Raw genomic sequence first — 56,202 nt, 5'->3', positions numbered from 1 at the left:
CCGGCGTCGCCGCGGATGCGGTACACCGTGTCGTAGTGATGGTAGGCGACGGCGGCCACCAGTCCGAAAGCCGCCGGTAGCGCTCCGTTAACGTCCGACTTCGCCGCGAGGATCAGCACGGTGCCGTACTCGGCGGCGCGGAACAGGGGCGGGACGAGCCAGTCGAGGGCGCCCTTGAGGGGGCGGGCGACGGCCTCGGAGGACAGCAGCACGTAGACGGCGGCGCACAGGACGACCGACCAGCCCGGTCCGTCGATCCAGGCGGCGAGCGGCAGGAGGACGGCTCCGAGCACGGCCCACAGCAGGGCCGGGAAGCGCCCCGCGGGCAGGACCCGTGCCGGCAGCTCGGCGAGGGGCCCGTTGTCCGCGAGGTCGGCCAGGGCGCGCGCCGCGCGGTCGGTGCGCTGCGCCGTGCGGGTCAGCGAGCGCAGCACCCGGCCGGCCGTCGTGTACGTGGCCGCGAGGGCGCAGCCGATCAGCAGGGCGTAGAAGGTGATCCGCGGGGTGGTGGCCGCGGTCAGAACGGCGATCATGGCCCATCGTTCACCGATGGGCAGCACTATCATCCGGCGCACCCAGACCGTCCAGCCGACGCTGTCGAGCTTGTCGGAGAGGGCGGCGGTCGGGCTGGTGTTCGCCGTGGCGTCGTGGTTGGCCTCGTTGAAGGAGAAGTCGACGACGTGCCGGCAGGTCTGCAGGACCATCGCGCCGAGCGCGAGGGCCCACACGTCGTCGCCGCCGCGGGCCGCGCCCAGCGCGAGCCCCGCGTAGTAGGCGTACTCCTTGGCCCGGTCGAAGGTGGCGTCGAGCCAGGCGCCGAGCGTGGAGTACTGCAGGGAGTAGCGGGCCAGCTGACCGTCGGTGCAGTCCAGCACGAAGGACACGATGAGCAGGACGCCCGCCGCGACGAAGCCCGCCCGGGTGCCGGTGGCCGCGCAGCTCGCCGCGATCAGCGCGGTGAGCAGGGAGGCGGTGGTGACCTGGTTCGGGGTCAGGCCGCGCCGGGCGCACCAGCGGGCGATGTAGCGGGAGTAGGGGCTGATGAAGAAGGTGGTGAAGAACCCGTCGCGGGCCTTCACGGCCGACTTCAGGCGGACGGCCTCGTCGTCGACGGCGGCGACGGCCTGCCGTGCCTCGTTGCGGGCCTGGGGGTCGGCGGGGACCGCGGCGACCAGGCTGCCGAGCTCGGGGCGGTGCACCGCGGCGCCGTCGGCGTCCAGCGCGGTGACGACCCGGTCGGCGAGGCTCGCCACCCCGGCCGCGTCCCCCACGCTCAGCTTCGTGCCCGCGAGGGCGGCGCCGTGCGCCGCGCCACCGCCGGCGGAGGTCTCGCGGGCCAGCGCGCGGGTCAGCGCCAGGCGGCCCTCGGCCCGGGCGGTGACGGCGCCGGGGACCGCGGCCAGCGGGAAGCGCGGGTCGGTGAGCCCGAGACGCAGGGCGTGCGGGTGGCCGACGAAGCGGGCGTCGACGAGGGCGACCCGCTCCTCGCTCGGCACCGCGGCGAGCAGCGCCTCGGCGTCGGCGGGGCCGGAGGCGGTGCGGACGTCGAAGCCGAGGTCCCGCAGGTCCGACTCGATCGACGATCCGGGCACCGGCTGACCGGTGAGGATGGCGGTCGGCAACCGAACTCACTCCCTGTGCGGCGCGTGGCACGCCGGTCGTCTGCGTGGTGGGGGCGCCCCTGGGCGACTCCCGGCGGGCGACATGTCGGCAGAGGCTATCGGATGCCGGGAAACCGTCGTTCACCGGCCGTTCAGGCCCGATCAAGACCCGCTGCACCGGCCTCCGCCGAGATCATCATGTGTGATCGGTGGTCCCCGCCACAAACCGCGCGGCCCCGGAGGCGACATCGGGGACATTGCGCACCGGCCCGGTGCTCCCGCATAGGGTGGACGACCATGACGTGGCTGATCACCGGCGGGGCCGGATACGTAGGGGCGCACGTGGCGCGGGCGATGGCCGGCGCCGGGGAGCGGGTCGTCGTCCTGGACGACCTGTCGACCGGGGTTCCAGGGCGGCTCCCGGCGGACGTCCTCCTGGTCCCGGGCTCGCTGCTGGACGGGGCGCTGCTGGAGCGGACCTTCGCCGAGCACGCGGTGACCGGCGTGGTGCACCTGGCCGCGCGCAAGCAGGTCGCCGAGTCGGTGGCGCAGCCGACCCGCTACTACCGGGAGAACGTCGGCGGGCTCGCCACGCTGCTCGACGCGGTCGCCGCGGCGGGGATCGGGCGGTTCCTGTTCTCCTCGTCCGCCGCGGTGTACGGCAACCCGGACGTGGACCTGATCACCGAGGACACCCCGTGCGCCCCGGTGAACCCGTACGGCGAGACCAAGCTGGCCGGGGAGTGGCTGGTGCGGGCGGCGGGGCGGGCGCACGGCATCGCGACGACCTGCCTGCGCTACTTCAACGTGGCGGGCGCCGCCGCGCCGGAGCTGGCCGACACGGGCGTGTTCAACATCGTCCCGATGGTCTTCGACCGGCTCACCCGCGACGAGGCCCCGCGGATCTTCGGCGACGACTACCCGACGCCGGACGGGACGTGCGTGCGCGACTACATCCACGTGGCCGACCTGGCCGAGGCGCACCTGGCGGCGGCGCGCCGGCTGTCCGCGCCGGACGCGTCCGGGGACCTGACGGTGAACATCGGACGGGGCGAGGGCGTCTCGGTCCGGGAGCTGGTCACGCTGATCGGCGAGGTCACCGGTGACCGGCGGCCCGCGGAGGTCGAGGGCCGCCGCCCGGGTGACGCGCCCCGGGCCGTGGCGTCGGCCGCGCTGGCCGCCCGCGAGCTGGGCTGGACGGCCCGGCGCGGGGTGCGCGAGATGGTCGAGTCGGCCTGGCAGGGGTGGCGGCTGCACCACGGCGGGGCGCCGGCCGCACCGGCGGCGACGCGCTGACCTGCGGCTCGGCCCCGCCCGCGGGGTGGCGTTCGTTTCCGCAGGTCACAGCAATGACAACGGTGTTCAGTGCCGCGTTGCCCGATACCCCCCACCCGTAGTTCACTGTGGTCCCGGACGGCACGCGCCCGCCGTCCGGCGACCTTTGGAGGCGGCTTTCCCATGGGGGCTGGGCACGACCACGGACACACGCACGCACCGGCCGGCGGGACGGCGGCCGCCGCCCACCGCGGCAGACTGCGGGCCGCGCTCGGCATCACGCTGACCGTGATGGTCGTCGAGATCGTCGGCGGGGTGCTCGCGGACTCCCTGGCGCTGATCGCGGACGCCGCGCACATGGCGACCGACGCGCTGGGCCTCGGCATGGCGCTGCTCGCCATCCACTTCGCGGGCCGCCCGGCCACCACGCACCGCACGTTCGGCTACGCCCGCGCGGAGATCCTGGCCGCGCTCGCCAACTGCCTGCTGCTGCTCGGGGTCGGCGGCTACGTGCTGTACGAGGCCGTCCAGCGCTTCCTCACGCCGGCCGGCACCGAGGGCGGGCTGATGATCGTGTTCGGTGCGATCGGCCTGGTCGCGAACTCGGTCTCGCTGACGCTGCTGATGCGCGGCCAGGCGGAGAGCCTGAACGTGCGCGGCGCGTTCCTGGAGGTGGCCGCCGACGCGCTGGGCTCGGTCGCGGTGATCCTCTCCGCGGTGGTGATCCTCACCACGGGCTGGGCCGCCGCCGACCCGATCGCCTCGCTGGTGATCGGTCTGATGATCGTGCCGCGCACGGTGAAGCTGCTGCGCGAGACCCTGGACGTGCTGCTGGAGGCGGCGCCCCGCGGCGTCGACATGGCGGAGGTGCGGTCGCACATCCTCGCCCTGGACGGCGTGGAGGACGTGCACGACCTGCACGCCTGGACCATCACCTCGGGGATGCCGGTGCTGTCGGCGCACGTGGTGGTGCGCTCGGACGTGCTGAGCGCGATCGGCCACGAGAAGCTGCTGCACGAGCTGCAGGGCTGTCTGGGCGACCACTTCGACGTGGAGCACTGCACCTTCCAGCTGGAGCCGAGCGGACACGCCGAGCACGAGGCGCGGCTCTGCCACTGAGGGCGGCGCCCCGCGTGCTCCCGCACCACCCCCCGCACGGCGGTTCCCCGCCCGTCCGGCCGGGCAAGATCACCCATCGGGCCCCGCTTCCGGCGCCGCGACACGCCAGGACCGGCGCGGGCGTGCGGCAGACTGGGGTGCGCGAGGACCGAAGCTAAGGATGGGTATGCCGATCACACCTGCCACCGCGACGCACAGCTCGTCGAACGGCACCGCTGACGCGATTCTGCTGGAACTGGTCGACGAGGACGGCGTGACGATCGGCACCGCGGAGAAACTCACCGCCCACCAGCCCCCGGGGCAGCTGCACCGCGCCTTCTCGGTGTTCCTCTTCGACGAGCGCGGCCGGCTGCTGCTGCAGCAGCGGGCGCTCGGCAAGTACCACTCCCCCGGTGTGTGGTCCAACACCTGCTGCGGCCACCCCTACCCCGGTGAGGCGCCGTTCGCGGCGGCCGCCCGGCGCACCTTCGAGGAGCTGGGCGTCTCCCCGTCGCTGCTGGCCGAGGCGGGCACGGTGCGCTACAACCACCCGGACCCGGCCTCGGGCCTGGTCGAGCAGGAGTACAACCACCTGTTCGTCGGCCTGGTGCAGTCCCCCCTGCGGCCCGACCCGGAGGAGGTCGGCGACACGGCGTACGTGACCGCCGCCGAGCTCGAGGCGCGGCACGCCGAGGACCCCTTCTCCGCCTGGTTCATGACGGTGCTGGACGCGGCCCGGCCCGCGATCCGGGAGCTGACGGGGCACACCGCGGGCTGGTGAGCCCGGTCAGGACGCCCCGGCGGGCTTGAGCGGCAGGGCCGCCCAGATGACCTTGCCGCCGCTCGCTGTGTGCTCGACGTCGCACACCCCGCCGGCCTCCCGGGTGATCTCCCGGACCAGCAGCAGGCCGCGGCCGCCGGTGGCGCTGTGCGGGTTCTCCAGGGCGGTCGGGCGGTAGGGGTGGTTGTCCTCCACCGACACCCGCACCCAGTCCGCCCCGACGGCCACCTCCACGGCCAGCGTGGGCGACAGCAGGGCCGCGTGCCGCACGGCGTTGGTCACCAGTTCGGAGACGATCAGCAGCAGCCCCTGCACGAGGTCCTCCGAGACGGGCACCCCCTGACGGTGCAGCAGGTCCCGTACGGCGTGCCGCGCCTCGGGCACCGAGGCGTCCACCGCGGGGGCGGTGAACCGCCAGACGCCCTCGTACGGCAGGGGCCGGGGCGCCGGGGCCGCCTCGGGGCCGAGGGGTCCGTCCGTGCCGTCCGCCGGGCGTGGGCCGGGCCCTCGCCCCTGGTTGTCCATCGTCAGGTCGCCACCCTCGCGCTCGGTTGTCACCACGTCTGAAGTGTTGGGAACGAGCCCCCGCGCGCCGCCCGACTGAACACAAGTCAGCAGGTATCGAGCGTTTCCGATCCGCCCTGTCCGACCCGGTCGCTCCCGTGACCGCTTCTGTCCCGGCCGGGCGGTGTTCGCGATCTATTCGGGCGGTACGGGCTTCACGTGGCCGTCGCCCGGTTCCTCCCCTGGGAGGGTGTCGCCGGCGAGCCGCTCGGAGACCATGCCGACGATGCGCCGGCCGCCGTAGCCGGTGGCGACCAGGCCCAGGCCGTCGAACAGCAGGGCGAGGGAGAAGAAGGTGCCGATGACGTACTGGCTGCTGCTCGGCCAGTTCGCCAGCACCAGCACGCCGAGCAGCAGGTCGAAGGCGCCCAGCACCAGCGTCCAGCCGAAGTGGGTGCCGCGCACGACCAGGCTGCCCACCAGCCGGAACACACCGGCGGACAGGAACAGCAGGGCGGCGAACATGCTGAGCGCGGCGGCCGCCGCGTCCGGGCGGCGTACGACGACCACGCCCGCGGCGATGTTCAGCGCGGCCACGATGACGCCGAGCCAGAAGAAGTTGGTGCCGCGCGCCTGGATCGCGTGCAGCAGGCCGACGAGGCCGCCGATCAGCAGCAGCCAGCCGAACAGCAGCATCGACGTGAGCGTGGCCACACCGGCGTAGACGAGCCCGACGAGGCCCGCGACCACCAGGACGGCGCCGAGCACGGCGAGCCAGCCGAAGCCCCGCTTGAGCTGGGTCGTCGTCCCCCGGGACGGGGTTGCCGCGGTCATCGCGCACCTCCAGGCGTCGTCCTGCCCCTGCGGGTCCCCTGCCCCGTGGTGTCGTAACGCTCACATCGCCCGCCGTGATCGTCGCGGTCCCGCGGCGGCTAGCATCCGGCCCATGGAGCCCCAGTTGCTGCACGGTGTCGCCGGCTCGGTCGCCACCGTCGTGATCCACCACCCCGCCAAGCGCAACGCCATGACCGCCGCGATGTGGCGCGCGCTGCCGCCGCTGCTGGACGGCCTCGCCGCCGATCCCGGGGTACGGGCGCTGGTGCTGACCGGGGAGGGCAGCACGTTCTGCGCGGGGGCGGACATCTCCTCGCTGCAGGGGTCGCCCGACGAGGCGCAGCAACTGGCGCAGCGGGCCGAGGAGGCGCTGGCCGCGTTCCCCAAGCCGACCCTCGCGGCGATCCGCGGCCACTGCGTCGGCGGCGGGGCGCAGTTGGCGGCGGCGTGCGACCTGCGGTTCGCCGAGGAGAGCGCGCTGTTCGGGGTGACGCCCGCGAAGCTCGGGCTGGTCTACCCGGCGGCGGCCACCCGGCGCCTGGTGCGGCTGGTGGGTCCGGCGACCGCGAAGTACCTGCTGTTCTCGGCCGAGTTGATCGACGCGCCGCGCGCGCTGCGCACCGGGCTGGTCGACGAGGTGCTGCCCGAGGGTGAACTCGGCAAGAGGGTCGCGGAGTTCACCCGCGTCCTGGTCACGCGCTCGCAGCTCACGCAGGCCGCGGCGAAGGAGTTCGCGGACGGGCGCACCGACCGCGACGCGTACTGGGCCCGCCAGGCGCGCGGCAGCGGCGACCCCGCGGAGGGGGTCGCCGCGTTCCTCCAGCGGCGCGGGCCGCGCTTCACCTGGACGGTGCCGGGTCCCGGGTCAGCGTGAAGCGGCTCCGCGCGCGCATCCGTTCCACCAGGTGGGCGGGCGCCTTGTCCGGGGAGCCCGCGTCGTAGGGCGGCTGCGGGTCGTACTCGGTGAGCAGTTGGACCGCCCGGGCGTGTTCGTCGCCGGCGATGCGGCCGAGCAGCGTCAGGCCCATGTCGATGCCGGCGGAGACGCCGGCCGCGGTGACGTACTTGCCGTCGGTGACGACGCGTTCGCCGGTGGGTTCGGCGCCGTGGTCGCGCAGCATGTCCAGGGCGAGCCAGTGGGAGGTGGCCCGGCGGCCCCGGAGCAGTCCGGCGGCGGCCAGCAGCAGCGAACCGGTGCACACCGAGGTCGTCCAGGTGCTGGTGGCGTCGGCGGTGCGCAGCCAGTCCAGCAGCGGGGCGTGCGTCATCAGCTCGGACTGGCCGGGGCCGCCCGGCACCAGCACGACGTCGGGGTGCGGCACCTCGGCGAGCGTCCGGTCGGCGGTCAGCGCCAGCGCCCCGGTGTCGGTGCGGACGGGGCCGGTCTCCTCGGCGACGAAGACGGTCTCGGCGTCCGGGAGGCGGCCCAGGGTCTCGTAGGGGCCGACGGCGTCGAGGGCGGTGAAGCCGTCGTAGAGCACGATCGCTAGCTGCATGGGTGTCCCTTCCCAGGGGTGGCGTACGGGTCGGTCAGTGGACGGAGGCGGGGCGGAAACGGCGGCGGTACTCCGCCGGGGGCGTGCCGAGCGCCTTGACGAAGGCGCGGCGCATGGCCTCGGGGGTGCCGTAGCCGCTGGCGCGGGAGATCTCCTCGACGCCGTCGGCGGTGTCCTCCAGGAGCCGGCGCGCGTGCTCCAGGCGGACCCGGTCGACGTAGCGGCCGGGGGTCGTGCCGGTCTCCTCGCGGAAGGCGCGGGCGAAGTGGCGCGGGGAGAGGCGGGCGCGGGCCGCGAGCGCCTCCACCGACAGGTCGTCGGCGGGGTGCTCGGTGATCCAGCGCTGCACCTCCCGCAGGGGGTCGCGGCGGGCGGTCTGCGCGGCGAGCTGGGCGCTGAACTGGGCCTGGTTGCCCGGCCTGCGCAGGAACACCACCAGGTGGCGGGCCACGGTCAGGGCGGTGTCACGGCCCAGGTCCTCCTCGGCCAGGGCCAGCGCGAGGTCGATGCCCGCGGTGACACCGGCCGAGGTGAAGACGTGGCCGTCGCGGACGTAGACGGGGTCCGGGTCGACCGTGACGGCCGGGTGGTCGCGGGCGAGCTTGGCGCAATAACTCCAGTGGGTGGTGACCCGGCGGCCGTCCAGCAGGCCCGCCCCGGCCAGCAGGATCGCCCCGGTGCAGACCGAGACCAGGCGCCGGGCGCGGGGGCCGTGCGCCCGCAGCCACGCGGTCAGCTCCGGGTCCGGCTCGCGGGTGCCCTCCCCGCCCGGCACCAGCAGGGTGTGCGGGGCGGGGGCCCCGGTCAGCGAGCCGTCGGGTACGAGGGTCAGCCCGCTGGAGGTGCGCACCGGCGCTCCGTCCAGGGAGGCGGTGCGGATGCGGTAGGTCCCCGGGGTGTGCCGCTCGGCGCCCGCGAAGACCTCCAGGGGGCCGGTGACGTCGAGGCTCTGCACGCCGTCGAAGAGGACGACGAGGACGGTTCGCTGGGGCATGCCTCGATTCTTCGGCCGGTGCGGCCATGGCCGCAATGACGGGTTCCCCACCTTTCCTGCCGTCGCGGGCGGGGTGTCGCGGCACGGGGGGCATGTCCGGCCCGGCGCGCGGTATGCGTGAAGGAGGGAGGACCGACCCACGCGAGGTCCCCACCGGAAGCCACGCAGAGAGGAAGTCCCATGTTCCGTGCGATCGCCGACGTCCTGCGCCAGATCGGCGGCGCGGTGGCCACCGTCGTCACGCTGCCCTTCCGGGCCCTGGGCCGCCTGTTCGGCGGCGCCTCCGGCTCGGCCCGCGGCCGCCGCGCCTAGAGGCTGATCCCCCGGACCGCCCCGGCGCACTGCCCGGCCCCGGTCCGCCGCGCCGGGTCCGTGCCCTGGTCCCGGGCTGTCGGTGGCGCCTGCCACAATTGCCGCGCAACCCCAGTGGAGAAGGCGGTACGGGATCGTGACGACACCCGGGTCCAGCGCAGGGTCCATCGAAGGCAGGATCGCCGAGGAGCTCGGCGTCAGGGAGCGGCAGGTCAAGGCCGCCGTCGAACTGCTCGACAGCGGTTCGACGGTGCCCTTCATCGCCCGCTACCGCAAGGAAGCGACCGAGATGCTCGACGACGCGCAGCTGCGCACGCTCGAGGAGCGGCTGCGCTACCTGCGGGAGCTGGAGGACCGGCGGTCCGCGATCCTGGAGTCGGTGCGCGAGCAGGGCAAGCTCACCGACGAGCTCGAGGCGCGGATCCGCGGCGCGGAGACCAAGGCGCGCCTGGAGGACATCTACCTGCCGTACAAGCCGAAGCGGCGGACCAAGGCCCAGATCGCGCGCGAGGCGGGCCTGGAGCCGCTCGCCGAGGGGCTGCTCGGCGACCCGGGCGTGGACCCGGCGGCCGCCGCCGCCGCGTTCGTCGACGCGGACCGGGGCGTCGCCGACGCGCAGGCGGCCCTGGACGGCGCCCGGGCGATCCTCACCGAGCGGTTCTCCGAGGACGCCGACCTCATCGGCGAGCTGCGCGAGCGCATGTGGGTGCGCGGGCGGCTCGCCGCCAAGGTGCGCGAGGGCAAGGAGGAGGCGGGCGCCAAGTTCGCCGACTACTTCGACTTCTCCGAGCCGTTCACCGCGCTCCCCTCGCACCGGGTCCTGGCGATGCTGCGGGGCGAGAAGGAGGAGGTCCTCGACCTCGTCCTGGAGCCCGAGGAGCCCACGGACGGGCCGTCGTCGTACGAGGGGATCGTCGCGCACCGCTTCGGGATCGCCGACCGGGGTCGGCCGGGCGACAAGTGGCTGCGGGACACGGTCCGCTGGGCGTGGCGCACCCGCATCCTGGTGCACCTCGGCATCGACCTGCGGCTGCGGCTGCGCACCGCCGCCGAGGACGAGGCCGTGAACGTCTTCGCGGCGAACCTGCGCGACCTGCTGCTGGCCGCCCCGGCGGGCACACGCGCGACGCTCGGCCTGGACCCGGGCTTCCGCACCGGCGTGAAGGTCGCCGTGGTCGACGCGACCGGCAAGGTCGTCGCCACCGACGTGGTCCACCCCCACGTCCCGGCCAACCGGTGGGACGAGGCGATCGCCAAGCTGGCGCGGCTGGCCGAGGCGCACGCGGTCGAGCTGATCGCCATCGGCAACGGCACCGCCTCCCGCGAGACCGACAAGCTCGCCGGTGAACTCATCGCCAGGCACCCGGAGCTGAACCTCACCAAGGTGATGGTCTCGGAGGCGGGCGCGTCGGTGTACTCGGCGTCCGCGTTCGCCTCCCAGGAGCTGCCCGGCCTCGACGTGTCGCTGCGCGGCGCGGTGTCCATCGCGCGGCGCCTGCAGGACCCGCTGGCCGAACTGGTCAAGATCGACCCCAAGTCGATCGGCGTCGGCCAGTACCAGCACGACCTGTCCGAGGTGAAGCTGTCGCGCTCGCTGGACGCGGTGGTGGAGGACTGTGTGAACGGCGTGGGCGTGGACGTCAACACCGCCTCGGCGCCGCTCCTCGCCCGGGTCTCCGGCATCACCTCGGGCCTCGCCGAGAACATCGTGGCGCACCGCGACGCCAACGGCCCGTTCCGCTCGCGCGCCGAGCTGAAGAAGGTGCCCCGGCTCGGCCCCAAGGCGTACGAGCAGTGCGCGGGCTTCCTGCGCATCCGCGGCGGCGACGACCCGCTGGACGCCTCCAGCGTGCACCCCGAGGCGTACCCGGTGGTGCGCCGCATGGTGAAGACCACCGGTCAGGAGGTGGCGTCCCTCGTCGGCAACACCGGGGTGCTGCGCTCGCTGCGGGCCACGGACTTCGTGGACGAGACGTTCGGCCTGCCGACCGTGACGGACATCCTCAAGGAGCTGGAGAAGCCGGGGCGCGACCCGCGGCCGGCCTTCAGGACGGCCACCTTCAAGGAGGGGGTCGAGAAGATCTCCGACCTGTCGTCCGGGATGGTCCTGGAGGGCGTGGTGACGAACGTCGCCGCGTTCGGGGCGTTCGTCGACGTCGGCGTGCACCAGGACGGCCTCGTCCACGTCTCCGCGATGTCGAAGACGTTCGTGAAGGACCCGCGGGACGTGGTCAAGCCGGGCGACATCGTGAAGGTGAAGGTCCTCGACGTCGACATCCCGCGCAAGCGGATCTCGCTGACGCTGCGGCTGGACGACGAGGCGGCCCCGCAGGGCCCGGCCGCCGGCGGCGAGCGTCCGCGGCGCGGTGGCGGCCGGCCCCCGCAGCAGCGCCAGGGCGGCGGCGGCCGGGGCGGTGCCGGCTCCGGCTCCCGTCAGGCGGCCGCGGCCCCGGCCAACGGCGCGATGGCCGACGCCCTGCGCCGGGCGGGCCTGCTCGACCCCAAGAAGGGCCGGGGCTGACACCCGTCGACGGGTCCCGGCCACGGCCCGGACCCGTCGGCACCGCGCCCGTACAGTGGCCGTATGGCCATCTCGCGCGTACTGACCTGGGACGTCACGGCGAGCAACGGGTACGAGACCGCCTGGGCGGAGATCGGTGACGGTGCCCTGCGGGCCCGGGGGCGGGCCGTGGGCACCGTGCCGGAGCCGTACTGGGTCACCTACGAGCTGGAGACGGGCCCCGGCTGCGTGACCCGCCGGCTGCGGGTCACGGTGGACACCGCGGCCCGCACCCGCTCCCTGGACCTGCGGCGCGGCGACGGGGGCGGCTGGACGGCCGACGGGGAACGGCTCCCCGGCTTCGACGCCGCCCTCGACTGCGACCTGGGGCGGTGCCCCCTCACCAACACCATGCCGGTCCTGCGGCACGGGCTGCACCGGAAGCCGGGCGAACGGCGGCTGCTCATGGCCTGGGTGTCCGTGCCGGCCCTGACGGTGCGGCCGTCGTGGCAGACGTACACCCACCTCGGCGGCGTGGACGGCGGCACGCGGGTGCGGTTCGCCTCGGGGGACTTCCGCAGTGACGTCGTGTTCGACGGGGACGGGTTCGTGCGCGACTACCCGGGGCTGGCGACGCGGCTCGGCTGACGGCCCGGCCGAGCGCGCGGCCGGGCCGAGGGGCCCGGCCCCGGGTCCCTCAGCGCTCGGTCACCTTGCCGTCGGCCACCTCCAGGCGGCGGGTCACGTGGACCGCGTCCAGCATGCGGCGGTCGTGGGTGACCAGCAGGAGCGTGCCGTCGTAGGCGTCGAGGGCGGACTCGAGCTGCTCGATGGCCGGCAGGTCGAGGTGGTTGGTGGGCTCGTCGAGGACGAGCAGGTTGACGCCCCGGCCCTGCAGCAACGCCAGCGCGGCCCGCGTGCGTTCACCGGGTGACAGGGTCGCCGCGGGGCGCAGCACGTGGTCCGACTTCAGGCCGAACTTGGCCAGCAGCGTGCGCACCTCGACCGGTTCGGTGTCGGGGACGGCCGCCTGGAACGCGTCCAGCAGCGCGTCGGGGCCGTGGAACAGGGCGCGGGCCTGGTCCACCTCGCCCACCAGGACGCCCGAGCCGAGCGCGGCGTGCCCGGCGTCCAGCGGGAGGCGGCCGAGCAGGGCGCCCAGCAGGGTGGACTTGCCGGCGCCGTTGGCCCCGGTCACCGCGATCCGGTCGGCCCAGTCGACCTGGAGGGACACCGGCCCGAACGTGAAGGCGCCGCGCCGCACTTCGGCGTCCCGCAGGGTCGCCACGACCGCGCCCGAGCGGGGCGCGGCGGCGATCTCCATACGCAGTTCCCACTCCTTGCGCGGCTCCTCGACGACCTCCAGGCGCTCGATCATGCGCTGGGTCTGCCGGGCCTTGGCGGCCTGCTTCTCGCTGGCCTCGCTGCGGAACTTGCGGCCGATCTTGTCGTTGTCGTTGCCGGCCTTGCGGCGGGCGTTCTTCACGCCCTTGTCCATCCAGGACCGCTGCGTCTGGGCCCGGTCCTGCAGCGCGGAGCGCTTGTCGGCGTACTCCTCGTAGTCGTCGCGGGCGTGCCGGCGGGCGACCTCCCGCTCCTCCAGGTAGGCGGCGTAGCCGCCGCCGTAGAGGTTGACCGCCTGCTGGGCCAGGTCGAGTTCGAGGACCTTGGTGACCGTGCGGGTGAGGAACTCGCGGTCGTGGCTGACGACGACGGTGCCGGCGCGCAGCCCGGTCACGAACCGCTCCAGGCGCTCCAGGCCGTCCAGGTCGAGGTCGTTGGTGGGCTCGTCGAGCAGGAAGACGTCGTAGCGGGACAGCAGCAGCGAGGCGAGGCCCGCGCGGGCCGCCTGGCCGCCGGACAGGGCGGTCATCGGCTGGTCCAGGTCCACCCGCAGGCCGAGCGCGTCGGCGGTCTCCTCGGCCCGCTCGTCGAGGTCGGCGCCGCCGAGGCCGAGCCAGCGCTCCAGGCTCGCCGCGTAGGCGTCGTCGGCGCCCGGCGTGCCGTCCACCAGACCCTGGGTGGCCTCGTCCATGGCGCGCTGGGCGGCGGCCACGCCGGTGCGCCGGGCGAGGAACTCCCGCACGGTCTCCCCCGGCCGCCGCTCCGGCTCCTGGGGCAGGTGCCCGACGGTCGCCGCGGGCGGGGAGAGCCGCAGCTCTCCCTCCTCGGGCGCGGCGAGCCCGGCGAGCAGCCGCAGCAGGGTGGACTTGCCGGCGCCGTTGGCGCCGACCAGCCCGATCACGTCGCCGGGGGCGACGACCAGGTCGAGCCCGGAGAAGAGCGAGCGGTCGCCGTGGCCGGCGGCGAGGTTTTTGGCGACGAGGGTGGCGGTCACAGACGGTAGATCCTAGTGGGAGTCCCGACGGGCGGGGCACGGTGGCCGGCAGGAGGCAGCGGGGATGAGCGGCGGAGTGATCGTGGTGGGTGGCGGGGTCATCGGGCTGACGACGGCCGCCGTGCTCGCCGAGCGCGGCCACCGGGTGCGGGTGTGGACCCGGGAGCCGGCCGAGCGGACCACGTCCGCGGTGGCCGGCGGCCTGTGGTGGCCGTACCACATCGAGCCGGTGGAGTCCGCGCGGGCGTGGGCGCTGCGCTCGCTCGAGGTGTACGAGGAGCTGGCCGCGCGGCCCGCGGAGACGGGCGTCCGGCTGGTCGAGGGGGTGCTGGGCGAGACGGACCCGGCCGAGGTGGAGGCGTGGGCGGCCGGCCGGCTGACCGGGCTGCGGGCGGCCACCGCCGGGGAGTACCCGCGCGGCGTGGGGCTGTGGGCGCGGCTGCCCCTCATCGACATGACGGCGCACCTGCCGTGGCTGCGGGAGCACCTGGTGGCGGCCGGCGGCACGGTGGAGGAGCGCGCGGTGGGCGACCTCGCCGAGGCGGACGCCCCGGTGGTGGTGAACTGCTCCGGGCTGGGCGCCCGCGAGCTGGCCGGCGACCCGGCGGTGCGGCCGGTGCGCGGGCAGCTCGTCGTCGTGGAGAACCCGGGGATCGGCACCTGGCTGGTCTCCACCGACGCGGACGGCGAGCCGACGTACCTGCTGCCGCAGCCGGGCCGGCTGCTGCTGGGCGGGACCGCCGAGGAGGACGCCTGGTCGACGGACCCGGACCCGGCGGTGGCCGAGGCGATCGTCCGGCGGTGCGCGGCCCTGCGCCCGGAGGTGGCGGGCGCGCGGGTGCTGGAGCACCGGGTGGGCCTGCGGCCCGCGCGGCCCGCGGTACGGCTGGAGCGCGCGGCCCTGCCGGACGGGCGCCCGGTGGTGCACCACTACGGCCACGGCGGCGCCGGGGTGACCGTGGCGTGGGGCTGCGCCGAGGAGGCGGCCGGACTGGTGGGCCCGCCCGCCTCCTGACGGCCGACTCCTACGGCACGCGGGGGGCGGTGCGCGGCTCCGGCACGCCGGTCGGGGCGGCGGTGGGCGTGGCCGGTCCCCTGCCCGACGTGGCGCGGGCGAAGGCGGCCGGGCCGCCGACCAGCGGGACGCGGGCCGAGGTGCGGGCCAGGTCGAGAGTCAGGGTCGGCCGGTCGGCCGGCGGGTCGATGAGGTCCCGGTCGGTGCCCGCGACGATCAGGGCGAGCCGGTGCCCCTTCGGCACGACGTGGTCGGTGGCCGCGAGGTCCACGGTCAGGGTGTACGCCCGGCCCGGCGTGAGCGGGACGCCGTGGCCGGGGTCGGCGTAGGTGCCGAGGTCGGCCCAGCCCCGGCTGACCACCGTGGCGCCGACGTCGACGGTCTTCGCCGAGGTCTCCTTGAAGCAGGCGCTGTCGCCCGGGGTGCTCGCGCCCCAGCAGGTGCGGTCGGCGAGGGTGGTGATGCCCTCGCCGCTCGCCGCGTAGTCGCGGACGGTGTCGGGGCCGACGTCGACCAGGACGGCGGACAGGTGGGCGGTCGCCGTGGTGGGCGTGGCGGTGACGGTGACGCTCGGGGAACCGGCGAGGCGCAGGTCCCGGGTGAGGGGCGCGGTCAGGAAGCCGGCCTTCTCCGGGGTGGACCGGTCGAGGTGCGCCGTCCAGTCGGTCTCGTCGAGCGCCGGGTCGTCGGTGAAGGTCTCGGAGCCCGGGGCGCGGCGCAGGCCGAGGGTGCCGACGCCGGCCTCGCTGCCCGGGGCGGGGCGCAGGGTGGTGGCGGTGGTGCCGCGCGGCGGCCAGGTGGCGGAGGTGACCCACTGGTCGGGGTGGCGTTCGACGTCCGCCATCGGCTCGCGGTCGATGCCGTTGTCGTAGCCGAGCAGTTCGTGGTCGAACCAGCGGTGCAGCGTGTCGACCCAGGCGGCGCGGCGGAAGTCGAACGGGTCGACGTGGCCGGTCTGGGACAGCCAGATCTTGCGCCGCACGCCGTGGTCGGCGAGGGCGTCCCACCACTGTCCGAGGTGCTTGGTGCGGACGTTGAGGTCCTGCATGCCGTGCACGAGGAAGACGCTGGCCCTGACCTTCGCGGCGTCCTTGACGTAGTCGCGCTCGGCCCACAGGGCGGTGAGGTCGCCGGTGCGCGGGGCGCCGTCGACGAGGCGCTGCTGCACGGCGGCGCAGCGGGCGCGGGCCTCGGGGCTGTCGACGTAGTCGGAGAGCCACTCGGGGCCGGAGTCGTACAGCGGGGCGCCCTGCTGGAAGTAGTAGTCGTACCAGGAGGAGATGGCGCTGATCGGCACAATGGTGCGCAGCCCGCGCACGCCGGTGGCGGCGACGCCGTTGGCGATGGTGCCGTCCCAGCTCTTGCCGATCATGCCGGTGCGGCCGTCGGTCCAGGTGGCGCGGGCCCGTTCGGTGCCGGTGCGGGTCGTGTACGCGCGGGCGCGGCCGTTCAGCCAGTCCACGACGGCCTTGGCGGACAGCACGTCGGAGCGGCCGCCGACGTCCACGCAGCCGTCGGAGCGGGCGGTGCCGGCGAGGTCGACGCCGACGACGGCGTAGCCGCGCGGCACGAAGTAGTTGTCGTAGAACAGCGGCATCTGCACGACGTGGCCGTCGGCGTCGTAGGTCTTCTTCTGGCTCTCGTTGCCGCGTCCGCAGCAGGAGTAGTAGGGGCTGGCGTCCATGATGACGGGCACCTTGCGGCCCTGGGCGGCGGGTTCGCGGGGGCGCACGATGTCGACGGCGACGCGGTCGGTGCGCCCGTCGCCGTCGCCGTCGAGGCCGGTGTCCACCCAGACGGCCTCGCGGACCGCGTCGGCGTAGGAGTAGCGGGGCAGGCTCTCGCGGGTGCGGGCGGTTCCCGCCGCGCTCGCCGTGGCCGGGGTGAGGAAGGCCGCCAGGAGGAGGGTGACGGCGGCGGTCGCGAGCGGTCTCCAGATCGTGAAGCGCGTGCGTGTCGGCATGCGCGGGACGCTACAGCCGTCAACTCCCGTGCAGAAGAGGGCATCCGGTGAGGGGCCCGGGGGTCCGGCGTGGCCGGATCCCGCCCCTGTGCGGGAGGGGCTCGTGACGGCCGAATGGCGATCGTGTGACAGGGGCGGCCGTGGACAGGTCCCGCGCCCGGGGAGTCAATAGGCTTCGAACGGATCTGCTGTTCCGACGACTTGGAGCATTCGTGCACCGCAGACTCATCGCACCGGGCGCGCTCGCCGCGGCTTCCGTACTGCTGGCGATCCCGGCGTCGGCCGCGAGCTTCACCCCCGGCGCGCCGGGCATCGGCGACCCCTACTACCCGGCCTACGGCAACGGCGGCTACGACGTCCAGCACTACGACCTGCGGCTGAAGTACCAGCCCGCGACGGACGAGTTGGAGGGCACCGCGACCCTCCTGGCGAAGACCACGCAGGACCTGTCCCGCTTCGACCTGGACTTCCTGCTCGATGTGAGCGAGGTGCGGGTCAACGGTGTGACGGCCGCCTTCACCACCTCCGGCGAGCACGAGCTGGTGATCACGCCGAAGTCGCCGCTGCCCAAGGGCACGGCCCTGACGGTCGTGGTCCGCTACCACGGGGTGCCCTCGTCCAAGCAGGCGTACGGCTTCACCAGTTGGCACCGCACGCCGGACGGCGGGATCGGCGCCAACGAGCCCGAGTCGGCCTGGTGGTGGTTCCCGAGCAACGACCACCCGCTCGACAAGGCCACCTACGACGTGTCGGTGCTCGTCCCGGACGGCACCCAGGCCATCTCCAACGGCACGCTGCAGTCGACGAGTTCGAAGCTGGGCTGGACGCGGTACAACTGGCGCGAGAACAAGCCGCAGACCACGTACCTCACCACGCTCGCCGTGGGCCGGTTCGACGTGACGACCAGCACCTCCGAGGGCGGTGTCCCGGTCGTCAACGCCTACAGCAAGGACCTGGGCGACAACGACGGCGCCGCGCGCGCCAGCGTGGAGCGCACCGGGGAGCTCGTCGACTGGCTCAGCGGCTACTTCGGGCCGTACCCGTTCAGCAGTGCCGGCGGCTACGTCCCGAACACCACGACCGGTTACGCGCTGGAGACGCAGACCCGCGTCTACTACAGCCCGCGGCAGTTCGCCAACGGCGCGAACACCTCCGTGGTCGTGCACGAGCTGGCCCACCAGTGGTACGGCGACAGCGTGTCGGTCAAGGGCTGGAAGGACATCTGGATCAACGAGGGCTTCGCGCGGTACGCGCAGTGGCTGTGGTCCGAGCACGAGGGCGAGGGCACGGCGCAGGAGCTCGCCGACTACGTCTACGCCTCGCACCCGGTCGGCGACGCGTTCTGGACCGTGAAGCCCGGCGACCCGGGCCCGGAGAACCAGTTCGACGGCGCGGTGTACGACCGGGGCGCGCTGGCCATCCAGGCGCTGCGCAACGCGATCGGTGACAACGCGTTCTTCGCGGTCCTCAAGGGCTGGCCGCAGAAGTACGCCTACGGCAACGCGTCCGTGGCCGACTTCCAGCGGTACGCCGAGCAGGTGTCCGGCAAGCCGCTGGCCGCGCTGTTCGACACGTGGCTGTTCCAGCCGTCGAAGCCGGCCGCGCCCGCGGCCCGCGCGGCGTCCGTCGCGCCGTCGGCCCGGGGGGCGGCGCCGGTGCAGCCGAGGTCCTGGAAGCGGATCGCGGCGACGAACGACGTGCACGGCGCGCTCCGGTAGGAGCCGCCCGCGACGACCGGAGGGGTGGTCCGGGGAGCGTGCTCCCCGGACCACCCCTCAAGCGCGCGTCCTGCTACCGGGTGAGGTCGGTCAGCTCCTCGTTCGCGGTGCGGGTGACCCGGCGGCGCACCGCGTACCAGCCCACGACCAGGGCGACCGCGATCGCGGGGATGAGCAGCAGGGTCTTGCGGCCCACCTCCGGGTCGTTGCCCATCATGCCCAGGCAGGCCAGGAGGAAGGCGATCGTGGCGATCTCCGTGACGGGGCTGCCGAACAGGCGGAACTGCGGCCGGGTGACCTGGCCGGCCCGGGCGCGGCGGACGAAGACCAGGTGGCAGACCATGATGATCACCCAGGTGCTGATGATGCCGAGCGAGGCGACGTTCAGCACGATCTCGAAGGCCTTGCTGGGCACCAGGTAGTTCAAGCCGACGCCGAGCACGCAGACCGCGCAGGTCAGCAGGATGCCGCCGTAGGGCACCTGGCTGCGGTTCATGCGGGCGGTGAAGCGGGGCGCGGAGCCCGCCGTGGCCATGGAGCGCAGGATGCGGCCCGTGGAGTACAGGCCCGAGTTGAGGGACGACATGGCGGCGGTGAGCACCACCAGGTTCATCACGTCGCCGGCGCCGTCGACGCCGATCTTCGACAGCACGGTGACGAAGGGGCTCTCGTCGGCCGAGTACACCGAGCCGGGCAGGAGCAGGGCGAGCAGGACGACCGAGCCGACGTAGAACAGGCCGACGCGCCACATGATCGAGTTCACCGCGCGCGGGACGACCTTCTCCGGCTCGGCGGTCTCGCCGGCGGCGACGCCGACCAGCTCCAGCGCGGCGTAGGCGAAGATGACGCCCTGCATGACCAGGACCACCGGCATCACGCCGTGCGGCAGGACGCCGCCGTGGTCGGTGATCACGCTCAATCCGGGCGTGGTGCCGCCGACGTCGTGCTGCGTGGCCAGCAGGAAGATGCCGACCAGCATGAAGGCGACGAGCGTGGCCACCTTGACGATCGCGAACCAGAACTCCATCTCGCCGAAGATCTTCACCGAGATCAGGTTCACCGCGAGGACCACGGCGAGCGCGATCAGCGCCAGCACCCACTGCGGCACGGGCGTGAACAGGCTCCAGTAGTGCGTGTAGAGCGCGATCGCGGTGATGTCGGCGATGCCGGTGGTCGACCAGTTCAGGAAGTACATCCAGCCGGCGACGTAGGCGCCCTTCTCGCCGAGGAACTCGCGCGCGTACGACACGAAGGACCCGGACGAGGGCCGGTAGAGCACCAGCTCGCCGAGCGCCCGCACGACGAAGAAGGCGAACACGCCGCAGACCAGGTAGGCCAGCGCGAGCGCCGGTCCGGCGGAGTGCAGGCGTCCCCCGGCGCCCAGGAAGAGTCCGGTGCCGATCGCGCCGCCGATGGCGATCATGTTGACGTGGCGGTGCTTGAGGTCCTTGCTGTAGCCGGCGTCGCCCGCGTCCGCGGGCGACGTGGCCGTCTGCGCGGAGGCAGCGGCCGGGGCCGTGTGCACGGCGTCCTTGCTCACGGGTCGTTCCACTCTCTGGTGTGCCCGGGCGGGTCACGCCCGGGTCCGTACAGTCGCGGCCCGCGGCTCCCGGTAGGGGGCACAGACCAAGGCAGCAGTTTCCCAGACCTCGTGCCCCGCTCGCGGTGGCCCATGTCACAGAGCGTCGCTTCTCACACGCGGGGCGACGCTGTCACCAGGAGTGTCACAGCACCGCTGGGACAGCGATACTGCTGCACATGACGACCGAGACCGAGGAGCCGGCCCTCACCGTCGACGAGCTGGCCGCCCGCGCGGGCATCACCGTGCGCACGGTCCGCTTCTACGGCAGCAAGGGCCTGCTCCCGCCGCCGGTGATCGGTCCGCGCCGGGTCGGCCGCTACGGCCCCGCGCACCTGGCGCGTCTGGAGCTGATCGAGGAGCTCCAGCGGCAGGGCATGACGCTCGCGGCGATCGAGCGGTACCTGCGGCGGCTGCCGCCGGACCTGAGCGCGCACGACCTGGCCGTGCACCGGGCGGTGGTGGCCTCCTGGGCGCCGGAGGCGGCGGAGACCGTCCCGCGTGCGGAGCTGGACCGGCGGGCCGGGCGGGAGCTGACCGACGCGGAGGTGGACCGGCTCGCCGCCATGGACGTGCTCACGCCCGACGGCGACTGCTACCGCGTGGACGCCGGTCTGCTGCGGCTGGGCGTGGAGCTGCTGGACGTGCCGTTGTCGCAGGAGGTCGTCCTGGCGGCGCGGGAGGTGCTGCTGGAGCACTCCCGCACGGCGGCGCAGGCGCTGTCGCGGCTGCTGCGGGACGCGGTCGCCGAGCGCGCCGCCGAGGACGTGCGCTCGCTCTCCGCCCACATGCACCCGCTGGTGGTGCAGGCCCTGCTGACGACCTTCCAGCGGTCGCTGCGGCAGGAGCTGCGCGGCTGGCTGACGGAGTGAGCGGGCGGGTCCCCGGCGGCGGGGTGGCGGATCAGCAGCGCGGCACGGGCTTGCTGTAGGTCGTGCCGCTGGGCGTGGAGACGTAGTGGTCGCTGACGTAGTGGCCGTTGTCGAGCCGGTCCCAGACCTTGGTCCCGCCGACCGCCGTCCCGGACTTCTGGCAGGTCACCCACGCCAGCGCGCCGTTCGGGGCGGTGCCGAGCGCGGTGGAGGAGGTGCCGGGACCACTGCGTTCGGTGACCCCCGTGGCCGAGGCGATCTGGTAGGGGTACGCGCAGCGCGGCAGCGGGGGGCTCCAGGTGGTCGCGGAGGGCGTGTCGACGTAGTGGTCGGCCACGTAGGTGCCGGTGCTCAGCTTGTCCCAGACGGTCGAGGTGCCGACCTTGGGCCCGCTGGTCTGGCACACCGCCCGGACCGTGGCGCCCCGGGCGTACGACGTGACGGCCGCCGCGGCCGTGGTGGGCCCGGAGCGGGCGGTGACGGCGGCGGTGGTCCGGTACGGGTACGCGACCGTGGCGACGGGGGTGTCGAGCCGGTCGGTGTCGATGTTGACGCGTACCCCGCCGTAGGTCTCGTCGTGGCCGCCGCGGAACTGCTTGGCGCGCTGGTGGACGGCCCACTTGCCGTCGGCGACGCCGGCCCAGCCCTTGAGCGAGTCGACCCCGTCGTAGCGGGCGACCCACAGGGCGTCGGGGCGGGCGTAGCCGGTGGAGGTGTAGACGCCGGCGAGCTGCTCGGCGCCGAGGCTGAGGTTCATGTACACGCCGGACAGCCAGCCGAGGCGGTGCAGCTCCTTGGTCCAGCCGGAGACGTAGCTCAGCACGCTGGTGCGGCAGGTGGCGTTCGTCTGGGAGTAGTTCTCGATGTCGTTGTACAGGGCGCTGCCCGGGAGCATGCCGAGCGCCTTGGCGGCGGCGACCGCCTGGGTGGCGGCGGCGGTGCCCTGGGAGCGTGCGGTGGTGGCGCTGGTGCTGATCTTCGCGTCGCTCGCGCGGGCGCCGCAGGACGGCTGCAGGCCCTTGTGGATGGGCAGCAGGCGCCACCGCAGCGCGGACACGGAGGCCACCCAGGAGGCGGTGAGCTGGGGTTGCGCGCAGGTGCGGTTGACGCCGGAGAGGTACACGCCCAGGGCGCGGTACGGGGAGGCGGACCAGGCGCGGATCGTGGTGAGCGGCGGCGCCGTGCAGGCGTCGAAGGCGAGCCCGGAGTACCGGGTGGCGGTCGCGCCGGCCGGGTAGGCGGCCGTGGTGGCCGGTTCGGCGGCGGCGACCGGGGCGGTGGCCAGGACGGTGGCGACCGCGAGCGCGGCGGCCGAGGCCCAGGTGAGCAGGGCGGTGCGGGATCTGACCAGGAGTGAGGAGAGAACCGGGTCGGGACGTGGGTCGGGAAGTGGGTCCGGACGTGATGGCATGACGGCCCCCGAGCCGAGTGGGCTGAAATGCCCTCAGATTGGCGCTGTGTCCGGATTTTGACAAGCCTTCGGGCAGGCGTGTCGCACAGCCGTCGGGGGCGGGCCGTCCGGTCCCGCCCCCGAGGGGTCGTCACATCGGGGCGTCAGTCGGTGAAGGTCTCACCCTTCTCCGCCTTCTCGACGAGCAGCGCCGGCGGGGTGAACCGGTCGCCGTAGCGCTCGGCCAGCTCCCGCGCGCGGGCGACGAAGGCGGGCAGCCCCTTCGCCTCCCCGGCGGCCGGCTCGTAGCCGTTGATGTACTGCAGCACGCCGCCGGTCCAGCCGGGGAAGCCGATGCCGAGGATCGAGCCGATGTTGGCGTCGGCGACCGAGGTGAGCACGCCCTCCTCCAGCAGCCGGACGGTGTCCAGGGCCTCGGCGAAGAGCATGCGCTCCTGCATGTCGCGGAACGGGATCTCGTGCCCGGGCCGGGTGAAGTGCTCGCGCAGGCCCGGCCACAGGCGGGTGCGCCGGCCGTCCTCGTAGTCGTAGAAGCCGGCGCCGCCGCTGCGGCCGGTGCGGCCGAACTCGTCGATCATCCGGTCGATCACCGCCTCGGCGGGGTGCGCGGTCCAGGTGCCGCCGGACTCCTCCACCGCCCGCTTCGACTCGGCCCGGATCTTGCGCGGCAGGGTGAGCGTCAGCTCGTCCATCAGGGACAGCACCTTGGCCGGGTAGCCGGCCTGGGCCGCCGCCTGCTCGACGGAGGCGGGCTCGACGCCCTCGCCGACCATCGCCACGCCCTCGTTGATGAAGTGGCCGATGACGCGGGAGGTGAAGAAGCCGCGCGAGTCGTTGACGACGATCGGCGTCTTCCTGATCTGCCGCACCAGGTCGAAGGCGCGGGCCAGCGCCTCCTCGCCGGTGCGTTCGCCCTTGATGATCTCGACGAGCGGCATCTTGTCGACCGGCGAGAAGAAGTGCAGCCCGATGAAGTCGGCCTGCCGCTCGACGCCCTCGGCGAGCGTGGTGATGGGCAGCGTGGAGGTGTTGGAGCACAGCAGCGCGTCGGGCGCGACGACCGACTCGACCTCCTGGAACACCTTGTGCTTGAGGGCGGTGTCCTCGAACACGGCCTCGATGACCGCGTCGCAGCCCGCGAGGTCGGTGACGTCGGCGGTGGGCGTGATGCGGGCGAGCAGCGCGTCGGCCTTCTCCCGCGACGTACGGCCCTTGGCGACGGCCTTGGCGCACAGCTTCTCGGAGTAGCCCTTGCCCTTGACGGCGGCCTCCAGGGAGACGTCCTTGAGGACGACGTCGAGGCCGGCGCGGGCGCAGGAGTACGCGATGCCGGCGCCCATCATGCCGGCGCCGAGGACGGCGACCCTGCGGACCGTGCGGGGCTCGACGCCCTTCGGGCGGTTGGCGCCGGAGTTGACGGCCTGCAGGTCGAAGAAGAACGCCTGGATCATGTTCTTCGAGGTCTGCCCGGCGGCCAGTTCCACGAAGTAGCGGGCCTCGATGACCTGGGCGGTCTCGAAGTCGACCTGGGCGCCCTCGACGGCGGCGGCGAGGATGCGGGCCGGGGCCGGGTAGGGGGCGCCGGACGTCTGCTTGCGCAGGGTGGCGGGGAAGGCGGGCAGGTTGGCCGCGAACTTCGGGTGCGCAGGGGTGCCGCCGGGGATGCGGTAGCCGGGGCGGTCCCAGGGCTGCTGGGACTCGGGGTGGGCCTCGATGAAGGCGCGGGCCCGCTCCAGCAGTTCCTCGCGGGAGTCGACGACCTCGTCGACCAGGCCGTTCTCCAGGGCGCGCCGCGGGGCGTACTGGGTGCCCTGGAGCAGCACCTTCAGCAGGGCGTCGGTGATGCCGAGGAGGCGGACGGTGCGGACCACGCCGCCGCCCCCGGGGAGCAGGCCGAGGGTGACCTCGGGGCAGCCGATCTTGGCGCCGGGGGCGTCCAGCGCGATGCGGTGGTGGCAGGCGAGGGCGAGTTCGTAGCCGCCGCCCAGCGCCGCGCCGTTGAGCGCGGCGACGACCGGCTTGCCGAGGGTCTCGATGCGGCGCAGGTGACGCTTGATCTCCAGGCCGCCCTCGAACAGCTCCTGGGCCGTCTCAGGGGTGACCCGGATGAGGTCGCGCAGGTCGCCGCCGGCGAAGAAGGTCTTCTTGGCGGAGGTCAGGATGACGCCGCGGACGGTGTCCTGCTCGGCCTCCAGGCGGTCGGCGACCGCGGCGAGGGAGGCGCGGAAGGCGGCGTTCATGGTGTTGGCGGACTGGTTCGGGTCGTCGAGGACGAGGGTGACGACGCCGGTGCGGTCCTGTTCCCAGCGGATGGTCGTGGGCTGAGTGCTCATGCGAGGGTGCTCCGTGTGATCCGTCGGGAGGGTGGTCAGATGCGCTCGACGATCGTCGCGATGCCCATGCCGCCGCCCACGCACAGGGTGGCGAGGCCGTAGCGCTTGTCCTGGCGCTCCAGTTCGTCGACGAGGGTGCCGAGGATCATCGCGCCGGTCGCGCCCAGGGGGTGGCCGAGGGCGATCGCGCCGCCGTTGACGTTGACCTTGTCCAGGGACAGGCCCATGTCCTTCACGAAGCGCAGCACGACCGCGGCGAACGCCTCGTTGATCTCGACGAGGTCGATGTCGTCGATGGTCAGCCCGGCCTTGGCGAGCGCCTTGCGGGTGGCGGGCGCGGGGCCGGTGAGCATGATGGTCGGCTCGGAGCCGGAGACGGCCGCGGAGACGATGCGGGCGCGCGGGGTGAGGCCGTGGCGCTCGCCGACCTCCCGGGAGCCGATGGCGACGAGGGCGGCGCCGTCGACGATGCCGGAGGAGTTGCCCGCGTGGTGGACGTGGTCGATGCGCTCCACCCAGTGGTACTTCTGCAGGGCCACCGCGTCGAAGCCGCCGAGCTCGCCGATGTCGGCGAAGGAGGGCTTGAGCTTCGCGAGGGAGTCGGCGGTGGTGCCGGGCCGCAGGTGCTCGTCGTGGTCGAGGACCACCAGGCCGGCCCGGTCCCGCACGGGCACCACCGAGCGCTGGAAGCGGCCGTCCTTCCACGCGGTGGCCGCCCGCTCCTGCGACAGGGCGGCGTACTCGTCGACGTCCCGGCGGGAGAAGCCCTCGATGGTGGCGATCAGGTCGGCGCCGATGCCCTGCGGCACGAAGTTCACCGCGAGGTTGGTCATCGGGTCGTTGAACCAGGCGCCGCCGTCGGAGGCCATGGGCACGCGGGACATGGACTCCACGCCGCCGGCGAGGATCAGGTCCTCCCAGCCGGAGCGGATCTTCGCGGCGGCCAGGTTGACGGCCTCCAGGCCCGAGGCGCAGAAGCGGTTCTCCTGGACGCCGGCGACCGTGTCCGGCAGGCCGGCGGCGATCGCCGCGATGCGGGCGATGTCGGAGCCCTGGTCGCCGACCGGGCCGACGACGCCGAGCACGATGTCGTCGATAGCCGCCGGGTCCAGGCCGGGGAAGCGGTCGCGCAGCTCGTGGATGAGGCCGACGACCAGGTCGATGGGCTTGGTGCCGTGCAGGGCGCCGTTGGCCTTGCCCCGCCCGCGCGGGGTGCGGATCGCGTCGTACACGTACGCTTCGGTGCTCACTGGGGGGCCTTTCCATGAGGGCTGCGGAGCAGGGGGCTTCGGTGGGTGCGGGGCTCGGTGGCGTCGGCGCGGGCCGGCAGGCCGGGCAGGTCCCAGTCGCGGGCCACGGCCTCGGTGTCGGCGCCCGGCCGGGCGGGGCCGGTGCGCACGGTCGTGGGGGTCGCGGAGAAGCGGGGAGCGGGGGCCGGCTGGGTGAGGCCGTCGTGCTCGGTGAAGGTGCCGCGGGCGGCCAGGTGCGGGTGGTGCGGGGCCTCCCGCAGGGTCAGCACGGGGGCCACGCACGCGTCGGTGCCCTCGAAGCGGGCCGTCCACTCGTCGCGGGTCCGGCTGCGGAAGCGCTCCGCGACGGCCGCCCGCAGCTCCGCCCAGCGGGCCGGGTCCCCGTGGGCGTCGGCGAAGCCGTCCAGGCCGAGGACGTCCAGGAACTCGGCGTAGAACTGCGGTTCCAGGGCGCCGACGGCCACGTGGCGGCCGTCGGCGGTCTCGTAGGTGCCGTAGTACGGGCAGCCGCCGTCCAGGAGGTTGGCCCGGCGCCGGTCCTGCCAGGCGCCGGCGGCGAGCATGCCGTGCAGCAGGGCCGACAGGTGGGCGGTGCCGTCCACGATGGCGGCGTCGACGACCTGGCCGGTGCCGTGCACGCGCGCGTGGTGCAGCGCGGCGAGGACGCCGACGACCAGGTACAGGGAGCCGCCCGCGAAGTCGCCGAGAAGGTTGGCGGGCACGGCCGGGGGCCGGTCGGGGTCGCCGATCAGGCCGAGGGCGCCCGTGAGCGCGATGTAGGCGACGTCGTGGCCGGCGCGCGGGGCGAGGGGGCCGTCCTGGCCCCAGCCGGTCATGCGGCCGTAGACCAGACGGGGGTTGCGGGCGTGGCAGTGCCCGGGTCCGACGCCGAGGCGCTCGGCGACGCCGGGGCGGTAGCCCTCGATCAGCACGTCGGCACGCTCGGCGAGGTCGAGGACGCGGGCGGGGCCGCCGGGGGCCTTGAGGTCGACCACGACGGAACGCTTGTTGCGGTTGGTGACGTCGTGGGCGGGGTCGAGGGCGAGGCCCGGGCCGCCGGGGCGGTCCACCCGCACCACGTCGGCGCCCAGGTCGGCCAGGAGCATGGCCGCGAAGGGGCCGGGGCCGAGCCCGGCGAGCTCGACCACGCGCACGCCGGTGAGCGGGCCCTGCCCGGGCGTCCGTGCCGTTGCCATCCAGCCCCCTTGCTGTGACACGACTGCTGTAACACCAGTGATGTTAGGAACGTGGCCCCGAGGACACAAGAAGTGAGCAAGCAAGCGCTTGGACAGCCTACGCCCGGGGACCGGCCGGCGCCCCTGCGGCGGGGCCGTGCACCAGGGACGGGGGCTCGTCGTCACCGCTGCTCGCCCCTCACGCTAGCCTCGGCCACCGACAGCGGCGCGGGCCGCGCGACCGAGGGGTGTCATGAGCAGGATGAAAAAGACGGACCGGCCCTACGACATCGTGCTGTTCGGGGCCACGGGCTTCGTGGGACGGCTCATCGCGCGGTACCTCGCCGACCACGCGCCCGAGCAGGTGCGCTGGGCGATCGCCGGACGCAGCGAGGAGAAGCTGCAGCGGCTGCGCGAGACGCTGCCCGGCGGTGCGCGGGTCGGCGTGCTGCGGGCGGACGTCGCGGACCCGGCCTCCCTGCGCGCCCTCGCCGGGCACGCGCGCGTGGTGGCCACGACCGTCGGGCCGTACGTGCTGCACGGGGAGGAACTGGTCGCGGCCTGCGCCGACCTCGGCACGGACTACCTGGACCTCACCGGGGAGCCGGAGTTCGTGGACCTGATGTACGTGCGGTACGACGCCCGCGCGCGGGAGACCGGGGCGCGGCTGCTGCACGCGTGCGGCTTCGACTCGGTGCCGCACGACCTGGGCGTGTACTACACGGTGCGCCGGCTCCCCGAGGGCGTGCCGCTGACCGTGGACGGGTTCGTGACGGCGGACGCCGCGTTCTCGGGCGGCACGTTCGCCTCCGCGCTGGGCCAGTTCGCCCGCGGGCGGCAGATGGTCGCGGCGGCCCGTGACCGGGCCCGGCACGAGCCGCGCCTGGTGGGCCGGCGGGCGACGGCGCCGGTCGGCGCGCCCCGGTTCGCGCCGGAGGTGGACGCGTGGGCCCTCCCGCTGCCGACGATCGACCCGCAGGTCGTGCGCCGCTCCGCGGCCGCGCTGCGCCGCTACGGCCCCGACTTCCGCTACCGCCACTACGCGGCCGTACGACGGCTGCCCGTGGCGCTCGGCGGGGTGGCGGCCGTCGGCGCGCTCGCGGCGGCCGCGCAGGTGCCGCCCGTCCGGCGCCGGCTGTCGGACCGGCTGCGTCCCGGTGACGGGCCGAGTGCCGAACGGCGGGCGCGGAGCTGGTTCTCCGTGCGGTTCGTGGGCGAGGGCGGCGGCCGGCGGGTGTACACGGAGGTCTCCGGCGGCGACCCCGGCTACGACGAGACGGCGAAGATCTTCGCCGAGGCGGCCCTGTCCCTCGTCCTGGACCCGCTGCCCCCGGCCTCCGGCCAGGTCACCACGGCGGTGGCGATGGGCGACGCCCTGACCGACCGCCTGGTGCGCGCGGGCATCCGCTTCCGCCTGGCGGCCACCCGCTGAGCGGCCGCCGACGGGTGCGGCGCCGTCACAGGGGCCAGGCGACCAGCGTGTAGACCATGCCCGCGATCCAGCCCAGCCCGGCCAGCACCCCCAGGACGAGTGCGACGGTCATGGCCCGCTCCACGGGGCGGTGCGGATCGGTGAGCGGCTCGGCGGCGCGGTGAGTGGTCATGCCCTCACCTTCCCGCCGACCGGGCGCGCGAACATCCGTACGGGTACTCAGATGACGTACTCAGACGGCCAGTTCGGGTCCCCGCTCGGTCCCCGCTGGGTCCCCGCTCAGTCCGCGTGCGGCGGGGCGGCCTGTCCGGCGCCGGGGCCGACCGCTTCCCGCAGGGCGCGTCGGCACAGTGCGTCGGCCCTGCGCGTTGTCTCCGGGAGGCGGTACGCGGGGGTCAGCGCGAGGGTGTGGGCGCAGGCCGCGGGCAGGGTCGTGCGGTGGCCCACCGAGACGAAGACCGGCTTGACGCCGGTGCGGGTGCGCAGGGCGCGGCCGACCTCCTCCGTGTCCGCGAGGAGGGGGGCCCACGAGCCGCGCTCGGCGGCGGGGGCGTCGTAGGTGAAGGTGAAGGGGTTCTTCGCGACGCCGATCGTCGGCAGGCCGGTGAGGACGCCCAGGTGGCTGGCCAGGCCGAAGCGGCGGGGGTGGGCGAGGCCGTAGCCGTCGCAGACCACCAGGCCCGGCGGGCAGGGCAGCGCGTCGAGCGCGGCGAGCACCGTGGGGATCTCGCGGAAGGCGAGCAGGCCGGGCACGTAGGGGAAGGAGATCCGGCCGACCGCGGTGGCCTCGGCGACGACGTCGAGGGTCGCCGCGTCGAGGACGACGGCGGCGGCCGCGACGACGTCCCGCTCGTCGTCGTAGGCGACGTCCACGCCCGTCACGCGGCCGGTGCCGGGGGGCGGTCCGGACTCGTCGAGCACCACCCGGGCCCGCAGCTCGTCCTGGACGGCGCGGGCCTCGTCCTCGGTCGTGGGCCAGTCGGCGGGGAGGGGAACGGTCGTCATGGTGCACCCGAGCGTACGGGGACCACCCGCGCGTGCGGGCCCGGGGGTAGGCTCGCGATCATGTTCGTGCTGGAGCTGACCTACACCGCCCCGCTGGACGCCGTCGACGCCGTCCTGGACGCCCATGTGGCGTGGCTGGACGAGCAGTACGCGCGCGGGGTCTTCCTGGCGTCGGGACGCAAGAACCCCCGCGACGGCGGGGTGATCCTCGCCGTCGCGGGGGACCGGGCGCGCATCGAGGAGATCGCCGCGGGCGACCCCTTCGTCACCGCCGGGGTGTGCGCGTACCGCGTCACGGAGTTCGTCGCGACGAAGACGGCCCCCGAGCTGGCGCGGTACCAGGAGCCGGCCGGCTGACCGGCGGGCCCGTCAGTTCTTGCCCAGGGCGCGCTGGAGCTGGTCCTTGTTCATGTCCGAGCGGCCCTTGACGTTCTTCTTCTTGGCCTCCTCGTACAACTGGTCGTACGTGGGGCCCTGGGAGCCCTTGCCCGACCGCTGACCGCCGCGCCTGCCCGAGGACATGTCCTCGGTGGAGGTGCGGCTGGCCGTCTTGGACTCGCCGGACCGGGCGCGTTCCTTGTTCACCGTGCGGGCCGCGATCTCCTCGGCCCTCTCGGTGCTCTCACCACGGTCCTGCGCGCTCTTCTTGATGTGCTCGTACTGACGTTCCCGCTTGGGGTTGGAACCAGCAGGCATGGCGCCGCTCCTTTCGCGTCCGCCCACCGGGTACCCGCCTCGCGCGACTTGTCGCCTCCCTTCGCGTCCCCGGTGTCCCCCGCTCAGCGCTCCAGCCGTGCCACCCGTCCCTTCTCCCCCGCGGCCCAGCACACCGGGTCCGGGGCGCAGTCGACGGTGTCGTACGAGCCGGTGTCCAGGGTGCGCCAGGTGCGGCCGCCGTCGGTCGTCAGGTCGGTGCCGGTGGGGCCGACCGCGAGCGCGGCGACGCGGCTGTGCGGCAGCCAGGCGACGCCGGAGCGGTAGGCCGGCGGCGGTGTCGCGGCGGGCCGCCAGGTGCGGCCCCCGTCGGCACTCGTGGCGGCGGCCCGCGGGGAGGGCTGGTCGGCGCGGTAGTCGCCGCCGACGGCCAGGCCGTGCGCGCGGTCGCGGAAGGCGAGCGCGAAGACGCCGCGGGCCGGGTCGCCCGCGGGTACCGGTGTCGCGGCGGCGGTCCAGGTCAGGCCGCGGTCGGCGGAGTGCAGCACGCGCGCGTGGGCGCCGCCCCCGGTGGCCAGCCACACGTCGCGCGGCCCCGACGCCACCAGGCACTGCCCGCTCGCCGCGAACCCCGCCTCGCCCTCCAGGGCCGCCGGCATCCCCGTGTCCGGCAGCACGGCCCAGGAGCGGCCGCCGTCGCCGGTCGAGAGGATGCGGAACTTCCCGTCCACCGGGTCGCTCAGGGCGAGGCCGTGGCGGCGGTCGAGGAACGTCAGGCAGTCGTAGAACGCGCGCGGGTCGGTGTTGCGGAACGACTCGGTCCAGGTGCCGCCGCCGTCGTCGGTGCGGTAGACCCGGGACGCTTCGCCCTCGCCGATGGCGAGCACGACGGCGTGCCGGGCGTCGAAGGCCTCCACGTCCCGGAACTGCAGGTCGCCGGCGCCGGGGGGCGAGACGTCGCGCCACGTCCCGCCGCCGTCCGTGGTGCGCAGCACCGTGCCGGCGGTCCCGGCGACCCACGCGGTGTCCCGGCCGACGGCGGCCAGTCCGCGGAACCGCACGTCCGGCGCGCCGGTGTCCTTGGGCTGCCAGTGCGGCGCCGGCCGGCCCGCCGGTGCGTGGGCCTGTGCGGGGACGGCGGTGAGGGCCGCGAGGGCCGCCGCGCAGGCCGCTCCGACGGCCGCCACCCGCCCCGTCCGTCCGCCCCGTCCCGTCGTCGTGCCGCGTCGCGTACTCCCCAAGCGCCTCATGGCGGGCGAAGCTAGCCCACCGCCCGGACGGCGTCCAGAGGCGCTCCCCGGCCCGGCCGGGGCGTCTTCGCGCGGGGAGCGCCGGTACGGACTGCGGGGAGAGCTGGGTCACTCGTGCGCATGAAGGCGGTGACCGAGGTCACTCTCAGGACGTGTGCACGGATCGGCCGGTTCCGACGTCTCTCCCAGTGCCGGCCTCACCCGACCGGAGTTCGTCCCGCCGTCACGAGGGAGCAAGGCGTTGTCCACCGTCATCGAGCAGCCCGTGGAGGCGCGCCTGGTCGCCGCCGCGCCACGGATGCAGCACATCCCCGCCACCCTGCACTACGACCGCACCGACCCCTTCGCCGTGCGCATGACCTTCCCGGCCCCGGCCACCCTGGAGGGCGTCGACGTGTGCTGGACCTTCGCCCGCGAACTGCTCGCCGCGGGCCTGACCCGCGCCGAGGGCCAGGGCGACGTCCGGGTGCGGCCGTACGGGTACGACCGGACCGTGCTGGAGTTCCACGCGCCGGAGGGCACCGCGATCGTGCACGTGCACTCCTCGGACGTCCGCAGCTTCCTCGCCGCCAGCGGTGAACTGGTGCCGGTCGGCCACGAGCACCTCCAGCTCGACCTGGACCACGACCTCGCGGAACTGATGCGCGACGCCTGCTGAGACCCGCCCGCCCCGCGCCGACCCCCGCCGGGCGCTAACGGCCGCCCGCGAACAGGGTGTTGAGCGCGCCGTAGTCGAGTCCGCCGGCCAGCGACCCGTACGTCCCCGCCTCCAGCAGCTCCCGCGCGGCGCGGCGGACCAGGGCGTGCGCCGCCTGGGCGATGCCCGAGCCGACGCTCACGCGCGCGACGCCGAGTCCGGCCAGCTCCGCCACGGGCGGGGCGCCGGGCCCCGCCATGACGTTCAGGGGCGCCCGGACGCCCTCGACGAGCAGCTTCACCGTCTCCGGGTCGACGGCCCCGGGGACGAACACGCCGTCGGCGCCCGCCGCGACGAAGGCGGCGGCCCGCTCCAGGGTGCGGTCCACTCCCCCGGCCCCGCGCAGGAACGTGTCGATGCGGGCGTTGACGAACAGCGGCACGCCCTCCTCGTCGGCGGCCGCTCGGGCGGCCGCGACGCGCTCGGCCTGCTCGGCGACCGGCCGCAGCGGCGCGTCGCCCTCGTGCAGGGCGTCCTCGATGTTGACGCCCACAGCGCCCGCCGCGAGCACCGCGCGGACGGTGTCGGCCACGCCCGCGGGGTCCGTCGCGTACCCGCTCTCGATGTCCGCGGTGACGGGCACCCGCACCGCCGCGACCACGCCCGCGACGGCGCGCAGGGCGTCCTCGCGGCCGAGCCGGTCGCCGTCGGCCGCGCCGAGCGCCCAGGCCAGTCCGGCGCTGGTGGTGGCCACGGCGGGGGCGCCGGCGTCCTCGACGAGGCGGGCGCTGGCGGTGTCCCAGGCGTTCGGCAGGACGAGCGGCCGTCCCGGCACGTGCAGCGCGCGGAAGGCCAGGGCGCGGTCGCGCAGGGAGCTGTGATCGGGGTGCGTCATGCCGTCACTCAAGCAGCCGGGGCCGGGGCGCCGCTGGCAGGAATCCGACGTGTGCGTGCCGCGCGGTAATCCGGTTGACCCCGGGCGCCGGGGCTCCTACCGTGGACGACGGTCCTGTTGCCGCCGATTGGAGAAGGACGTTGCTCCTCTGAGGTCCTGAGACACCGCCGCACGCCCGTCGGGTGTGCGTGCCGCGTGCGACCTCGGCGTGTCGAGCCGTCCTTGTGGAGCCGGGCTGGAGCAGGACTCCTCCCGCGTCCCGTGGTTCTTCCCGTGCCCCGCCGTCCTCCGGTCGCCGCCCTCCGGTGTCTCGACACGCGTTGCCCTGACCGCACACGCAACCGCGAGGCCCCACTTGACGCATACCGCTCATTCCATCGCCTGCACCTCCCTCTCCTTCGCCTGGCCCGACGGCACCCCCGTCCTCGACGGTCTTGACGTCTCCTTCGGCCCCGGACGCACCGGGCTCGTCGGCGTCAACGGGTCGGGGAAGTCGACCCTGCTGAAGCTGATCGCCGGGGAGTTGACCCCCCTCGACGGCTCCGTCCGGGTCGCCGGGGAGATCGGCTACCTCCCGCAGAACGTCACGCTCGACACCCGGCTGCGCGTCGACCAGGCCCTCGGCATCGCCGGGCGGCGGGCCGCGCTGCACGCCATCGAGGCCGGTGACGTCCGCCCGGAGCACTTCGAGGCCGTCGGCGACGACTGGGACGTGGAGGAACGCGCCCTGGCCACCCTCGGCGAACTGGGCCTCGGCCACATCGGCCTCGACCGCACCGTCGGCGAGGTCTCCGGCGGCGAGTCCGTGCTGCTGCGGCTGGCCGCGCTGCTGCTGCGCCGGCCCGACGTGCTCCTGCTGGACGAGCCCACCAACAACCTCGACCTGTACGCGCGACGGCGGCTGTACGCGGCCGTGGCGTCCTGGCCGGGCGTCCTGGTCGTGGTCAGCCACGACCGCGAACTCCTCGACCTGGTCGACCAGATCGCCGACCTGCGCGGCGGGGAGGTCGTCTGGTACGGCGGCAACTACACCGCCTACGAGGAGGCCCTCGCCGTCGAGCAGGAGGCCGCCGAGCGCATGGTGCGCGTCGCCGAGGCCGACGTGCGCCGCCAGAAGCGCGAACTCACCGACGCCCAGGTCAAGCTGGCCCGCCGCAAGCGGTACGGGCAGAAGATGTGGGAGCAGAAGCGCGAGCCCAAGATCGTGATGGGGGCGCGCAAGCGGGCGGCGCAGGAGTCCGCCGGCAAGCACCGCATCCTGCACGAGGAACGGCTCGCCGAGGCCCGCGAACGGCTCGACGAGGCCGTGGACGCCGTACGGGACGACGACGAGATCCGCGTCGAACTGCCGCACACCGCCGTGCCCCCGGGCCGCGGCGTCCTCTCCCTGCGCGAGCTGCGGCTCGTGTACGGCACGCCCGTGACGGTCTCCCTCGACCTGCACGGCCCCGAGCGGGTCGCGCTGGTCGGGCGCAACGGCGCCGGCAAGACGACGCTGCTGCGGACCGTGGCGGGCGAGCTGGCGCCGGCTGCGGGCGAGGCCCACGCGCACGTGCCGCTGCGGTTCCTGCCGCAGCGGCTGGACGTCCTCGACGACGCGCTGACGGTCGCCGAGAACGTGGCCCGGTTCGCGCCCGGCGCCACCAACAACCGCGTCCGCGCCCGGCTGGCCCACTTCCTGTTCCGCGGCGCGCGCGCCGACCAGAAGGCCGGGACGCTGTCCGGCGGGGAGCGGTTCCGGGCGGCACTGGCCGCCCTGATGCTCGCCGAGCCGGCGCCCCAGCTCCTGATGCTGGACGAGCCGACGAACAACCTCGACATGGCGAGCGTGCGCCGGCTCACCTCGGCCCTGGAGTCGTACCAGGGGGCGCTGGTCGTGGCCAGCCACGACCTGCCGTTCCTGGAGTCGATCGGGATCACCCGGTGGCTGCTGCTCGACGGGGAGCTGCGGGAGACCTCGTGGGAGGAGCTGACGGAGGCACAGTAGGCGGGGGCGGGGGTTTGGTCCTGGTGCCCCGGGGCTGCATGATGGCGGACCGGCGCCCGGCCAGCGGCGCCGGTCCGCCCACCGCCCGGACCCGCACCGCGAGAAGACACGGAAGACACGGACGTGCCCAGCAAGAAGGCCCTCATCCGCCGCCCCGGCCCGCGCCTCGCCGAAGGGCTGGTCACGCACGTCGAGCGGGAGGACGTCGACGTGGACCTCGCCGTCGAGCAGTGGGAGGCGTACGCGCAGGCGCTGCGCGCGCACGGCTGGGAGACCGTGGAGGTCGAGCCCGCCGACGACTGCCCGGACGCGGTGTTCGTCGAGGACGCCGTGGTGATGTTCCGCAACGTCGCCCTGATCACCCGGCCCGGCGCCGAGTCCCGCCGCGCGGAGACCGCGGGTGTCGAGGAGGCCGTGGCGCGCCTGGGCTGCTCGGTGAACTGGATCTGGGAGCCGGGCACGCTGGACGGCGGTGACGTGCTGAAGGTCGGCGACACGGTGTACGTCGGCCGCGGCGGGCGGACCAACGCGGCCGGGGTCCAGCAGCTCCGCGCCGCCTTCGAGCCGCTGGGCGCGCGCGTGGTGGCCGTGCCGGTGAGCCGGGTGCTGCACCTTAAGTCGGCCGTGACGGCGCTGCCGGACGGCACGGTGATCGGGCACATCCCGAAGGTCGACCGGCCGTCGCTGTTCCCGCGCTTCCTGTCGGTGCCGGAGGAGTCCGGCGCCCACGTGGTGCTGCTCGGCGGCGACCGGCTGCTGCTGGCGGCGAGCGCCCCGCGCACGGCCGAACTGCTCACCGACCTCGGTTTCGGGGTGGTCGTGGTGGACATCGGCGAGTTCGAGAAACTCGAGGGCTGTGTGACGTGCCTCTCGGTACGGCTGCGGGAGCTGTACGCCTGACGGGGAACCCGGTGTTCTCCGCCAGGCCCCGGACCTGCGCGGACCTGAGGCTTTTGGGGGGATCCGTCCCGGCCGCGCCCGACCCGCCGGTGCCGCTCCGGCCGGGCTGATCAGCGGTCTTTACGGCGACCTTAACCTACGGCTTCGTAACCTACGGGTACGTAGCCTACGCTTTCGTAAGTTCGGCATCGCTCGCCGGACCGTTCCGTTCCCGCGTCCCCTGGAGTTCCCGTGACGATCACTTCCCCGCACCTCGGCAGCGCCGCCGGCTGGACCGACGCCCGGCTGCTGTACGCCTTGGAGGAAGTGGTCGCGAAGGAACTCGACCGGCACCTGAAGGTCGCCAAGGACTGGATGCCCCACGAGTACGTGCCGTGGAGCGACGCCCGCAACTTCCCCGGCCTCTTCGAGGACGGCGAGGCCTGGGAGAAGGACCAGTCGAAGGTCACCGAGATCGGCCGGATCGCGCTGGTGGTGAACCTGCTCACCGAGGACAACCTGCCCAGCTACCACCACGAGATCGCCAGCCTCTTCGGCCGCGACGGCGCCTGGGGCACGTGGGTGCACCGCTGGACGGCCGAGGAGGGCCGGCACGGCATCGTCATGCGCGACTACCTGCTCGCCTCGCGCGCGGTGGACCCGGACAAGCTGGAGCAGTTCCGCATGGCCCACATGAGCGAGGGGTTCGAGTCGGACAACCGGCACTCGATGCTGCACTCGGTCGCCTACGTCGCCTTCCAGGAGCTCGCGACCCGCATCTCCCACCGCAACACCGGCCACCAGTCGGGCGACCCGGTCTGCGACCGCATGCTCGCGCGCATCGCGACCGACGAGAACCTGCACATGGTGTTCTACCGCAACCTGCTCAAGGCGGCCTTCGAGCTCGCCCCCGACCTGACGATGCGGGCCGTGCGGGACGTGGTGGTCGACTTCCGCATGCCGGGCCACGGCATCCCCGGCTTCGAGCGGGCCGCCGCGCAGATGGCCATCGGCGAGGTCTACAACCTGCGCATCCACCACGACGACGTGCTGCAGCCCGTGCTGCGCTTCCTGAAGGTCTTGGACATCGACGGCCTCGGCCCCGAGGGCCAGCAGGCCCAGGACGAGCTGGGCCTGTTCCTGGGCGGCCTGGACGCGGAGGCCGCGAAGTTCGACGAGCGCCTGGCGGCCCGCAAGGCCCGCATGGCGGCGCGGGCGGCGGGCTGAGCGAGGGGGCGGGAACGGCTCGCGCCGCGGTCCCGGGCGCACGCGCTGCGTGCGCGGAGGAGTCGGGAGTCAGGAGGGGGTGCGCCTGAGGTGGAGGCGCTCCTTCTCGGACAGGCCGCCCCAGACGCCGAAGCGCTCGTCGTGCGTGAGGGCGTACTCGAGGCAGGCGGAGCGGATCGGGCACAGGCCGCAGATCCGCTTCGCGTCACGCACCGAGCTGCCGGGCTCGGGGAAGAAGAAGTCCGCCCCGGTCTGCGCGCACAGCGCCTCCCGCTGCCAGGTGAGGTCGGGCGTGGTGATCGTGTCGGTGAACATGTGCAGGAGCGTGCCGGTCGGCGCAAAACGTCCGCTCAACGACCGATCAACGCGGGCGGACAGGGCCCGGCCGCCTCGATGATGGCCCGGTGCGGGGCCGGGGCGCACGGCGGCGCGCGGGAGAACGCGGTGCCGGGCCGGGCCGGCCGGCAGCCGTGACGACCGGTCCGGACGGGCGGTTCGGCGGCGCTTGTCGGTGCCGGGTGCGAGACTCGGCACTACAGGCAACGGGATCCTCCAGAGGAGGGCGCAGATGCTCACCATCCGTGATGTCACCGGCTCGCCGAACTGGCTCGACGTCGGCACCCCCGACATCGACGGCGCCGCTTCCTTCTACGGCGGGCTGCTCGGCTGGGAGTACCGCCCGGGCCCGCCCGAGGCCGGCGGGTACGGCTTCTTCCAGCTCGGCGGGAGGACCGTGGCCGGCGGCATGCAGACCTCCGCCGAGCAGGGGCCGCCCTCGTGGACCGTGTACTTCCTGACCTCGGACGCGGACGCCACCGCGCGGGCGGCCGAGGGCGCCCACGGCAAGGTGCTGCTCGGGCCGCTGGACGTGCTGGACCGGGGGCGCATGGCGCTCCTCGCCGACAAGGCGGACGTGCCGTTCGGCATCTGGCAGCCGGGCCGGACCAAGGGGCTGGACCTGGTCCAGGAGCCGGGCTCGCTGTGCTGGATCGAGCTGTACACGGCCGACCTGCCCATGGCCGCCTACTTCTACCGCGCCGCCCTCGGTCTGGAGACCTACGGCGTGGACTTCCCCGGCGGCACGTACACCACCCTGCTGCCGGGCGGGCTGAGCGAGGACGCCATGTTCGGCGGCATCGTCCCGCTCTCCGAGGACCCGCTGGAGGCGGAGGCCGGGGCGTACTGGCTGCCGTACTTCGAGGTCGAGGACACGGACGCCGCGGTCGCCACGGCGCGGGAGCTCGGCGGCACGGTCCGCAGCCCCGCCACGGACCTCCCCGGCGTCGGCCGCGTCGCCCGGCTCGCCGACCCGTACGGCGCCCGCTTCGCGGTGATCAGGAGCGCACCCCGGGAGCCGGGGCAGGACGGGTCGGCGGGGGCGTGAGGGACGCGGGGGACGCGGGGGACACGGCGCGCTAGGCCGACGCGCGGCGGACCAGGGTGGTCGGCAGGACCACCGCGGCCTCCGCGCCGTCGGGCTCGCCGGGCGGGACGTCCTGCTCGGGTGCGGTCGCGTGCGGGCCGGGGCCGCTGCCGGTTCCGCCGGGGCGGTCGAGGCGGCGCAGCAGCAGGCGGGCCATGAGCCGGCCCATCTCCTCGATGTCCTGACGCACGGTCGTCAGCGGCGGGTCGGTCTGCTCGGCGACCGGCAGCATGTCGTCGAAGCCCACGACGGCGACGTCCTCGGGGACCCGCAGCCCCCGCTCGCGCAGCACCCGCAGCGCCCCGGCCGCGGTGAGGTCGTTCGCGGCGAACACCGCGTCCAGGTCGGGCTGGCGGTCCAGGAGGTCGCGCATCGCGCGCTCCCCTCCGGCCGGGGTGAAGTCGCTCTCGGCGACCAGCCCCGGGTCGGCGTCGCCCATGACGTCCCGGTAGCCGTCCAGCCGGTCGGCCGCGGAGGTCTGGTCGAGGGGGCCGGTGATGTGGGCGATCCGGGTGCGGCCGAGCGCGGCCAGGTGGCGCACGGCGTCGCGGGCACCGCCGCGGTTGTCGCTGTCGACGTAGAGCGTGGGCCCGGTGTCGGCGGCGCGGCCGTCGCTCCAGCCGGGCCGTCCGCCGAAGACGGTGGGGACGCCGGCGCCCTGGATCAGGCCGGGCAGCGGGTCGTCGAGGTGCAGCGAGAAGACCAGCGCGCCGTCGACGTGTCCCCCGGCGAGGTAGCGGGCCACACGTGCGTGGTCGTCGCGGCCCTCGGTGAGCAGCAGCACCAACTGGTTGTCGTGCGCGGTGAGCTCCTTGCTGATGCCGCGGAGCTGGAGCGCGAAGAAGGGGTCGGCGAAGACCCGGGCCTCCGGCTCGGCGATGACGACGGCGACCGCGTCGTGGCGGCGCGTGACCAGGCTGCGGGCGGCCTGGTTGGGGACGTAGCCCAGTTCCTCCACGGCCTGCCGCACCCGCTCCACGAGGGGTTCGCGCACCCCGTCGCCGCCGTTGACGACCCGCGACACGGTCGCCCGTGAGACACCGGCCCGCGCTGCCACGGCCTCCAGGGTCGGTCGTGGGGCGGTGTCGGTCACGGCGGAACTCCTCGTCGGCGGCTGCCGCTCAGGATAGCTCCGGGAGGGACACCCGTTCCGGGCGAGGGCCGGGGCCCGCAGGCCACCGTTCCCGTCAGCCGTGGCTCCCGTGGCCCTCGTGGTCGTGCGGTTCGTGGCCCGGGATCGTGCCGTCCGGCTTCTTCACCAGGAACAGGCCCACCATCCCCATGTCGGAGTGGCTCTGGACGTGGCAGTGGTACATCCAGGCGCCGGCCCCGACCCCCTCCCCCGCGATCACCTGGAAGCCGAAGGAGTCGGCGGGGCCGACGATCTTGTTGTCGATCACCCGGCTGGGGTCGTCGGGGCCGGTCAGCAGGCCGGTGCGGTTGTCGGCCCAGCGGTGTCCGTGCAGGTGGAAGGTGTGGTAGTACTCGCCGTGGGTGATCATCACGAACTCGACGCGGTCGCCCGTGGTCGCCTCGAAGTCGGGTCCGCCGTGGGCCGGCCGGTTGTTGATGAGCATGTCGTTGAAGACGATGGTGTGCGTCCGGTCCGGCAGGACGTCACCCTTGCGCCGGACGATCACCGGGCCGTAGAGCCCCTTGCGGATGCCGCCGGTGCCGTGCTCGGTGCCCACCACGTGGTCGTGGTAGTGCCAGTAGCCCGCGCTGCCCGCCCGCCAGGTGCCGTCCTCGCGGCGGCCGGGGGCGTGGGTGCGCCAGGTGTAGGTGCGGGTGCCGCCGGGTTCGACGTCGCTGCGGGTGTGCCTGGTGCCGTCGTCGGTGATCTCGTAGTCCAGACCGTGCACGTGCAGGCTGACCGGGACGTCCAGGGTGTTCTCGAACGCGACGTGCAGGGTGTCGCCCTCGTTGAGTTCGATCAGCGGGCCGGGGACGGTCGCCGCGCCCTTCTCCAGGCCGTAGCCCAACTGCCCGTCCGGGAGCTTCTCGGCGTAGAGCCGGATGTGTTTCACCTCGCCGCCGGCCGGTGCGGTGCGCACCGGCCCGCCGGCCGCGGCCGCGTCGGCGCCGGCGGCGGAGGACACCAGGGGCGCCACGGGCAGGGAGGCCGCGGCGACCGCGCCGCCCGCGAGGAGACGTCGGTTGAAGGTGCGTCTGTCCATGCCGAACTCTCCATCCGCTGGGGGACGTTGGGGAGACGTGGGCGGTGTTCGCCCGAGTGAAGGTACCGGCCCGCGCGCCGTTCATCCACACCCAGGACAAAGTCAGCCGGATCGCGTCCGTACCCCTTGGCGGACGGGGCAAAGGCGTCTAGGTTCCATGGCGCTGCTGCCGAGACCGAGGAGGTGCCCATGCACTTACGAGGGTTGAGCGCGAGAAGACGAACCTGGGCGGTCACCGCGACCGCCGCGGTCGTCGCCGGACTGCTGTCCGCCCCGGCGGCCACCGCGGGGCCAGCGCCGGAACCGCCCCTGACAACGATGTCCATCCCGTCGCCGCCCGGTTCCGCGGACGTACGGGTGCTGCTCTTCCACGGCTCGGCGGCGGCGGGTGAGGAGTCGCCCCTCGTGAACGCCGGCATCGAGGCCGTCGAGCGGATCGGCCTCGGCGGCCCGGCCGACCAGCGCTTCACGGTGGAGGCCACGGGCGACCCCGCCGTCTTCACCCGGGCCGACCGGCTCGGCCGGTTCAACGCCGTGGTCTTCCTGACCGGCGGCGGGGACGTGCTGGACCCGGAGCAGGAGGCGGGGCTCGAGGCGTACATGGAGGCCGGCGGGGGCTTCGTCGGCATCCACGACGCGGCGCGCGCGGAACCGTACTCGGACTGGTTCACCGGGCTGATCGGTGCCCGCCCGTCCCCCTCCAGCCCCACGGCCGTACAGCGGGCGGTCGTCGAGGTCGGGGACCGGCGGCATCCGGCCACCCAGGGCCTGCCCCCGCAGTGGAAGCGGCCCGACCAGTGGCCGAACTGGGTGAAGAACCCGTCCGGGGACGTGCACACGGTCGCCCGGGTGCGGGAGTCGACCTACCGGCCGGGGACCGGCGCGAACGGCTGGGACCACCCGATCAGCTGGTGCCGCGACTACGACGGCGGCCGCTCCTTCTACACCGGCATGGGCGGCACGGTCTCCTCCTACGACGAGAGCGACTTCCGCGCCCACCTGCGCGGTGCCCTGCTGTGGACGACGCGGCTGGTGCAGGCGGACTGCAAGGCGACCATCGCCGGCAACTACAAGGCGCAGCGGCTCACGCAGCCCAACCAGCCGGGCCGCAACGACCAGATCGGCGAGCCGCACGGCCTGGTCACCGCGCCCGACGGACGGGTGCTGTACATCGGCCGCGGTGGTGCCGACGCCTCACAGCCGGTGGTCACCGACTGGAACGACCCCGCCGTCGGCAGGGGCACGGGGCAGGTCCACGTCTACGACCCGAGGACCGGGAAGGTCACCCTGGCCGGGGAGTTGACGGTGTTCGGCAACAAGGGCGGCGGCGACGAGCTGGTCAAGGTGGAGGAAGGGCTGCTCGGCATCGAGCTGGACCCGGGCTTCGAGCGCAACGGCTGGGTGTACCTGCACTACACGCCCCACGCGCGGATCGACCGCGAGGCGCACATGGCCGAGCGGCGCGTCTCCCGCTTCACGCTCGACCTCGCCACGAACCGGCTGGACCCGGGCAGCGAGAAGGTGCTGCTGTCCTGGCCGGTGCAGATCCACAGTTGCTGTCACGCGGGCGGCGGGATGGCCTGGGACTCCCGGGGCAACCTGTACATCGCCACCGGGGACAACAACTCCAGCGGCTTCAGCGACGGTTACTCGGGCAACAACCCGCAGCCGAACTTCAGGGGCGTGTCGTTCGCGGACGCGCGCCGTACCGCCGGCAACACCCACAACCTCAACGGCAAGATCCTGCGCATCCACCCGGAGCCCGACGGGACGTACACGCTCCCCGAGGGCAACCTGTTCACGGGCCGGGAGACCGCCGAGGGGGGCGGCAAGACGCGCGGCGAGATCTACGTGATGGGCGTGCGCAACCCGGCGCGCATCTTCGTCGACAAGTCGACCGACGTCCTCTACGCGGGCTGGGTCGGCCCCGACGCCTCGGCCCCCTCCCCCGTCTGGGGCCCGGCCAAGTACGACACCTTCGCCGTCATCACGCGGGCGGGCAACCGGGGCTGGCCGTACTGCATGGGCAACAAGCAGCCCTACCGGGACCGCAACCTGCCCGACCCGTCGAAGCCGCTCGGCTGGTACGACTGCGACCACCCGAAGAACGAGTCCCCGAACAACGACGGCCTGGTGAACCTGCCGCCGGTGACGGGCAACAACATCTGGTACTCGCCGCAGGGCGGCGGCCCGGACTACCCGCGCGACGCGAACGGGGTGCCCACCTACCGCCCGGCGGACGCCACCTACCGGCTGCCCTGGCTCAAGGGCGGCGGCCAGGCCGCGATGAACGGTCCGGTCTACCGCTACGACGCGGCCGCGGGCCCGGCCAAGTGGCCGGCGTACTGGGACGGCAAGTGGTTCGTCGGCGACTTCTACGACGCCGACCAGCCGCGCAACGCCGTCCTCATGGACCCGGCGACCCAGGGCGACGGCGACCTGCCGGTGCACGCGGAGTCGCTGAAGCGGATCGTGCCGGTCGGCAACGACGGCATCAAGAACCTCATGGACTGGAAGTTCGGCCCCGACGGCGCCCTGTACGTCCTCGACTACGGCCGCGGCTTCTTCACCTCGGACGCCAGGTCGGCGCTGTGGCGGGTCACGTACACGGGCGGCGGTCCGACACCGGCCGCCGGCCAACTCGCGAGGGGAGCGGGACAGTGAGGGGTCACCGAAGAGTCCTGACGGCCCTGCTGGCCGGTCTCCTGCTGCTGCTCGGCCTGCCCGCCGCCGCCGAGGCGGGGCCCGGGGCTCACGGCGCCGCGGCGCCGGGGGTTCCGGCCGCGGCCCAGCAGGTCCTCACCTGGACCGCGGGCGACGACATCACCCGGTACGCGTCGGTGCCCGCGACGGCCGTCGCGGGTCCGGCGACGATCGTCTTCGAGAACAGCGCGGCCACCGGCAACACCACGGGCATGCCGCACACGTTGACGTTCGTGACCAGCGACCCGGAGTTCAACGGTGACGTGGAGCTCAACATCCTGGCCAACCCGAACGACGACCGGGGCGGGCGCCACACCGCCGAGGTCACGCTGAGCCCGGGCCGCTACCTCTACCACTGCACGATCCCCGGCCACGGACAGATGCAGGGCGTCCTCGTGGTGACCGAGGGCAGCGGCGAGGACACCACGGCGCCCGAGACGTGGGCGGCTGTGACCGGCACGCGCAACGCCCGCGGCGAGTACGTCGGTTCGGCGTCCGTCGCGCTCACCGCGACCGACGCCGGCGGCTCCGGCGTGGACCGCGTGGAGTACGCGCTCGACGCCGCGGACACCTGGCAGCCGTACACCACGCCGGTCGTCGTCGACACGGTCGGCGCCCACACCCTGCGGCACCGGGCCTTCGACAAGGCGGGCAACGCCTCCGCGGAGAAGAGCGTGACGTTCACCGTCGTCGCCCCGCCCTCCGACGACACCACGGCGCCGGAGACCTCGGCGACCGTCACGGGTGAGCGCGACGCCGGCGGGGCCTACCTCGACATGGCGACGGTCACCGTGTCCGCCTCGGACACCGGGTCCGGCGTGAACACCGTGGAGTACGCGGTCGACGGCGGCTCCTGGCAGCCGTACACCCAGCCGGTCATGGTCCACCAGGTCGGCGCGCACACCGTGCGCTACCGCGCCACCGACAAGGCGGGCAACGTCTCCGCCGAGCGGAGCGTCGCCTTCACGGTGGTGGCCACACCGCCGCGGGACACCGTGCCGCCGGTGACGGGCGCGACGGTGGAGGGCACGCGCGACTCCGACGGGGCGTACGTCGGCAGCGCGCGGGTGACGGTGGCCGCGACCGACAGCGGCGGGACGGGGGTCGACCGGATCGAGTACGCGCTCGACGGCGGCCCCTACCTCGCGTACGGCGGTCCGCTGGTGGTCGACCGGGCCGGGGCCCACACGGTCGCGTACCGGGCCACCGACAAGGCCGGCAACACCTCCGCGGCACGCACGGTCGGCTTCACCGTGGTGGCCGGCGGCGGGGTCCCCGCGCCGCCCTGCCCCGAGCACGACGAGCGGCTGACGGTCGTGGTCGGCACGGTCGACTCGGGCGTGCGCAACCGGGTCACCGACAACCGGTGCCGGATCGGCGAACTCGTCGAGGACGAGAAGGAGTGGACGTCCCAGGCGCTGTTCCTCAAGCACGTCACGACCGTCCTGGACCGGCTGCTGCGCGAGGGCGCGCTCGACCAGCGCGAGTACGACGCCGTCCAGGACGCGGCCCGCAGGTCCGGCATCGGCACGCCGGGCCACACCGAGGGCTACCGCACGATCCTGGACGCCACCCCGGAGTCCTTCGCCCGCTGGGAGCAGGTGGGCGGCGGCTCGTTCGCGCGGAACGCCGACGGCTCGATCACCAGCGGCACCACCGCGCCCGGCCTGGGCATGCTGTGGTACCCGAAGCGCAAGTACGGCGACTTCTCGCTCAAGCTCCAGTGGCGGGACGACGCGCCGGGCACCGGCAACGCCAACTCCGGTGTCTTCGTGCGGTTCCCCTGGGTCCACGACCACCCGGAGGAGTCGCGGCCCGAGTGGGTCGCCATCGAGTACGGGCACGAGGTGCAGGTGTTCGACCAGCCCGACGGCGACGCGTACAAGACCGGCTCGGTCTACGGGTTCGACCGCGTGGGCCTGGCCGGCGCGGGCGTGACCCAGAAGGGCACCTGGAACGACTACGAGGTCCGCGTGGTCGACCAGCACTACTCCGTCTACCGCAACGGCGTGCTGATCAACGAGTTCGACAACGTCGGCGGGCAGGAGTTCAGCCCCCCGCGCGCGGACGACCCGGGCACGGACGGGCGGCGCTTCGCCTCCGGCTACGTCGGGCTGCAGGTGCACAGCACGTCGGACGTGGTGTCGTACCGGGACGTGCGCATCAAGGAGCTGTAGCCGCGCGGGAGCCGGGCTCAGGAGTCCTTCCTGGCCCGGCTCGGCTGGACCCGCCGGGGCTCGCCCGGCATCTTCGGGTACTCCGGCGGGTACGGCAGGTCGCCCAGGCCGTGGTCGTGCTCGTCGCGGCGGGCGAGGTCGAGCAGGGCCTCCAGCGAGTAGCGGTGGTCGTCCATGTCCGCGTGCACGTCGCCGAGTTCGGCGAAGCGCGCGGGCATGGTCGCGAGGTCGAAGTCCTGCGGGTGGGCGACGCCGACCTCCTCCCAGCGCAGGGGCGCGGAGACGGGGGCGTGCGGGCGGGGGCGCACGGAGTAGGCGGAGGCGATCGTGCGGTCGCGGGCCGTCTGGTTGTAGTCGACGAAGATCCGCTCGCCGCGCTCCTCCTTCCACCACTTGATGGTGACCCGGTCCGGCATGCGGCGTTCCATCTCCCGGCCGACGGCGATGGCGGCGCGGCGGACCTGGGTGAAGGTCCAGCGCGGTTCGATGGGCACGAAGACGTGCAGGCCCCGGCCGCCGGAGGTCTTGGGGAAACCGCGCAGTCCGCCGAACTCGTCCAGCACCGCCCGCAGTTCGTGGGCGGCGCGGGCGGCGTCGTCGTAGTCGGTGCCGGGCTGCGGGTCGAGGTCGATGCGCAGTTCGTCGGGGCGGTCGACGTCGTCGCGGCGCACCGGCCAGGGGTGGAAGGTGAGCGTGCCGAACTGGGCGGCCCACACGACCGCTCCCACCTCGGTCGGGCACATCTCGTCGGCGCTGCGCCCGCTGGGGAAGGTGATGTGCGCGGTCGGGATCCAGTCGGGCATGTTCTTCGGCGCCCGCTTCTGGAAGAAGTTCTCCCCGGCCACGCCCTCGGGGTAGCGCTCCAGGGTGGTGGGCCGGTCGCGCAGGGCGCGCAGGATGCCGGGGCCGACGGCGATGTAGTAGCGGGCGAGGTCCAGCTTGGTGAAACCGCGCTCGGGGAAGAAGACCTTGTCCGGGCTGGACAGCCGCACGGTCCGGCCGCCGACCTCCAGTTCCACCGCGTCACCCATGCGAGCCACGGTAGGCGTACCCCGCATACCTCGCACATCGGGCGCGGCCGGACGTACGGGCGCAGAATCGACGCATGGATCTGCCGGTGATGCCCCCTGTCCTGCCGATGCTCGCCAAGGCGGTCGCGTCGATCCCCGCGGGCATGCAGTACGAGGCGAAGTGGGACGGCTTCCGCGCGATCGTGTTCCGCGACGGGGACGAGGTCGAGCTGGGCAGCCGTACCGGCAAGACGCTGACCAGGTACTTCCCCGAGCTGGTGGCGGCGGTGCGGGAGCGGCTGCCGCGGCGGTGCGTGGTGGACGGGGAGATCGTGATCGCGCGGGAGGGGCACCTGGACTTCGACGCGCTGACCGAGCGGATCCACCCGGCGGACTCGCGGGTGCGGACGCTGGCGGAGCGCACGCCGGCGTCCCTCGTCGTGTTCGACCTGCTGGCCCTCGGCGACGAGTCGCTGCTGGCCGCGCCGCTGACCGAGCGGCGGGAACGGCTGGAGCGGGAGCTGTCGGGGGTGGCCGCCCCCGTGCACCTGGCGCCCGCGACCACCGACATCGAGGTGGCCAGGCGCTGGTTCGAGGAGTACGAGGGGGCGGGCCTGGACGGGGTGATCGCCAAGCCGCTGACCGTGCGCTACCGGCCGGACGAGCGCGCCATGTTCAAGGTCAAGCACGAGCGCACCGCGGACGTCGTGGTCGCCGGCTACCGGCTGCACAAGAGCGGTCCTGTGGTGGGCTCGCTGCTGCTCGGCCTGTACGACGACCGGGGCACGCTCCAGCACGTGGGCGTGTCCGCCGCGTTCACGATGAAGCGGCGGGCGGAGCTGGTCGAGGAGCTGGAGCCGCTGCGCCTGGACGACGTCTCGGGGCACCCGTGGGCGGCCTGGTCCGAGGAGTCCGCGCACGAGACGGCACGGCTGCCGGGGGCGCCGAGCCGCTGGTCGGGCCGCAAGGACTTGTCGTGGGTGCCGCTGGCGCCCGAGCGGGTGGCCGAGGTGGCGTACGACCACATGGAGAACGGGCAGCGGTTCCGGCACACCGCCCGCTTCCGCCGCTGGCGCCCGGACCGGACCCCCGAGAGCTGCACCTACGCGCAGCTGGAGGAGCCGGTCCGGTACGACCTCGCGGAGATCCTGGGCACCTGAGCGGCCCGGGCGGCCCGAGGGGCTCAGGGCTGCATCAGGACCTTGACCGCGCCGTCCTGCTTGCGCTGGAACATCTCGTAGGCCTGCGGAGCCTGCGACAACGGCACCCGGTGGGTGGCGAAGTCGTCGACGCCGAGCGGGTCCTCGTCGGTGAGGTACGGGATGATGTCGTCGGCCCAGCGGCGGACGTTGGCCTGGCCCATCCGGAGCTGGATCTGCTTGTCGAACATGGTCAGCAGCGGCAGGGGGTCCGCCATGCCGCCGTAGACGCCGGAGAGGGAGATGGTGCCGCCGCGGCGCACCAGCTCGATGGCGGTGTACAGGGCGGCGAGCCGGTCCACGCTGAAGCGTTCGGCCATCGGGCCGCTCAGCTTGCGCGGCATGACCGCGGCGGCGTTCTGCACCAGCTTGGCGATCGCGCTGCCGTGGGCCTCGGTGCCGACCGCGTCGATGACGGCGTCCGGGCCGCGCCCGTCCGTCTCGTCGCGGATCGCCTCGACCAGTTCCTTCTCGCTGTCGAACGACCTGAGGTCGAACGTCTCCACGCCCCGCGCGCGCATCCGGCTCAGCCGCTCGGGCACCAGGTCGACGCCGAACACCCGCCCGGCGCCGCGGAGCTGGGCGATGCGGCAGGCCATGTCACCGATCGGCCCGAGCCCGAGCACGGCGACGCTGCCGCCCTGCGGGACGTCCGCGTAGGCGACCGCCTGCCAGGCAGTGGGCAGCACGTCGGACAGGTAGACGAACCGGTCGTCGGCCGGGCCCTCGGGCACCTTGATCGGGCCGAACTGGGCCTGCGGGACGCGCAGGTACTCGGCCTGGGCACCCGGCACCGCGCCGTACAGGCGGGTGTAGCCGAACAGGGGCGCGCCCATGCCCTGGCTCTTGACCTGCGTGGTCTCGCACTGGGTGGGCAGGCCGGTCAGGCACATCCAGCAGGTGCCGCACGCGATCTGGAACGGGACCACCACCCGGTCCCCGACGGCGAGGTCCGGCACCCCCGCGCCCACCTCCTCGACGATGCCCATGGGTTCGTGGCCGAGGATGTCACCGGGGGTCATGAACGGCGTGAGCACCTCGTACAGGTGCAGATCGGATCCGCACAGTCCCGATGAGGTGATGCGGATGATCGCGTCCGTCGGTTCCTCGATCCTCGGATCGGGCACCTCCTCCACGCGCACGTCCCGCTTTCCCTGCCAGGTCACTGCCTTCATCGTGCCGTGCTCCCTCCACCGAGTCGGGGTCCGGATCACCGGATGCCGGGTGTCGCCGGGTACCCGTGAGCACCGCCGCCGAACCGCGGCGGGCGCCGGCCGGGACCGTGTGCGCCGCCGTCGGCACACGGGGTGCGCGTGCGCTGTCGGTGCCGGGTGTGCACGGCCGGTGAGCGATCACGACTGATCCGGTATGGCCAGGAACCGTCGCCCGAGCGCACAATCGACACCACGACCAACGGGGTGACGCCGGTGGACAAGGCACACGGACCGCGCACGCGGCTGAGCACGTTCGGGCCGGCCCTGCTGGCCGCCGCGGTGGCCCTCGGCCTGGCGGCGGGCTGCACCGGTTCCCGGGGCGCGCCCCCGGACAAGCCCGGCGCCGACCGCTCCCCCGCCTCCAGCAGCTCCGCGGACAGCAGCCCGGCGCCGCACCCGCCGCCGCCCGGCCCGGTCCTGGCCGTGAAGATCGACAACGCGCCCGACGCCCGGCCCCCGACCGGCCTGGACGCCGCCGACGTCGTCTACGCCGAGCAGGTCGAGGGCGGCCTGAGCCGGCTGATGGCGCTGTACGCGACGAAGCTGCCGCCCGCCGTCGGGCCCGTGCGCAGCGCCCGGGAGTCCGATCTGGAGCTGCTGGGCCAGTTCACCCGGCCGGTGCTCGCGTTCTCGGGCGCCCAGGGCAAGCTGTTGCCGCTCATCGACCGGGCCCCGCTGACCGCGGTGACGCCCGAGGAGTCGTCCGGCGCCTTCTACCGGGGCACGGACCGCCCCGCCCCGCACAACCTCTTCCTGCGGCCGAAGGCGCTGGTGCCCTCGCCGCCGGGCGCGGCCGCGCTGACCACCGGCTTCCGCTACGGCGCCGCGCCGCACGGCGGCACCCCCGAGAAGGCGCGGAGCGTGCGCTTCCCGGCCGCGCGCTTCACCTTCACCTGGTCGCCGGGCCGGGCCCGCTGGCTGGTGGCCATGGACGGCCGGGCGAGCGTCACCACCGGGGGCCGGCGGGTGGCCGCGGCGACGGTGGTCGTGCAGTACGTGACGGTCCGCGGGTCCCGCTTCCACGACTTCCTCGGCAACACCACCCCGTACACGCAGACCGTCGGCTCCGGACGGGCCACGGTGCTGCGCGACGGCCGGGCCTTCGACGCGCGCTGGGACCGCCCGGCGGCCACGGACGGCACCCGGTTCACGACGACGGACGGCGCCGCGATGACGTTCGCGCCGGGACAGGTCTGGGTGGTGTTCGCGGCGGCGGGCGGCGCGGCCGGGGACGGCTCCCGCTAGAGCGGGTCTGACGTTCCCCGTTCGCCCGTCCGCGGGGCGGGCGTGACCGGGACGGTCACCGGTGCTCCAGCGCCCCCAGACCCGCCAGCGCCCGCTCCGCCTCGGCCACGACACCGTCGGCGCCGCACGAACGGGCCAGGGTCAGGCCCCGGTTGAGCTCCGCGGCCGAGCGGGACAGCACGCCGTACTCGACGCGGGCCGCCGCGTGCTCGTACTGGCAGGGCGACGCCTCCAGGTAGGTCACCGCCTGGGCGGCCAGCCGGACCGCGCGCTGGCCGGTCTCCAGGGCGGCGGCACAGCGCAGCGCCTCGCCGATCGCGGTGTCGGTGCCGAACCGCTCGGCCTGCCGGCGGGCGTCGGCGGCGAGCCGGCCGGCGCGCTCCGGGTCCTCGGCGGCGAGGGCCCGGGCGAGGTCGACGGCCCAGGGCACCATCACCGGGTTGAGGTGGCCGCGGGCGGCGGCCGCCTTCTCCGCCTCCTGCAGTTCGTTGACGCCCTCCTGGACCCGGCCGACGGCGAGCAGCAGCCGGCCGCGCACCGAGCGCGGGTCGGGCAGCACGATGGTGGACGGGTACGGCGGCGCGAAGCCCGACTGCTCGGCGACCCGCCACGCCTCGTCGACATGGCCGCGGGCGATCAGCGTGTCGACCAGGTTGCAGGTGGCCGACCAGTACAACGGCAGCCCGCGGCCGACGCGTTCGGCCAGCCGCAGCGACTCGCGCAGGGACTTCTCGGCCGCCCTCAGCCGGCCGCGCCTGCGGTGCCCGAGGCCGACGTAGGCGTGGGCCAGGGCGAGGTGGCCGCCGCCCCAGCCGGCCGAGTCGTAGGCGCGCAGGGCGTCGGTGAACAGGGCCTCGGCGCGGTCGAGCCGGTCGGCGTAGGCGTAGGAACTGGCCAGCATCATCGGCAGTTCCAGGCCCCACTCCTTGTCGGTCCAGTCGAGGCCGGGCGCCAGGCGGCCGTTGACGAGGGCCCGGTCGCACAGCTCGACGACCTCCTCGGCGCTCTCGCCGTGCGTCATGGCGTCGAAGCCGCGCAGGATCAGCAGCGCCCGCTCGGCGTTGTCGCGGCCGGTGCAGGTGGCGGCCAGTTCGGCGAGCCGCTCGGAGCGGCCGGGGCCGCTGTTCTCACCGGCGTACAGGCCCTCCCACATGAACTGCACGGCCTGCAGCCGCATCCGCGCCGGTCCGGGTCCCAGGCGCGCGGCCTCCGCCTCGACGGTGCGGACGGCGTCCTCCAACTGGTCGTTGTGCAGGAGCGCCTGGGACAGGCGGTGCACGGCGTCGACCCGCTCGGGTCCGTCCAGGCCGGGCACGGACAGCGCGGACCTGAGGTGGGCGATGGTCCGCGCGGGCGCGGTGAGCAGGGTGGCGCAGCCGAGTTCGTAGAGCCCGCGGGCGTGGACGTCGGGCGGGGGCGGTTCGACGAGGGCGCGTTCCAGGCAGCGGCGGGCGGCGTCGGGGGCGCCGACGGCGAGGTGTTCGGCGGCCGCCTCGCGCAGTTGGGCGACGAGTTCCTCGTCGCCGTCGGGGTGGACCTGGAGCAGGTGGCGGGAGGCGGCCGCCAGGCCCTTGCCCGCGTCGGTGACGATCTGCGCGGCGATGCCGTGCATCGCGCGGCACAGGGCGTCGGGCACGGAGTTGTAGACGGCGCTGGCGATCAGCGGGTGCACGAAGACGAGGTCGCCGTCGTCGACCGGGCCGGCCGCGAGGTCGGGGGTGGTGAGGATGCGGGCGCCCTGCAGGAGTTCGGCACAGCGGTGGGCGTCGTCGAGGCCCATGCCGGCCAGCAGGGCCACCTGGTCGACCGTGATGCCGGCGCCGAGGATGGCGGCGGCCCAGGCGAACCGGGTCGCGTCGACGCCGAGTCCTTCGAGGCGGGCGACGAGTCCGCCGCCGCGGGCCGACTTGTTGAGCGGGCGCAGCTCGGGCGCGGACGCCTCGGTCGGCTCCAGCTCGCTGTCCTGCACCTTGGCGAGGAGTTCGACGGTGTCGTACGGGTTGCCGCCGGTGACCGCCCAGACCTCGCGGCAGAAAGGGGCGTCGGCGTGCGCGCCGACCGTGGCGCGGGTGAGTCCGGCGACCGCGTCGGGGGTGAGCGCGCTCAGGCTGGTCACGGACTGTCCGGCGACGGCCGAGACGGCGTCGAGGTGCCGGGCGCGCTCGCCGGCGGCCTCGCCGTCGCGGCGGGCGAGGACCACGAGGACGGACAGGTCGTCCAGGCGCTGCGCGAACGCGGACAGCCAGCGCAGGGTCTCCAGGTCGGCCCAGTGCGCGTCGTCGATCAGCAGCACCAGCGGCCACTCGCGCCGGGCCAGCCGGCGTACGGCGGCGACCAGGCCGTCGGTGACGCCCTGCGGGTCGGGCGCCTGCTCGCCGGGGTCCGCTATGCCGAGGGCGGGACCGGCGATGTCGTACCAGTCGCCCAGGTACTCGCGGGCCTCCTCGGGGAGCATCGACAGCAGCGCGGGCTGCAGCAGTTGCCGGACGACGTTGAAGGGGACGGACTTCAGGGTCTCGCCGCCGCGGGCGGACCACACGGTGCAGTGGTGGGCCTCGGCGACCCGCTGGGTCTCGGCCAGCAGGGCGGTCTTGCCGAGCCCCGCGTCGCCGCGGAACACCAGCAGACGGCCCGAGGACGACCGGTCCGCGCGCAGCTCCCGGACCGCCTGCGCGATGGCCGCGACCTCCGTGTCGCGCTCCCACAGGGAACCCGGGGCGGCCCCCGCGGGCTGTACCTCCGTCATCCCGCTACCTCCCCGCATCGCCCGAACGACGTACAGAACCCGAGCGTAGCCGCCCGGGGGTCCGGGCGGAGCACGGTCCGGCGAGGAGGTGCCTCGACGGGTGACATCGGTGCGCGGCGGCGGGGCCGGGGGCCTGCGCGGGACCGCCGTCGTCGTCAACACGGCACGTGTGGCGCGGAATTGACGGCCGGCCGGGAGTCCGGCACAGCGGCGGACGGGACGTCGCCGGGTCGCCGGCCGGCCGCGCCGCCCGGCCCTCTCATCCGGTTTTCACCGACGCCTCATACGGTGGGGTCATGACGCAGGTGACTCCCCCCGGGTGGTACCCCGACCCCGGGCAGACAAGTGACGGTCCCGCCACCGAGCGCTGGTGGGACGGCAGGGCGTGGACGGACCGGACCCGCCCCGCGGGCCCGGCCGCCGCATGGGGACCGCCGGCGCAGGCGCCGGCCGCGGGGGCGGGGCACGACCACCCCACGGTCACGGCGTACCCGGCTCATCCGGGATACCCCGCCCAGCCCGCGGGCCCGGCCCCGAAGCGCGGACTGCGCACCGGCACAGCCGTCGCCGTCGCCGTGGCGGTGCTCGCGAGCATCGGGGTCGGCGTGTACGCGCTGACCAAGGACGACGGCGGCGGCTCCGGGCCCGGCACCGCGCAGGGGCCGGGCGGCCGGGGCGGACCCGGCGGCCCGTTCGGCGCCCCGGACGGACCGGGCGGCAACGGCGGCGGTCCGGGCGGGAACGGCGGCGGCTCGGGCGGCTCCGGGGGTGCGTCGCCCTCTCCCGAGGGGTCGGAGGCGCCGAAGCTCAAGAGCGGTTCGGTGCCGGACCCGGTGAACGGGATCAGCATCCCGATCCCGCACGGCTGGACCGGGCAGCAGAGCGGGGCCGGTGCCCAGGTGACGTCGGACACGACGTACGACTGCCCCGGCGACACCTCCAAGTCCTGCACCAAGGGCGGGGTCTACTCCGCGCCGGCCGAGCTGCTGAAGACGGCCGGCAGCACCGCCGAGCAGGTGGCCAAGGCGGACATCGCCGCCAACGCCGAGGAGTCCTACGGCGGCACCACCTACGGGAAGATCACCTCCCACCAGGTGCTCGCCTCCAAGGCGGTGACGGTGGCCGGGCAGAAGGGCTACCTGGTGCGCTGGAAGGCGGTCACCAGCAAGGGCGCCGACGGCTACGTCGAGTCGCTGGCGTTCCCGGCCCCCGCCGACAGCAGCCGGCTGGTGGTGCTGCGGTTCGGGCTGGACGCCGACCAGGAGGTGTCGGTCATCGACACGATCACCCAGGGCATCAAGGTGTCCAAGGGCGGCGACGGCCGGACCGTCTGACGGCCGCCCGCCGGCGCGCGGCGCCCGGCGGGGAACGGTCCGGCCGGGTGGGGTTCCCCTCCGCTCAAAAGGGAGCCCCACCCGGCCGGGGGGTGCGCGCCGCCCCCGTCCCCACGGTGCGGCGCGAGCAGGTCACCGTCCGGTCATCCCGTGGACGGCGACCCGGTCCTAGGTGAGGCCCAGCGCGGGGAGCACCGCGGCCTCCACGAACCGCTCCAGGAAGTCGGCGTCGGCGTACTTCCCGTCGAGGACGGGGCGCACGCGCAGGACGCCGTAGAACTGGGCGGGCACGAACTCCAGCGCCGGGTGGTCGGGCGGCACCTCGCCGCGCTCGACCCCGCGCCGCAGGATCTCCTTCAGGGCGGCGACCTCCGGCTCGACGAGCGCGTCGCGCAGCGCCCGCTGGAGCTCCGGGTCCTGCATGACGGCGTGGCCGAGGGCCTGGAGGAGCTGGGTGTCGTTGCCGGCCCCCTGGCCACCCGCGCGGGCGGCCTCGCGCAGGTCGCCGGCCAGGCTGCCGGTGTCGATGCCGGCGAACCGCACCTGGCGGCAGGAGCGCAGGGCGGCGGCGACGAACTGCGGCTTGGTCTTCCACTGCCGGTAGAGCGTCGACTTGCTGCACCGGGTGGTGGACGCGACGCCCTCCATGGTGACGGCGTCGTACCCGCACTCGCGGATCTGGTCGAGGACGGCGTCGAAGAACTCCTGCTCGCGCTCGGGCGTGAGCTTGGAGCGGCGCGACGCGGCGACCGAGTCCGGTCCGTCCGCGGCCTGCGACGTCATCGGTCTGTCTCCTCGTTGCTCGTCCGGTCCCGACCGGCCGCGGTCGCGCCGGTCGTCGTGCGTGCCTCCAGTGTGGCGCACATCAATCGATACGCCAGTGTACCGGTACCCGATCGTATCGGTACACTGGCGTATCGGTACGAACTCGTATCGATGAGTCGCAGCACCACCACACGCACCACGTCAGCGAAGGGGCCGGGGGATGAATGCCCGCACCGAGCCTGCCGAAGCGGAGTCCGACGCGACACCGCGGCCACCCATAGTCCGCGAGCTCCTGCTGGTCGCGGGACTCTTCCTCGTCTACAAGGCCGGCCGCGGGCTCGCGACCGGGCACACCGGCGAGGCGTACCGCAACGCCCATGACGTGTGGGACGCCGAACGATGGCTCCACCTGCCCGGCGAGGGCTCGCTGCAGTCGCTCCTGCTGCACGGCGACGTACTGGTCCACGGCGCGAACACCTACTACGCGGTCGTCCACTTCCCGGCCACGGCCGCCTTCCTGGTCTGGCTGTACCTGCGCCGACCGGCCCACTACGTCTGGGCACGCCGGGTGCTGGCCGCGGTCACCGCCGCCGCGCTGGTGCTGCACCTGACGTTCCCGCTGGCCCCGCCGCGGATGCTCGCCGAGGCGGGTCTCGTCGACACCGCGCGCGTGTACGGCCCCTCGGTGTACGGGCCGCCGCAGAGCGACCACCTGTCCAACCAGTTCGCGGCGATGCCCTCGCTGCACTTCGGCTGGGCCCTGATGGTGGCGATCGGGCTCGTGGCCGCCACCCGCTCCCGGTGGCGCTGGCTGTGGCTGCTGCACCCGCTGCTGACCCTCACCGTGATCGTGGGCACCGCCAACCACTACTGGCTCGACGCGCTCGTGGCGGGCGCCCTGCTGGGCCTGGCCCTCGCCGTGATCCGCCTGCCGCACCGCACGGCGGCCGCCGTCGACGACCCCGCGCCGCGGACTCCCGCACAGGCTGGTACGCAGCCGGCCGAGGGACGCACGCTCGTGGGGGCGGGCCGATGAGCGCCATGGCGGTCGCCGTCGTCCTGTCGCTGTTCTCCGCCGTCGCCTACGCGACCGCGGCGGTCGCCCAGGAGCGCCTGGCCTCCCGCTCCCCCGGCGCCGGCCTGGTGCGGATGCTGGGCAGCGGCGCGTGGTGGTGGTCGGTGGTGCTCAACGCC

General features: G+C 74.3%; 48 protein-coding genes (2 of these 48 only partly in view). 24 read left to right on the top strand and 24 right to left on the bottom strand.

What is annotated here, in order from left to right; all coding sequences use genetic code 11:
* Window positions 1–1,622 carry the 5' portion of a DUF5941 domain-containing protein gene (locus E4U92_RS13495; protein WP_137300614.1) on the bottom strand. It extends 223 nt beyond the left edge of the window, so only the first 1,622 of its 1,845 coding nucleotides appear in the window; it begins with the start codon at window positions 1,620–1,622; its stop codon lies beyond the left edge, outside the window.
* A gap of 276 nt (window positions 1,623–1,898) precedes the next feature.
* On the opposite strand from E4U92_RS13495, the gene galE reads away from it, so the two are divergent.
* The 3 genes from galE to idi all read left to right on the top strand — a co-directional run bounded on the left by galE (window position 1,899) and on the right by idi (window position 4,755).
* The gene (gene galE, locus E4U92_RS13490) at window positions 1,899–2,897 is read left to right on the top strand and encodes a UDP-glucose 4-epimerase GalE (RefSeq protein WP_137300613.1); all 999 of its coding nucleotides are present in this window, start codon (window positions 1,899–1,901) and stop codon (window positions 2,895–2,897) included.
* 162 nt (window positions 2,898–3,059) lie between these two features.
* Window positions 3,060–3,995 carry a cation diffusion facilitator family transporter gene (locus E4U92_RS13485; protein WP_137300612.1) on the top strand — a complete coding sequence of 312 codons (936 nt, stop codon included), beginning with the start codon at window positions 3,060–3,062 and terminating at the stop codon, window positions 3,993–3,995.
* A gap of 166 nt (window positions 3,996–4,161) precedes the next feature.
* Window positions 4,162–4,755 carry an isopentenyl-diphosphate Delta-isomerase gene (gene idi, locus E4U92_RS13480; protein ID WP_137300611.1) on the top strand — a complete coding sequence of 198 codons (594 nt, stop codon included), beginning with the start codon at window positions 4,162–4,164 and terminating at the stop codon, window positions 4,753–4,755.
* Between the two features lie 6 nt (window positions 4,756–4,761).
* Here the strand turns inward: idi and E4U92_RS13475 are convergent, their stop codons facing one another.
* Both E4U92_RS13475 and E4U92_RS13470 read right to left on the bottom strand, forming a co-directional pair.
* Window positions 4,762–5,280: an ATP-binding protein gene (locus E4U92_RS13475; protein WP_137301093.1), complete on the bottom strand. Its 519-nt coding sequence runs from the start codon at window positions 5,278–5,280 to the stop codon at window positions 4,762–4,764.
* 174 nt (window positions 5,281–5,454) lie between these two features.
* Entirely contained in the window at window positions 5,455–6,093 is a 639-nt protein-coding gene (locus E4U92_RS13470) for an HdeD family acid-resistance protein (RefSeq protein WP_137300610.1), read from the bottom strand.
* Between the two features lie 112 nt (window positions 6,094–6,205).
* Between E4U92_RS13470 and E4U92_RS13465 the strand changes: the two genes are divergently transcribed.
* Complete coding sequence (locus E4U92_RS13465) at window positions 6,206–6,967, top strand: enoyl-CoA hydratase/isomerase family protein (protein WP_137300609.1); 762 nt, start codon at window positions 6,206–6,208, stop codon at window positions 6,965–6,967.
* On the opposite strand, the gene E4U92_RS13460 is transcribed toward E4U92_RS13465, so the two are convergent.
* Together E4U92_RS13460 and E4U92_RS13455 are read right to left on the bottom strand one after the other, a co-directional pair.
* Window positions 6,933–7,589, bottom strand: coding sequence for a DJ-1/PfpI family protein (locus tag E4U92_RS13460; RefSeq protein WP_137300608.1), 657 nt, complete (start codon window positions 7,587–7,589; stop codon window positions 6,933–6,935). The genes E4U92_RS13465 and E4U92_RS13460 overlap by 35 nt on opposite strands.
* A gap of 34 nt (window positions 7,590–7,623) precedes the next feature.
* Window positions 7,624–8,583 (bottom strand): GlxA family transcriptional regulator, encoded by a 960-nt coding sequence (locus tag E4U92_RS13455; protein WP_137300607.1) that lies wholly within the window; start codon window positions 8,581–8,583, stop codon window positions 7,624–7,626.
* 180 nt (window positions 8,584–8,763) lie between these two features.
* Here E4U92_RS13455 and E4U92_RS37020 point away from each other — a divergent pair, with 180 nt between their 5' ends.
* The 3 genes from E4U92_RS37020 (at window position 8,764) to E4U92_RS13445 (ending at window position 12,043) form a co-directional block, all read left to right on the top strand.
* Window positions 8,764–8,895, top strand: coding sequence for an LPFR motif small protein (locus E4U92_RS37020; RefSeq protein WP_268253509.1), 132 nt, complete (start codon window positions 8,764–8,766; stop codon window positions 8,893–8,895).
* 136 nt (window positions 8,896–9,031) lie between these two features.
* Window positions 9,032–11,416 (top strand): Tex family protein, encoded by a 2,385-nt coding sequence (locus E4U92_RS13450; protein ID WP_137300606.1) that lies wholly within the window; start codon window positions 9,032–9,034, stop codon window positions 11,414–11,416.
* A gap of 63 nt (window positions 11,417–11,479) precedes the next feature.
* Window positions 11,480–12,043 carry a putative glycolipid-binding domain-containing protein gene (locus E4U92_RS13445; protein ID WP_137300605.1) on the top strand — a complete coding sequence of 188 codons (564 nt, stop codon included), beginning with the start codon at window positions 11,480–11,482 and terminating at the stop codon, window positions 12,041–12,043.
* A gap of 49 nt (window positions 12,044–12,092) precedes the next feature.
* Here E4U92_RS13445 and E4U92_RS13440 read toward each other — a convergent pair whose 3' ends face one another.
* Window positions 12,093–13,733 carry an ABC-F family ATP-binding cassette domain-containing protein gene (locus E4U92_RS13440; RefSeq protein ID WP_137300604.1) on the bottom strand — a complete coding sequence of 547 codons (1,641 nt, stop codon included), beginning with the start codon at window positions 13,731–13,733 and terminating at the stop codon, window positions 12,093–12,095.
* A gap of 64 nt (window positions 13,734–13,797) precedes the next feature.
* On the opposite strand from E4U92_RS13440, the gene E4U92_RS13435 reads away from it, so the two are divergent.
* Complete coding sequence (locus E4U92_RS13435) at window positions 13,798–14,748, top strand: NAD(P)/FAD-dependent oxidoreductase (RefSeq protein ID WP_137300603.1); 951 nt, start codon at window positions 13,798–13,800, stop codon at window positions 14,746–14,748.
* 10 nt (window positions 14,749–14,758) lie between these two features.
* On the opposite strand, the gene E4U92_RS13430 is transcribed toward E4U92_RS13435, so the two are convergent.
* Window positions 14,759–16,711: a Xaa-Pro dipeptidyl-peptidase gene (locus tag E4U92_RS13430; RefSeq protein WP_137300602.1), complete on the bottom strand. Its 1,953-nt coding sequence runs from the start codon at window positions 16,709–16,711 to the stop codon at window positions 14,759–14,761.
* 212 nt (window positions 16,712–16,923) lie between these two features.
* On the opposite strand from E4U92_RS13430, the gene E4U92_RS13425 reads away from it, so the two are divergent.
* Window positions 16,924–18,429, top strand: a complete 1,506-nt coding sequence (locus E4U92_RS13425; protein ID WP_168725107.1) for a M1 family metallopeptidase — start codon at window positions 16,924–16,926, stop codon at window positions 18,427–18,429.
* A 73-nt stretch (window positions 18,430–18,502) separates the two neighbouring features.
* On the opposite strand, the gene E4U92_RS13420 is transcribed toward E4U92_RS13425, so the two are convergent.
* Window positions 18,503–19,969 carry an amino acid permease gene (locus E4U92_RS13420; protein ID WP_137300601.1) on the bottom strand — a complete coding sequence of 489 codons (1,467 nt, stop codon included), beginning with the start codon at window positions 19,967–19,969 and terminating at the stop codon, window positions 18,503–18,505.
* A 218-nt stretch (window positions 19,970–20,187) separates the two neighbouring features.
* On the opposite strand from E4U92_RS13420, the gene E4U92_RS13415 reads away from it, so the two are divergent.
* Window positions 20,188–20,880, top strand: coding sequence for a MerR family transcriptional regulator (locus tag E4U92_RS13415; protein WP_137300600.1), 693 nt, complete (start codon window positions 20,188–20,190; stop codon window positions 20,878–20,880).
* Between the two features lie 31 nt (window positions 20,881–20,911).
* Here the strand turns inward: E4U92_RS13415 and E4U92_RS13410 are convergent, their stop codons facing one another.
* From E4U92_RS13410 to E4U92_RS13395, 4 genes are all read right to left on the bottom strand, one after another.
* Entirely contained in the window at window positions 20,912–22,291 is a 1,380-nt protein-coding gene (locus E4U92_RS13410; protein ID WP_137300599.1) for a glycoside hydrolase domain-containing protein, read from the bottom strand.
* A gap of 143 nt (window positions 22,292–22,434) precedes the next feature.
* Window positions 22,435–24,624: a 3-hydroxyacyl-CoA dehydrogenase NAD-binding domain-containing protein gene (locus E4U92_RS13405; protein ID WP_137300598.1), complete on the bottom strand. Its 2,190-nt coding sequence runs from the start codon at window positions 24,622–24,624 to the stop codon at window positions 22,435–22,437.
* Window positions 24,625–24,659: 35 nt separating this feature from the next.
* Complete coding sequence (locus E4U92_RS13400) at window positions 24,660–25,874, bottom strand: acetyl-CoA C-acetyltransferase (RefSeq protein WP_137300597.1); 1,215 nt, start codon at window positions 25,872–25,874, stop codon at window positions 24,660–24,662.
* A complete protein-coding gene (locus tag E4U92_RS13395) occupies window positions 25,871–27,070 on the bottom strand; it encodes a CaiB/BaiF CoA transferase family protein (RefSeq protein WP_137300596.1) in 1,200 nt (399 codons plus the stop codon). The genes E4U92_RS13400 and E4U92_RS13395 overlap by 4 nt, the downstream gene beginning before the upstream one ends.
* 232 nt (window positions 27,071–27,302) lie before the next feature.
* On the opposite strand from E4U92_RS13395, the gene E4U92_RS13390 reads away from it, so the two are divergent.
* Window positions 27,303–28,481: a saccharopine dehydrogenase family protein gene (locus E4U92_RS13390; RefSeq protein ID WP_137300595.1), complete on the top strand. Its 1,179-nt coding sequence runs from the start codon at window positions 27,303–27,305 to the stop codon at window positions 28,479–28,481.
* A gap of 25 nt (window positions 28,482–28,506) precedes the next feature.
* On the opposite strand, the gene mmpA is transcribed toward E4U92_RS13390, so the two are convergent.
* Window positions 28,507–28,653 carry a morphogenic membrane protein MmpA gene (mmpA, locus tag E4U92_RS35880; RefSeq protein WP_168725106.1) on the bottom strand — a complete coding sequence of 49 codons (147 nt, stop codon included), beginning with the start codon at window positions 28,651–28,653 and terminating at the stop codon, window positions 28,507–28,509.
* Window positions 28,654–28,760: 107 nt separating this feature from the next.
* Window positions 28,761–29,486, bottom strand: coding sequence for an endonuclease V (locus E4U92_RS13385; protein WP_137300594.1), 726 nt, complete (start codon window positions 29,484–29,486; stop codon window positions 28,761–28,763).
* A 60-nt stretch (window positions 29,487–29,546) separates the two neighbouring features.
* On the opposite strand from E4U92_RS13385, the gene E4U92_RS13380 reads away from it, so the two are divergent.
* Window positions 29,547–29,843 carry a YciI family protein gene (locus tag E4U92_RS13380; RefSeq protein WP_137300593.1) on the top strand — a complete coding sequence of 99 codons (297 nt, stop codon included), beginning with the start codon at window positions 29,547–29,549 and terminating at the stop codon, window positions 29,841–29,843.
* Window positions 29,844–29,855: 12 nt separating this feature from the next.
* On the opposite strand, the gene E4U92_RS13375 is transcribed toward E4U92_RS13380, so the two are convergent.
* Both E4U92_RS13375 and E4U92_RS13370 read right to left on the bottom strand, forming a co-directional pair.
* Window positions 29,856–30,182 (bottom strand): plasmid stabilization protein, encoded by a 327-nt coding sequence (locus E4U92_RS13375; RefSeq protein WP_137300592.1) that lies wholly within the window; start codon window positions 30,180–30,182, stop codon window positions 29,856–29,858.
* Between the two features lie 83 nt (window positions 30,183–30,265).
* Entirely contained in the window at window positions 30,266–31,327 is a 1,062-nt protein-coding gene (locus E4U92_RS13370) for a WD40/YVTN/BNR-like repeat-containing protein (RefSeq protein WP_137300591.1), read from the bottom strand.
* A gap of 304 nt (window positions 31,328–31,631) precedes the next feature.
* On the opposite strand from E4U92_RS13370, the gene ssgD reads away from it, so the two are divergent.
* Window positions 31,632–32,048 (top strand): spore wall synthesis regulator SsgD, encoded by a 417-nt coding sequence (gene ssgD, locus E4U92_RS13365; RefSeq protein ID WP_067233519.1) that lies wholly within the window; start codon window positions 31,632–31,634, stop codon window positions 32,046–32,048.
* Window positions 32,049–32,082: 34 nt separating this feature from the next.
* Here ssgD and E4U92_RS13360 read toward each other — a convergent pair whose 3' ends face one another.
* The gene (locus E4U92_RS13360) at window positions 32,083–32,922 is read right to left on the bottom strand and encodes an isocitrate lyase/PEP mutase family protein (RefSeq protein ID WP_137300590.1); all 840 of its coding nucleotides are present in this window, start codon (window positions 32,920–32,922) and stop codon (window positions 32,083–32,085) included.
* A 355-nt stretch (window positions 32,923–33,277) separates the two neighbouring features.
* On the opposite strand from E4U92_RS13360, the gene E4U92_RS13350 reads away from it, so the two are divergent.
* The 3 genes from E4U92_RS13350 to E4U92_RS13340 all read left to right on the top strand — a co-directional run bounded on the left by E4U92_RS13350 (window position 33,278) and on the right by E4U92_RS13340 (window position 37,015).
* Window positions 33,278–34,909 carry an ABC-F family ATP-binding cassette domain-containing protein gene (locus E4U92_RS13350; RefSeq protein ID WP_137300589.1) on the top strand — a complete coding sequence of 544 codons (1,632 nt, stop codon included), beginning with the start codon at window positions 33,278–33,280 and terminating at the stop codon, window positions 34,907–34,909.
* A 123-nt stretch (window positions 34,910–35,032) separates the two neighbouring features.
* Window positions 35,033–35,809, top strand: a complete 777-nt coding sequence (gene ddaH, locus E4U92_RS13345) for a dimethylargininase (protein WP_137300588.1) — start codon at window positions 35,033–35,035, stop codon at window positions 35,807–35,809.
* 231 nt (window positions 35,810–36,040) lie between these two features.
* Window positions 36,041–37,015, top strand: a complete 975-nt coding sequence (locus tag E4U92_RS13340; RefSeq protein WP_137300587.1) for an acyl-ACP desaturase — start codon at window positions 36,041–36,043, stop codon at window positions 37,013–37,015.
* Between the two features lie 69 nt (window positions 37,016–37,084).
* On the opposite strand, the gene E4U92_RS13335 is transcribed toward E4U92_RS13340, so the two are convergent.
* The gene (locus tag E4U92_RS13335; RefSeq protein WP_174863844.1) at window positions 37,085–37,330 is read right to left on the bottom strand and encodes a WhiB family transcriptional regulator; all 246 of its coding nucleotides are present in this window, start codon (window positions 37,328–37,330) and stop codon (window positions 37,085–37,087) included.
* A 253-nt stretch (window positions 37,331–37,583) separates the two neighbouring features.
* Here E4U92_RS13335 and E4U92_RS13330 point away from each other — a divergent pair, with 253 nt between their 5' ends.
* A complete protein-coding gene (locus E4U92_RS13330; protein ID WP_137300585.1) occupies window positions 37,584–38,399 on the top strand; it encodes a VOC family protein in 816 nt (271 codons plus the stop codon).
* Between the two features lie 31 nt (window positions 38,400–38,430).
* Here E4U92_RS13330 and E4U92_RS13325 read toward each other — a convergent pair whose 3' ends face one another.
* Together E4U92_RS13325 and E4U92_RS13320 are read right to left on the bottom strand one after the other, a co-directional pair.
* Window positions 38,431–39,531 carry a LacI family DNA-binding transcriptional regulator gene (locus E4U92_RS13325; RefSeq protein ID WP_137300584.1) on the bottom strand — a complete coding sequence of 367 codons (1,101 nt, stop codon included), beginning with the start codon at window positions 39,529–39,531 and terminating at the stop codon, window positions 38,431–38,433.
* 94 nt (window positions 39,532–39,625) lie between these two features.
* The gene (locus E4U92_RS13320; RefSeq protein ID WP_137300583.1) at window positions 39,626–40,615 is read right to left on the bottom strand and encodes a multicopper oxidase domain-containing protein; all 990 of its coding nucleotides are present in this window, start codon (window positions 40,613–40,615) and stop codon (window positions 39,626–39,628) included.
* A 189-nt stretch (window positions 40,616–40,804) separates the two neighbouring features.
* Here E4U92_RS13320 and E4U92_RS13315 point away from each other — a divergent pair, with 189 nt between their 5' ends.
* A complete protein-coding gene (locus E4U92_RS13315; protein ID WP_137300582.1) occupies window positions 40,805–43,279 on the top strand; it encodes a ThuA domain-containing protein in 2,475 nt (824 codons plus the stop codon).
* Entirely contained in the window at window positions 43,276–45,495 is a 2,220-nt protein-coding gene (locus E4U92_RS13310; protein WP_137300581.1) for an OmpL47-type beta-barrel domain-containing protein, read from the top strand. The genes E4U92_RS13315 and E4U92_RS13310 overlap by 4 nt, the downstream gene beginning before the upstream one ends.
* 17 nt (window positions 45,496–45,512) lie before the next feature.
* Here E4U92_RS13310 and ligD read toward each other — a convergent pair whose 3' ends face one another.
* Window positions 45,513–46,526 (bottom strand): non-homologous end-joining DNA ligase, encoded by a 1,014-nt coding sequence (gene ligD / locus E4U92_RS13305; protein WP_137300580.1) that lies wholly within the window; start codon window positions 46,524–46,526, stop codon window positions 45,513–45,515.
* 74 nt (window positions 46,527–46,600) lie between these two features.
* Here ligD and E4U92_RS13300 point away from each other — a divergent pair, with 74 nt between their 5' ends.
* Window positions 46,601–47,665: an ATP-dependent DNA ligase gene (locus tag E4U92_RS13300; protein WP_137300579.1), complete on the top strand. Its 1,065-nt coding sequence runs from the start codon at window positions 46,601–46,603 to the stop codon at window positions 47,663–47,665.
* Window positions 47,666–47,688: 23 nt separating this feature from the next.
* On the opposite strand, the gene E4U92_RS13295 is transcribed toward E4U92_RS13300, so the two are convergent.
* A complete protein-coding gene (locus E4U92_RS13295; protein WP_137300578.1) occupies window positions 47,689–48,879 on the bottom strand; it encodes a zinc-dependent alcohol dehydrogenase in 1,191 nt (396 codons plus the stop codon).
* A gap of 243 nt (window positions 48,880–49,122) precedes the next feature.
* On the opposite strand from E4U92_RS13295, the gene E4U92_RS13290 reads away from it, so the two are divergent.
* Complete coding sequence (locus E4U92_RS13290; protein ID WP_137300577.1) at window positions 49,123–50,163, top strand: DUF3048 domain-containing protein; 1,041 nt, start codon at window positions 49,123–49,125, stop codon at window positions 50,161–50,163.
* Window positions 50,164–50,218: 55 nt separating this feature from the next.
* Here E4U92_RS13290 and E4U92_RS13285 read toward each other — a convergent pair whose 3' ends face one another.
* Window positions 50,219–52,909: an ATP-binding protein gene (locus E4U92_RS13285; RefSeq protein WP_137300576.1), complete on the bottom strand. Its 2,691-nt coding sequence runs from the start codon at window positions 52,907–52,909 to the stop codon at window positions 50,219–50,221.
* A 296-nt stretch (window positions 52,910–53,205) separates the two neighbouring features.
* On the opposite strand from E4U92_RS13285, the gene E4U92_RS13280 reads away from it, so the two are divergent.
* Window positions 53,206–54,243 carry a DUF2510 domain-containing protein gene (locus E4U92_RS13280; protein WP_137300575.1) on the top strand — a complete coding sequence of 346 codons (1,038 nt, stop codon included), beginning with the start codon at window positions 53,206–53,208 and terminating at the stop codon, window positions 54,241–54,243.
* A gap of 168 nt (window positions 54,244–54,411) precedes the next feature.
* Here the strand turns inward: E4U92_RS13280 and E4U92_RS13275 are convergent, their stop codons facing one another.
* Window positions 54,412–55,026 (bottom strand): TetR/AcrR family transcriptional regulator, encoded by a 615-nt coding sequence (locus E4U92_RS13275; protein ID WP_137300574.1) that lies wholly within the window; start codon window positions 55,024–55,026, stop codon window positions 54,412–54,414.
* A 202-nt stretch (window positions 55,027–55,228) separates the two neighbouring features.
* Here E4U92_RS13275 and E4U92_RS13270 point away from each other — a divergent pair, with 202 nt between their 5' ends.
* Both E4U92_RS13270 and E4U92_RS13265 read left to right on the top strand, forming a co-directional pair.
* Complete coding sequence (locus tag E4U92_RS13270; protein ID WP_137300573.1) at window positions 55,229–56,044, top strand: phosphatase PAP2 family protein; 816 nt, start codon at window positions 55,229–55,231, stop codon at window positions 56,042–56,044.
* Window positions 56,041–56,202, top strand: the 5' end (the start) of a protein-coding gene (locus E4U92_RS13265; protein WP_137300572.1) for a DMT family protein. Its footprint extends 852 nt past the window's final position; the window shows 162 of its 1,014 coding nt (coding positions 1–162); it begins with the start codon at window positions 56,041–56,043; its stop codon lies off the right edge, out of view. The genes E4U92_RS13270 and E4U92_RS13265 overlap by 4 nt, the downstream gene beginning before the upstream one ends.

The organism is Streptomyces galbus (genome assembly GCF_005280195.1).
Lineage (GTDB): Bacteria > Actinomycetota > Actinomycetes > Streptomycetales > Streptomycetaceae > Streptomyces > Streptomyces galbus.
The sequence above is the reverse complement of the archived record's forward strand: the minus strand, read 5'-3'. Positions and strand labels throughout refer to the sequence as shown.

Bases quoted from the DNA above. Each gene is read 5' to 3' on its own strand.
- galE (WP_137300613.1), top strand. From the start codon at position 1,899: ATGACGTGGCTGATCACCGGCGGGGCCGGATACGTAGGGGCGCACGTG.
- E4U92_RS13485 (WP_137300612.1), top strand. From the start codon at position 3,060: ATGGGGGCTGGGCACGACCACGGACACACGCACGCACCGGCCGGCGGG.
- idi (WP_137300611.1), top strand. From the start codon at position 4,162: ATGCCGATCACACCTGCCACCGCGACGCACAGCTCGTCGAACGGCACC.
- E4U92_RS13475 (WP_137301093.1), bottom strand. From the start codon at position 5,280: ATGGACAACCAGGGGCGAGGGCCCGGCCCACGCCCGGCGGACGGCACG.
- E4U92_RS13470 (WP_137300610.1), bottom strand. From the start codon at position 6,093: ATGACCGCGGCAACCCCGTCCCGGGGGACGACGACCCAGCTCAAGCGG.
- E4U92_RS13465 (WP_137300609.1), top strand. From the start codon at position 6,206: ATGGAGCCCCAGTTGCTGCACGGTGTCGCCGGCTCGGTCGCCACCGTC.
- E4U92_RS13460 (WP_137300608.1), bottom strand. From the start codon at position 7,589: ATGCAGCTAGCGATCGTGCTCTACGACGGCTTCACCGCCCTCGACGCC.
- E4U92_RS13455 (WP_137300607.1), bottom strand. From the start codon at position 8,583: ATGCCCCAGCGAACCGTCCTCGTCGTCCTCTTCGACGGCGTGCAGAGC.
- E4U92_RS37020 (WP_268253509.1), top strand. From the start codon at position 8,764: ATGTTCCGTGCGATCGCCGACGTCCTGCGCCAGATCGGCGGCGCGGTG.
- E4U92_RS13445 (WP_137300605.1), top strand. From the start codon at position 11,480: ATGGCCATCTCGCGCGTACTGACCTGGGACGTCACGGCGAGCAACGGG.
- E4U92_RS13435 (WP_137300603.1), top strand. From the start codon at position 13,798: ATGAGCGGCGGAGTGATCGTGGTGGGTGGCGGGGTCATCGGGCTGACG.
- E4U92_RS13430 (WP_137300602.1), bottom strand. From the start codon at position 16,711: ATGCCGACACGCACGCGCTTCACGATCTGGAGACCGCTCGCGACCGCC.
- E4U92_RS13415 (WP_137300600.1), top strand. From the start codon at position 20,188: ATGACGACCGAGACCGAGGAGCCGGCCCTCACCGTCGACGAGCTGGCC.
- E4U92_RS13410 (WP_137300599.1), bottom strand. From the start codon at position 22,291: ATGCCATCACGTCCGGACCCACTTCCCGACCCACGTCCCGACCCGGTT.
- E4U92_RS13405 (WP_137300598.1), bottom strand. From the start codon at position 24,624: ATGAGCACTCAGCCCACGACCATCCGCTGGGAACAGGACCGCACCGGC.
- E4U92_RS13395 (WP_137300596.1), bottom strand. From the start codon at position 27,070: ATGGCAACGGCACGGACGCCCGGGCAGGGCCCGCTCACCGGCGTGCGC.
- E4U92_RS13390 (WP_137300595.1), top strand. From the start codon at position 27,303: ATGAGCAGGATGAAAAAGACGGACCGGCCCTACGACATCGTGCTGTTC.
- mmpA (WP_168725106.1), bottom strand. From the start codon at position 28,653: ATGACCACTCACCGCGCCGCCGAGCCGCTCACCGATCCGCACCGCCCC.
- E4U92_RS13385 (WP_137300594.1), bottom strand. From the start codon at position 29,486: ATGACGACCGTTCCCCTCCCCGCCGACTGGCCCACGACCGAGGACGAG.
- E4U92_RS13380 (WP_137300593.1), top strand. From the start codon at position 29,547: ATGTTCGTGCTGGAGCTGACCTACACCGCCCCGCTGGACGCCGTCGAC.
- E4U92_RS13375 (WP_137300592.1), bottom strand. From the start codon at position 30,182: ATGCCTGCTGGTTCCAACCCCAAGCGGGAACGTCAGTACGAGCACATC.
- E4U92_RS13360 (WP_137300590.1), bottom strand. From the start codon at position 32,922: ATGACGCACCCCGATCACAGCTCCCTGCGCGACCGCGCCCTGGCCTTC.
- E4U92_RS13335 (WP_174863844.1), bottom strand. From the start codon at position 37,330: ATGTTCACCGACACGATCACCACGCCCGACCTCACCTGGCAGCGGGAG.
- E4U92_RS13330 (WP_137300585.1), top strand. From the start codon at position 37,584: ATGCTCACCATCCGTGATGTCACCGGCTCGCCGAACTGGCTCGACGTC.
- E4U92_RS13320 (WP_137300583.1), bottom strand. From the start codon at position 40,615: ATGGACAGACGCACCTTCAACCGACGTCTCCTCGCGGGCGGCGCGGTC.
- E4U92_RS13315 (WP_137300582.1), top strand. From the start codon at position 40,805: ATGCACTTACGAGGGTTGAGCGCGAGAAGACGAACCTGGGCGGTCACC.
- ligD (WP_137300580.1), bottom strand. From the start codon at position 46,526: ATGGGTGACGCGGTGGAACTGGAGGTCGGCGGCCGGACCGTGCGGCTG.
- E4U92_RS13300 (WP_137300579.1), top strand. From the start codon at position 46,601: ATGGATCTGCCGGTGATGCCCCCTGTCCTGCCGATGCTCGCCAAGGCG.
- E4U92_RS13295 (WP_137300578.1), bottom strand. From the start codon at position 48,879: ATGAAGGCAGTGACCTGGCAGGGAAAGCGGGACGTGCGCGTGGAGGAG.
- E4U92_RS13285 (WP_137300576.1), bottom strand. From the start codon at position 52,909: ATGACGGAGGTACAGCCCGCGGGGGCCGCCCCGGGTTCCCTGTGGGAG.
- E4U92_RS13280 (WP_137300575.1), top strand. From the start codon at position 53,206: ATGACGCAGGTGACTCCCCCCGGGTGGTACCCCGACCCCGGGCAGACA.
- E4U92_RS13275 (WP_137300574.1), bottom strand. From the start codon at position 55,026: ATGACGTCGCAGGCCGCGGACGGACCGGACTCGGTCGCCGCGTCGCGC.
- E4U92_RS13270 (WP_137300573.1), top strand. From the start codon at position 55,229: ATGAATGCCCGCACCGAGCCTGCCGAAGCGGAGTCCGACGCGACACCG.